We start from the raw sequence: 57,671 nt of genomic DNA, 5'->3' as shown, positions 1-57,671 counted from the left end.
CGGGCCGGGCGCAGCCGATCGCTGGGTCGCGGATGCAACGCTCGTCGAATGGCTTGCCGCGCCATGGGAGGCTTCGCCATGAAAGCGCCCGCCATCGACCTGCATCGGGCCAATCGTCCGGGCGTGGCGACCGGGCTGATTGCGCTCGCCCTCGGCGTCGTCGTGCTGTTCGTGACGATGCAGTATCGCGACAAGCTCAAGGAGCAAGGCGCCGCGCTCGATGAACGTGAAGCGTCGGTCGCGCAGGAGGAGAAACGCTTCGAGCGCATTGGCCGAGCGCATCGCGGCACGCGCAATCCCCGCGCGGACGCCTTGATGGCGCAGCAGCGCTATGCGGCGGAACCGGCGCGCAGTCTGATCGAAGGCGGTTGGCAACCGAATATCGCGATGCTCTCGCTCGATATCGTGACCGCATCGCGCACCATCAACATGCAGTTCGAGACGCGCTCGGCGCAGGAAGCGATCTCCTATGCGGACTGGCTGCAGGCGCAGCCCGCCGCCGAAAGCGTCTCGATCAAGCGGCAGAGCGAGAAGCCGGGGCCGCCTGTCAAAACCGTGGAAACCGCGCTTCAGGTGACGTGGCGCCCGTTCGCGACGCAGGCGGCAACGGGCGCGTCGGCGCCGGATGTGGCCGCGTCTTCCGCCGGAGGTTCCAGATGAGCCGCTGGCTTTGGGAACTGCGCCGCGCGCAGTGGCGGCTCGGCACCTTCGGGCTCTTTGCGCTACTGCTCCTGAGCAGCGCGGCGATCATCGCGCTGGTCGAGATCTTGCCGCTTCGCAACGACATCGCCGCACGCGAGCTCGACCTCGATGCGCGCACCGCGAAGCTGAAACAACCGCCGCCGCCCATGCCGGACGAAGCCGTGGCGCCGACGAGTCCGGAGCAGCGTTACTTCGTTTTCCTGCACAGCCTGCACGCGATCGCCGCGAAGAACGGTATCTCGATGCCGCAAATCACGTATCAGATGGCCGCGCAGGACAAGGATTCGCCCTCCCGCCGCTTTGTCGTCGAGACGTCGTTTTCGAGTCAGTATCTGCAATTTCGTACTTTCTTCTCCGAGTTGCGGACCTTGCCGGGCATTCGCTGCGAGCGGCTCACGCTGTCGCGGCCGAATATCGGCGTGACCGATCTCGAAGTTCGCCTGCAATGTTCGTTCGTCGTGGAGGCGGCCAAGTGAAGCCGCTCGATATGCGAACCCTGAGAATCTCGTGGCCGATAAGCGGGCTGCTCGTCGTGACGCTCGGCTTGATCTTGTTCGTGTGGTTTCGCGGGGGACCCGACGACGAGGCGGATCGTCCTCCGGCGGTGGCCACGAAGGAGCGAGTTTCACGAGCGAGCGCGCCTGCACCGGCAAGTGCGCCGCAAGCCAACGCCGCGCCGGATACCCGCGTTGCCGCCGTGAACATCTTCCCCATGCAGAACTGGCAGCCGCCACCGCCGCCGCCTCCGCCGCCCGAATCCATCAAGCCGCCGCCACCGCCGCCCTTGCCGCCCTTGCCTTTCGTCGTCCGTTCGCTGTGGCTGGACCAGCAAGGCATCTTCTACGTCGTTCTGAGCGGCACCGGACGCGAGTTCCCGCTTTGCATCAACTGCAAGAAAACGGGTTTCCTGCGTAAGGGCGACGTGCTTCTCAACGCCTACAAGATCGAGGACATCAACCGTAAAGAAGTGAGGTTCATGTACTTGCCGTTGAAGCGCCGACAAACGCTGTCGCTCGGAGAACTGAAATGAGCCGGCTCAAAGACATTACGGTCTGGGTCCTGATTCCGCTATTGACGGCGTGCGCGGGCGAGATGCATCGCAAGGATCTGCAGAACCGTCTGGGGACCATGCCGCCCGACGCGCAGCTCGAATTGCTCGCGCAGCAGAGCGCGCAGTATCCCGACGACCTGGAAATCTACAACTGGTATGTGAGCCTGCGTCGCAAGGTTTCGTTGGAGTACTTGCAGCGGGCAAGTGTCGCGTATCGCGCGGGCGATTCGGCCCAGGCGATCGCGTGGGCGAAGAAGGCTCAGGCCGCCGCGCCCGGCGACGACGGGCCGCGCGAGATGATTGCGTGGATCGAGAAGCAGGCGCCCATCGACACCGCCGTGCAATACGCCGAAACGATCTATCAGGATCAACCGGACCAGGCGATGGCGATTCTCAACGACGTGCTCTCGAAACAGCCCGACAACGCGCGCGCCATCCGTCTGCGCGACCTGCTGCTCGCGCCCAAGGGACAAGACCTCGAACCGAAGCTCAACAAGGACCTCAATCAGCCGATCACGGTGCAGTTCCGGGATCAGCCGCTTATCAGTATCTTCGAGCTGATGTCGAACATTACCGGACTGAACTTCACCTTCGACCGCGAAGTGCAGGCCGCCGCGCCGACGACCATCTTCGCGAGCAACACGCCCGTCAAGCAAGTGATGACGATGGTCCTGCAGGCGAACCAGCTCGCGAGCAAGGTGGTGAGCGGCAACTCGATCCTGATCTACCCGAAGCGGCCCGACAAGGAAACGGAATACAAGGACCTCGTCGTGCGCACGTTCTACCTGCAGAACTCGCAGGCGGCGCAAGTGCTCGCGGCGGTCAAGCAGATGGTCAAGACGCGCGATGCCGTGCTCGACGAACGCACCAACGCGATCATCATGCGCGACGCGCCGGACACCATCAAGGTCGCGGAGCGGATCATCCGCGCGCTCGACGTGACGCCCGCGGAAGTCGTCATCGACGCGCAGATTCTCGAAGTATCGTCATCCGATCTGCTGCAGATGGGCATTTCGTATCCGAATCGTATCGAGTTCGCGCTCATGCCGGACGGGACCAATTCCGATGCCTCGACCCGCGCGCCGGGCACGCTGACCTTGCAGCAACTGCGCAACCTGAACAGCAGCGACGTGCTCGTGAGGATCGGGCCGGTCGGTATCGACATGCTGCAAAACCAGGGCAAAACCAAGACGCTTGCGAACCCGAGCATCCGCGTGAGAAACCGCGAGAAGGCGAAGGTGCTGATCGGCGACCGTCTGCCCGTGGTCACGACGACGCTCTCCAGCAACTTCAGCTCCGAGAGCATCAACTATCAGGACGTGGGCCTCACGCTGGAAGTTGCGCCCGTGATCGTCAACTCGGACGAAGTGCAGGTGAAGTTGCGCATGGAAGTGTCGAACGTCACCGACACGATCACGACGACGACGGGACTGGTCGCCTATCAGATCGGCACTCGCACGGCCGAAACGGTGATGAGCGTGCGCAACAACGAAACGCAGCTGCTCGCGGGTCTCCTGCAGCGCAACGAGCGTGCGTCCGGCTCCGGTTTGCCAGGCCTGAGCCGCATTCCGTTGCTGGACCGGATCTTCGGCACGCGCGCGAACGACCAGCATCAGACGGAGCTCGTGCTGATGCTGACGCCGCGCATCGTGCGCAATCAGGCCATGCCAGCGGGCAATGTCGTGTCCTTCGATTCGGGCACGGAGACGCGCATTTCGACGGAGCGCGACCCGGTCGGACCGAACGCAAGCGTGCGCGTTCCGCCAAGCGGCGCGGGCAGCGCGCCTGCCCTGCCTCCGCCCGTGCCGACGCCTTCCGCGCCGCCGCCCGTGATGGCGCTGCCCGCACCCACGCCGCCGCCACAGCCACCCGCCGCGACCTCGCCGCCGCCGACCCAACCCTAGAAACGTGCAACCAGCCGCGACCATGGACAAGGGCTTCACGATCATCGAGTTGCTCATCACGCTCGCGATCATCGCGGTGCTGGCGATGGTCGCGGCGCCGCTCGTGCAGGTGACCGCGCAACGCAACCGCGAAGACGAATTGCGGCGCGCCCTATGGAGTATTCGCGATGCCATCGATGCTTACAAAGCCGCCGGCGACGCCGGCAAGTTCGATCGTCCGCTCGGCGAAACGGGCTATCCCGCCAAGCTCGACGTACTGGTGGACGGCGAAGTCGACAAGACCAATCCGACTCACGCGCGCATCTTCTTCCTGCGGCGTGTTCCGCGCGATCCGATGTGCGATTGCCCGAGCCGTTCGGATGAACAGACCTGGGGCAAGCGCGCTTATTCGAGTTCCGCCGATTCACCGAGCGAAGGCAACGACGTCTACGACGTCTACTCGCTTTCGGAACGAACCGGCCTCAACGGCGTCCCTTACCGCAAGTGGTGAGCGTCATGAACAAACGAATGCTGCGCGCTTTCACGCTAATCGAACTGCTGGTCGTTCTGGCGATCATCGCGACCTTGCTCACGCTCGTCGTGCCGCGCTACTTCGGGCAGGCGGAGAAAGCCAAGGAAACCGTGCTGCAGGAGAATCTCGCCGCCATGCGTGATTCCATCGACCGCTTTCGCGGCGATCAGGGGCGCTATCCGCAATCGCTCAACGAACTGGTCGAGCGCCGCTATCTGCGTGAGGTGCCGATGGACCCCGTCGCGCAAAGCCGCACGACCTGGACGACCGAGCCGCCCAACGACGGCACGCCCGGCGTCTATAACGTGCGCAGCGGCGCAAAAGGCAAGGCCAGGGATGGCACCGACTACGGCAGCTGGTAGCGCGCGCGGGCGGCATTCGGATCGAGCGCGTCGAGCGTTTGCATCGCGCAAGCGGCAGCATGGTTTCGGCATGTTGTGGGCGCTGATGTGCGTGGCGCTCATCGGCATCTATCTGATGCAGATCGGCACCGTATGGAGCACGCAGATTCAGCGCAACCGCGAATTCGAACTGCTGAAAAAGGGCGATGCGATCCGCAACGCGATTCGTGAGTACGTCAAGGCCGACCCTGGCGGCGCTTTTCCGAAGAGCCTCGATGACCTGTTGCGCGACTCGCGCGCGTCCTTCGTGCGCCGATACCTGCGCGATGCATACACCGACCCGATGACCAACGGCGAATGGCAAACGGTACGCGGCCCCAACGGCGAGCTGTACGGCGTGTACAGCTCATCGAAGCAAACGCCGCTGAAAACGGATGGCTTCTCCGACGAGGACGCGAGCTTCGCGTTGAAGACGAGCTACGAAGACTGGAAGTTCACGAGCTACCCGGAAATGAGCATGAATCGAAGGTAGTTTTCATATCGGGCCGGCATGTGCATCTGCTGGCCGTCGCGTTCCAAAAGAGGTGCTGAGATGTTGACCGTTCGTAGAAAGTTGGCGATGCTTCCAGCCGCGTTGCTATTGCATGCCGGCATCGTGTCCGCGCAGGAAGCATGGCGCGAAGGCGCGACCTATGCGGCTGGCGCCACGGTGACTTATAGCGGTCGCGTTTATCAGGCGCAGCAGGCGCATACGGCATATCCGGGCGCGGGATGGTTTCCTGCGACTACGCCGACGCTTTGGAAGGATGTGGGGGCGGCGGGGGCTCCTGCTCCTGCTCCTGCTCCTGCGCCCGTGCCTGCGCCTGCGCCAGCTCCAAAGCCATCACCAACACCCGCCCCAACGCCAACGCCAACGCCAACGCCAACGCCAACGCCAACGCCAACGCCAACGCCAACGCCAACGCCAACGCCAACGCCGACTTCATCGTGCTTTGCAGCGTGGTCTGCTACCCAAGCTTATGCAACACCGGGTACACGCATAACTTATAACGGCCGCAACTATCGAAACAAATGGTGGACCCAGGGAGACAACCCGGCGCAATCGGGCGCCTATGGTGCGTGGGAAGATCTCGGTGCGTGTTCTGGCGGCTCACCTTCGCCTACGCCTACGCCAACTCCGACGCCGACGCCCGCGCCTGTACCAGCGCCGACGCCAACACCGGTCCCGACACCCGTACCGACACCAACGCCGGCTCCCGCGCCCGTACCAACGCCAACGCCAACGCCAACGCCAACACCGGCGCCGACTCCAATCGCATCCTACAAGCCGAAGATCACCTACATCCCCGAACCCACCGGCTATCCGACCGTCGCCCAGTTCAACGCGACCGAGAAGACACTCGTCGATCAGACCAACGGCCAGATCGGCTTGATCCGCGACGCGCTGCGCGTGCTGCCCGATACCGACGTCGATGCCGTCACGCCCGGACGCGCGGCGAATCCATCGAATGTGAAGCGAGTCGAGTCGATCGTAAGCGAAGCGAAGTTCGACCAGCTCTTCCCGGTGCGCAATATCAAATACTCCTACGTCAGCTTCTTGCGCGGGATCGCCAAGTTTCCGGCGTACTGCGGCGATTACACGGACGGACGCGACGCCGCCGCCATCTGCCGCAAGCTGCTCGCCACGTCCTTCGCGCACTTCGTTCAGGAGACGGGCGCCAACTGGCCGTCGCTCACGCCGGCGCAAGTGCGCTCGGGCTATGCGGACCACAACAACGCCGTGCTCGCAAAAATGCCGCAAGACACGGCCATCCCGTTCTGGCAGCAGGCTTTATGGTTCCTTCGCGAGTCGGGCTACGAGGAAGGCTCGGCCGTTGGTGCGTATCAACAATGCGCGCCGGGCTCGCATGCGACCAACTGGATCTTCTTTCCGTGCGCGAAGAACGCGGCAGGCAAGTACCTCGACTACTTCGGGCGCGGCGCCAAGCAATTGTCCTGGAACTACAACTTCGGCCCGTTCTCGCAGGCGCTATACGGCGACCCCAACGTGCTGCTCGACGACCCCGGCCGCGTCGCGGATACATGGCTGAACTTCGCCTCGGCGGTATGGTTCGCCGTGACCCCGCAGACGCCCAAGCCGCCGATGACCTGGGCGATCGACGGCACCTGGAAGCCTAATAGCGTCGACGTCGGCAACAACATGAAGCCTGGCTTCGGCGCGACGATCTACATCATCAACGGCGGCATAGAGTGCGGTCAGGGCGGCGCGGAACGCTCGCAAGTCACCAATCGCATCAACGCGTACAAGGAGTTCGCGCGCGAACTCGGCGTCACCATTCCCGCCGACGAACCGCTAGGCTGCGCGAACATGCGCGGCTTCACGGAAGGCTCGGCCGCGGCAATCAAGGCGTATCTGGACAAGGACTATGCGTGGGCCAACGGCAAGCCCGTCACCGGATGCAAGCTCGTCGATTATCAGATGCCGTTCTCGCTTCTCACGCCCGGCGACTACAAGGCCTGCACCGACTACTTCTTCCGCGGCAAGGTTCAATACAACGGGCAGATCGTGATAGACAACACGCAATAGCAACGTCCACGGGCACGCGTTCAACGGTTCGTTCTGGTTGAACGCGCGGCCTGCGAACGACGGTAGCGTGCGTCCGATTCCGAAGACCGTGCCATCGTCATTTGCCGCTCTTGTAACGCTCGGTCAACTCCTTGACGCGCGAGACGTAGATCTTCGTCTCGCTGTAGGGCGGCACGCCGTTGTATTTGTCGACGCTCGATTCGCCGCTGTTATAAGCCGCCAGCATGAGATCGACGTTGCCGTTGAAGCGCGTTTGCAGCCACGCCAGATAACTCACGCCACCGCGAATATTCTGCGCGGCATCGAAGGGATCGTTGACGTTGAAGCGCAGCGCCGTCGCGGGCATGAGTTGCATGAGCCCTTGTGCGCCCGCGCGTGATATCGCGTTCGTGCGATACGCCGATTCCGCATGAATCACAGCACGAACCAATGCGCTATCGACGCCGAAGGTCGAAGCAGCCGCATCGATTTCACGTTGATATGAACGCAAGTCGAGCTTCAAGGCGGGGATGCCGATGTTCTCTTCGGGCGCGCACAAGCTGCACGTCTCCATGAAGTGCAATTTGATGACTTCGACGTTTTGCGCCACGCCCAGCGGCATCTTCGTGAGGTAATGCCTGACGCCGTCTTCCACGTAGGTATAGACAGGCGTGACGGCTTCGCGCCTCGCAAGACTTGCACGACGCGGTAACGCCACGCTCGATGCCAGCGCGCCCGGATCGCCCGATGCGGCGGCACGGGCTGGCGCAACGCTCGACGCCACCGGCGGATAGGCGGCTTGCCAGATCAGATTCACGCGACTGCATTTCGCGTTGTCGAGATTCTCGCTCGCATAGCGGACGGAATTATCCGCGGCCTCGCATCTCAACATGGAAGCTGCGTTCGCCTGCCTCATCGACATCACGAGCGCGCAGGCCAGCAGCGTCGATATGGAATGACGCGTGCCGGCTCTCAAGACGAGCGCTACAGTTGAACGTGCGGACATTTCACAAGGATAGTGTGCTTCGGGCCTTCCGCCATGCTTAATCGACGAACCGAGCCGACGAACCAAACCGCCATGCAGTCAGCGTTTCGATTCATTGGTCGATTCACTTCTTTAGCACGATCTTCAATGGCGGATTGTCCAAGGATGCCGTTGTTTTACGCCAGCATTTGTGCTTCCATGAAAGCTGATATTTTCAGCGTTCAACCGAGCGTCGGTTTGTCACGCACCGCTCGGGACGAATCGAAACTCTCGCTTTTTTATGACGCCACGATGAGCACGAATCCGCGCTTCGACGCTACATGGAAGAACTGGCTCGACGAGAATATCCGCCGTGGCTGCACGCATCAATCGCTCATCGACGCAATGGTCGCCAGCGCGTTCCATCCGAACGCCGCGCGCTCCATCATCGCGCGTCACGTTGCAGGCGATACATCGGATGACGGCGATGATCCGCCCGGCGTGTATCGATACGGCAAGCCCATGCTTCCCGACGGTCGCGTGCTGAGCGCGAGCGATTGCGAAGCGCTAAAGGTATTCACATGCGAGACGCCGGTAGTCGCGTTGTTGGCCGACGTCTTGACCGATGACGAATGCGCGAGGCTGATCGATATCGGCCGCGCGCGCGTGCAGCAGTCATCGGTCGTCGATCCCGACTCGGGCAACGAGATCACTATCGAGGAACGCAAGAGCGAAGGCGCGTTCGTCAACGCATCGACCGATGCACTCGTCACCAGGATCGATCGCAGGCTCGCCGAACTCGTGCGGCAACCGATCGAGAACGGCGAGGACCTGCATATTCTGCGCTACGGCATAGGTGGCGAATATCGTCCGCATTTCGATTACTTTCCCGAAGAGCAAGCCGGCAGCCGGCACCATATGCTGCGCGGCGGACAGCGTATTGCAACCGTCATCCTTTATCTCAACGAAGTCGAACGAGGCGGCGATACGACCTTTCCGGACGTCGGCTTGCGCATTCATCCGCGTCGCGGCAGCGCGTTGTATTTCGAGTATGTCAATGACCTCGGTCAAACCGACGCGCGCACGCTGCATGCCGGAACGCCTGTCGAAAAAGGCGAGAAGTGGATTGCCACCAAGTGGATTCGTCAGGGCAGGTTTCGCGCCGAAGCCTGACGCATTCAGATGAGCGATCCACGCCGCGTGTGCGCCGGAACAATCGCTCCGGCGCGACACGCTAGCACTGCTACTTGCACGCTCCTACTTTTTCCCATGCACCGTCGGAGTTGGTTGCCGGGTCGACGCCCGAACTCCACCACTTGTTGCGATAGTTCATGCCGCTCACGCTGACACTCGTTCCGGCTGTCGAGTAAGTCTTGCTCGAACTCCAGGCCGGCGCGCATGTCAACGCGGTCTGTCCCGAGCACGTCCCCATGTCCTGCCACGACTTGCCGTTACCCGCGTTGCGCGATGGCTGATCGGAGTTCTCCCAGCGCGCGCTGTAGTTGTGCCCGCTATCCGATACCGTTTCCTTCGCCTTATAGAGCGTGCCGGCTTGCCAGGCAACCAAGCACGTCGATCCGCCCGCGCTTGGCGACGGGGCAGGGGTTGGCGTCGGGCTCGGCGTCGGTGTTGGCGTGGGCGTTGGCGCCGGGGCCGGCGATGGCGGCTTCGGTGAAGGCGCAGGGGTTGGCGTGGGCGTCGGCGTCGGGGCCGGCGTGGGAGTCGGCGTCGGAGCGGGCGTGGGCGTCGGCGTCGGCGACGGCGCAGGCGTTGGCGCGGGCGCTCCGGTGTAGTCCATCGCGAAGTTGTAGTCTTGCGCGCTATCGACGTAGATGCGGTTCGCCGACATGACCTTCTGCGGCACGATGTTCCCGTTGTTATCCACGAGACCGAGATGCACGCGCCCGGAGTCCGTGTTGATCTTCGTGGCCATTGCATACACCCAGTCGGCCGCGGCGGTCGTTTGCTGCGTCACCGTGTAACTGAGCGATTCGAGATCGTGACCGTCGTTATCGAATACCCGCAAGGTGATTTTCGTGCCGACCGGCTGATCCACCGCGGTGGTCGGGATTGGACGAACTTCGCGCCAGCTCGTTTTAGTCGAGTTGATGACCACGTCCATACATGCATAGAACGCTTCCGCACTATCGTTGCGTTGCCAGATCGCATAAAGGATGCGCTTGCCTGTCTTGCCTGCGGGCAATTTGCATTTCAACTTGTAGCGGCCGTTGTCGAGCGTGACGCTGGTTATCTCGCAGAACGGCTTGCTGTCGAGATCGGACCATTTCAACGGTTGATTGAAGTCGTAACCATCCGCCGACATGAATATCTGGAAGTAGCGCGTCACGTGCGGCGCCGTCGCGTTCCAGACGAACTCGTAGTTGCCGCTCAGGTCGGGCGAGATCGTCGTCGTGGGCCAGTCGTTGCGACCCAGATCCAGACCGTAATAATTCGACTTGTTGGCGCTGCACAGATGCCCGTCGGGTACGAACGATTTGTGATCGCCATTGGGAAGCTGGTTGACGCCCGCCCAGTCATAAAGAAACGCTGGCCCGGCGACGGCCACCGCAGCCTTGCACGCCGCGGACGTCGGACTTTCCGGCCCTTCCTTGTAGCAGGCGTAGACCCGGCTGATCGGCGTTTCCATCGTGCCGTGACTCCACGCAAGGCATGGAACGGCCAGCGGTACCAGCATTGCCAAAACCTTCTTCTTGTGACGCAACATGAGAGACACTTCTACGCTCGTTCAATAGCCAGCGTCCGCTTTGTGTACGACGAGCCGAATTGCCTCGATAAAGATTCGAAACACGTCGGCAAGCGGACTCATTTTCAGAACGTCGAGTCACTCAGTGCCTCGTTCCAGTTTCGAACGGCATTGGTGCCCGAGCTTGTTGTTTGCTTCTCCTCGATCGGCTATGCAAGATCACGCGTATCGATACGTGCGCACTCCCGGCATAGAAGAAATGAAACAGGCAACTGGAGAGGGGTCTGGTATCGCGGATTCACACGGACTGTTTTCGCATCTGGCTTCGACGCATGTTTCGCTTACGCCATCTGAAATAGTTCGCTTTACTAACTTAAACGGAATCTACTTGCCCTTCGTTTGGGTTTCATTCTAGACGCTTCAAACGATATGCGGTAGCACACGCGGACCGACATCCCGGATGTTGTCAGCGTAGCCGATGTTCGCCATCAGGACGCGCATGCACCGCAGTGCGCGCGTCGTTTCGCTGCCGCTTTCTACGGCCCGCTTATCATGCTGATTGTTTCTGCATCAATCGACAACGACAGCGACCACGCTTCGCACAAGGTAGTCATTCATGATCATTCGCCCAAAACTGAACTGGTTCCGGTTGCTGTTCGTCTGGCGCGGCTCCGTGCTGCCCCAACTGCTGCCGAGGCTCGCGCTCATCTTCGTGCTGTCGATCTCGGCGATGTTCATGCACGATCACATTCGCAACTATCCGGTGAACCTGGGCACGCCGCCGTTTGCGCTCGTGGGCATCGCGCTGGCCGTGTTTCTCGGCTTTCGTAACAGCGCAAGTTACGAGCGCTGGTGGGAAGGCCGAAAACTGTGGGGCGAACTCTTCATCACGGCGCGCTCGCTCGCACGCCAGATTCTGTCGATGCCCGATTCGCTCGATCCTTTACAAAAGAGGCACTTCCTCGCGGCAATCGGCGGCTTTGCGCATGCGTTGCGGCATCAGTTGCGCGGCACCGATGCGCTCGCCGATCTCGCATCACGGCTGACGCCCGAACTGCACGCTCGCGTCTCGACCGCGCAATTCAAGCCGGGCATCATCCTGCTATGGTTCGGCGAATGGCTCGCACAACGCCAGCGTGACGGCACGATCGACGGCTACGCGCTCATCGCGATCGACCGTAACCTCAACGCCCTGTCGGACGTCATCGGCGGCTGCGAACGGCTCGCGAACACACCTCTGCCCTTCTCCTATTCGGTGATGATTCACCGCACCATCTATCTGTTTTGCGTGCTGCTGCCATTCGGTCTCGTCGATGGTGCCGGTATGCTCACGCCACTGTTCGCTCTGCTCGTCGCCTATGCGTTCATGGCGCTCGAAGCAATCGCCGCACAGATCGAAGATCCGTTCGGCCTCGAAGAAAACGACCTCGCCCTGAACGCAATGTGCAATACGCTCGAAGCCGTTCTGCACGACATGTCGGCCGATCCCGCCTTCGAACGCGCGCCCAAGGCTTCTTCTTCGTCGCGGCTCTACATACTGGATTGAGACACTTAATTTCATTGTGGATCGTGCCTGGCGCAAGCGCTCTCCTTCATAATCTTTCGAGCCTTATTTATGGAGATTCGCTTTGAAACTGTTCTACAAAGCCGGGGCCTGCTCGTTGGCCTCGCATATCGCGCTCGTTGAATCCGGCCTTCCGTTTGATATCGAAGCGGTCGATCTGAAGGCGAAAGTCACCGCCAGCGGCGCGGATTTCACGAAGATCAATGCAAAGGGTTATGTTCCCGCACTCGTCCTCGACAATGGCGATGTGCTGACCGAAGGTCCCGCGATCATGCAATACATCGCCGACCAAGCGCCCGCAAAGCACCTCGCGCCGCTGAACGACGCCATGGCGCGTTATCGTCTGCAAGGCTGGCTGACGTTCATCGGCACCGAGTTGCACAAGAACTTCTCTCCGTTCTTCAATCCGTCCGCAAGCAGCGACTGGAAAGCGTCGGCAATGAGCAATCTCGAACGCCGCCTCGCCTATACCGCACAACAACTCGAAGACAAGACGTACTTGCTTGGCGACGAATTCAGCATTGGCGACGCCTATCTGTTCACGGTGCTCGGTTGGGCCAAGTTCATCGATCTGGATCTCGGCAAATGGCCGGTGCTCGTGGCGTATCGGTCGCGCGTGGGCGAGCGCGCCGGCGTGCAGGCGGCGCTGAAGGCCGAAGGGTTGATCTGAGCGCACCGCGCGGCCTGATCGCAGCAGACAGCGGCCTCCTTCGGGAGGCCGTTTCTATTTCTGACGGCGCAGCGCTTCTATCTTAATAAAGCTGCAGCCTTTGATGCAGCAAGGGAAACGCAGCATAACGCTATCTCAATTGAGATTCGTCTCATTCAGTCTTAAAGCGCTCGCCTCTATGATTCATACATGTCGCGGCGATGCAGAAAAACGCAGCGCCGAATCAAAAGCTTCCCGCTTAAATTTGTACTGGAGAGTCTCAAGCATGCGTAACCTGATCAAGAATGTCGCCATCATCGCTATTGTTGCAAGCACCGTTGCCGTCGCTACGCCCAGCGCCTTCGCCGGCAGCAAGACCGCAACGTTCGACGTGACGCTCAACATTCAAGACGATTGCTCGATCTCGGCGAACCCCTTGAACTTCGGCGACACCGGCGCGCTTACCGACAACGTCGATCAGTCCAGCAACCTCGCCGTGACCTGCACCACGGGCACGCCGTACAACGTCGCGCTCGATGCCGGCACGGCAACCGGTTCGCAAGTCGCGACACGCAAGCTCGCCAATGCCGGCGGCACCGCGACGGTCGACTTCAACTTGTATCGCGATGCAGCCCGCACGCAGCTCTGGGGCCAGACGACCGGCACCGACACGACAGCGGGCGTAGGTAATGGCAAAAGTCAGAGTCTCGTCGTGTACGGCCGCGTACCATCGCAAACCACACCGGCCGCAGGCACTTATAGCTCGACTGTCACCGCTACGGTCGTGTTCTGAAGCGAGTAGATAAGCAGACGGAACGGCCTCCTTCGGGAGGCCGTTTTTGCATCTGACGGCGCAGCGAATCCATCCCAATAAAGCCGCGTCTCCTGATGCAGCAAGGGAAAGGCAGCACAACGCTATCTCAAATGAGATTCGTCTCATTCAGTCTTAAAGCGCCCGTCCCTATGATTCATACATGTCGCGGCGATGCAGAAAAACGCAGCGCCGAATCGAAAGCTTCCCGCTTAAATTCGTACCGGAGAGTCTCAAGCATGCGTAACCTGATCAAGAATGTCGCCATCATCGCTATCGTTGCAAGCACCGTTGCCGTCGCCACGCCCAGCGCCTTCGCCGGCAACAAGACCGCGACGTTCGACGTGACGCTCAACGTTCAAGACGATTGTTCGATCTCGGCGAATCCCTTGAATTTCGGCGACACCGGCGCGCTTACCGACAACGTCGATCAGTCCAGCAACCTCGCCGTGACTTGCACGTCCGGAACGCCCTACAACGTCGCGCTCGATGCCGGCACGGCAGCCGGTTCACTCATCGCAAAGCGCAAGCTCGTCAACGCCACCGGCGACGCCTCGGTCAATTTCAACCTGTATCGCGATGCAGCCCGCACCAAGCTCTGGGGCCAGCAGACCGGCATCGACACGGCTTCGGGTGTAGGTAATGGCGACAGTCAGAGTCTCGTCGTGTACGGCCGCGTACCGTCGCAAACCACCCCGGCCGCGGGCACCTATAGCTCGACTGTTACCGCCACGGTCGTGTTCTGAGGCAACTCGCTTCGCTTCATGTGCAAAGCTTGCCAGAGCTCGAATAAAGCTATATCACTGGCATCGTCGGAAGTAATTCGGGAGACCGACGATGCCACGCTTTACACAACCAGCATGGGCAGCTTTTCTGCTTTTGGAATGCGCTGCCTCGCTCGCCGCGTCATTGCAGATATCTCCGGTTTCAATCCAGCTCGCTGGCCCGGAAAACGGCAAGGTCGTCACGTTACGTAACGATGGCGATGAACCGATTCACGCTCAAGTGCGAACCTTCGTCTGGGATCAGTCCGACGAAGAAGACAAACTCACGCCTACCCGCGATCTGATCGCCAGTCCGCCTATCGCCGAAGTGCCCGCCGGCGGTCAGCAAGTCATCCGCGTCATTCGCGCCAACGCCGCACCCGTTGCACAGGAACGCGCATACCGCCTGATTATCGACGAGTTGCCGCCCGACGGCGGCGACAAGCAATCGGCGGTTCAGTTTCGCTTTCGATATTCCGTACCCCTATTCATTTCGCCGCGCGGTGAGGCGAGCACGCCGAAGCTGCAATGGTCCGTCGTCGAAAGAAACGGCAAGGCGTATCTGCGAGTGCAAAACGATGGCGACATTCACGCGCAACTGAGCACCGTTTCACTCAAGACATCGGACAAGGATGTGCGCGTGTCCGGCGGTTTGCTCGGCTACGTGCTGCCAGGCCGGGTGCGCTCATGGATACTCCCCGACGCGGCCAGCGCCATGCGCGGCAAGACGGGCGAAGTCAGCGCGACGGTGAACGGCGCCAGTATGAACGGATCGTTGAGCAATCCGGCCGCGCCCTGATCGTTCGGGGTTGCCACGGGAACAGCGTGCATCGTCATGGATGGATCGACTCGCCCAAGGCTCGTGACGCGCGGTGTTCCTCTCCTGATTTCACTGGGCGTGATCTCCCAAGCGGCTGTTGCTCAAGTCGATATCACCGGCGGCTCGCCCAGCCAGGTTCCGAATATCGCGGGCTCGCCGCGCACCGCCTTGCTCGACATGCAATCGCAAGAAACGCAGTCGCTCGTGCTCGAGATCGTCGTCAACGGCACGAACCTGGGCGAGCCGTCCAACTTCGAGTTGCGTCACGGCCAGCTCTATGCCGAGCGCGCCACGCTCGAGAATGCGGGCATCCGGGTCGACGACTTAGATGCCGATGCAGACGGATGGATCGCCGTTTCATCGATTCCAGGCGTGCGCGCCACTTATTCCTCCGCGCGTCAGCAGGCGCTTCTTGACGTCGACCGGTCGCGTCAGATCGCGCAGCGCCTCGGCAACCGGCTTCCGGTTACACCGAAGGCAACGCCCGGCACCGGCTTCGCGCTCAACTACGACGTGACGTACACGCGCCAACTGGGCGAAATGGCGGCCGGTCAGTTCGGCGTCTGGAACGAACAGCGGCTCTTCAGTCCGGCGGGCGTATTCGACAACACCGGCACTTACCTCAACGGCGCAGGAACCAACGGCTACACGCGGCTGGACACGAACTGGGTCTATTCGAATCCGGCCAAACTCATGACGATGACGTTCGGCGACGCCATCTCCGGCTCACTCGCGTGGACGCGCTCGGTGCGATTCGGCGGCTTCCAGATACAGCGCGATTTCAGCCTGCGCCCGGATCTCGTGACGTTTCCCCTGCCGATGTTCAGCGGATCGGCCGCGGTGCCCTCTGCCGTCGACTTGTATATCAACGGTCTGCGCCAGTACAACGGCAACGTCGCGCCGGGTCCGTTCCAGATCGCGCAGGCGCCCAGTCTGACAGGCGCGGGCACGGCGCAAGTGGTCGTGACCGATGCGCTCGGCCGTCGCGTCACGACGAGCGTGCCGCTTTATATCGACACGCATCTGCTGTCAAAAGGCCTGTCGAGCTATTCGGCGGAATTCGGCTTTCTGCGCGACGATTACACGCTGCGCTCCTGGTCGTACGAGGCATCGCCCGTCTTCAGCGGAACCGCCGCGTATGGCATCACCGACTGGCTCACACTGCAAGCCCACGCGGAAGGCGGGCAAGGTTTGAGCAACGCCGGCACGGGCGCGATCGTGCGCGCAGGCCAATTCGGCGTCTTCAATGCGGCGGCCGCGGGCAGCAAGCTGAATGGCGCGACCGGCGCGCTTTTCAGTCTTGGCTACCAGTACATCAGTCCTGCGGCTTCGCTGACGCTGCAGACCACGCACGCGACCAACAACTATCGCGATATCGCGGCCCTCGACGGCACCTCGGTGTTTCAGCATATTTACCAGGCGACCGTATCGGTCGCGTTGATGCGGTCGCAATCGGCGACAGTGAGCTACGTCGATTCCGAAGACACGTTCTCGGGACACGCGCGCGTCGTCACGCTTGCGTACAACGCGCAGATCGGCAGCCGCTGGTCACTTTTCGCGAGCACGTATCGCGACTTTCTGCAGCGCGGAGTATGGGGCGGTTCGATTGGCATAACCATCGCGCTCGGCGGCAATACGTCGGTCAGCACGACGGTGGCGCAGTCGGGTGGACACACGACCGCCGACGTCACCGCATCGCGTCCCGCCGACTACGGTGGCGGCTGGGGTTGGTCGGTTCAAGGCGGCGCCGGTGCCGATTATCGTCATGCCTTCGCCGGAACGACTTATCGCTCGAAGTTCGGCGATTTCGAGGCGACCGCGCAGCGCTTCAACGGCACGACGGCGCTCAGCACGGACATGGCGGGCGGCATCGCGATCATGGACGGCGCCATCTTGCCGACGCGCACGGTCACCGACGCGTTCGCGCTCGTTTCGACCGATGGCGTCCCCAATGTTCCTGTCACGCAGGAGAACCGCTTTGTCGGCGTGACGAACTCGAAGGGCTATCTGCTCGTGCCGAATCTGACTTCCTATCAGCGCAATCAACTGGCGATCGACCCGCTCGCGCTGCCGCCAGACGCATCCATCGACAGAACGAAACTGGACATCGCGCCGCAGCGGCGCTCGGGTGCGCTCGCGCACTTCGGCATGTCGCGCTATCAGGGCGCGTCGGTGAGTTTCGTCGATACCACGGGCGCGCCCTTGCCCGCCGGCGCCGCGGCGACGCTCACGAGTACGGGCGAAGCGGCGATCGTCGGCTACGACGGCGTTGCATTTTTCCGCCGTCTCGATTCAGACAACCACGTGACGATTCACGAGGCGAAAGGCGACTGTTCAGCCGTTTTCAGGCTCGACCCGCCGAAGGCCGGAGACCTGCCACAGCTCGGGCCGATCACCTGCCAGCCGGACAAGGGCAAGAGCCAAAAGGAGAAATGACATGCACGCACCCCTTCGCCGCACGCACGGCTCGTTTCGTCCCGTCAGATACGCGCTCGTGTTTCTCGTGCTCTGCGCGCTCTCTGGCGCGGCGCGCTCGCAAACCTGCACGTTTTCGGTGGGCTATACGGATTTCGGCTCCATCGATGTGACGGACACCGAGCCCGCCGATATCGTCGGCGGCATTCACATTCTGTGCAGCGGCTATTCGACGGCGATGGTTCGCATGTGCCTGAACATCGGCCACACCGACTCGCGCACGCTCATTGGCCCAAGCGGCGCAACGTTGAATTACAACCTCTACGTCGATCCGGACCATCAAGGTGTGTGGGGATCGGTCACGGCGCCCGACACCGTGCCGCTGACGCTCGATCTTCCCGTTCATCCGGGCGGCAAGGTCTGGGAACACGAGCCGTTCTATGGACGCATTCCGCCCAACCAGCCCGTACCGAACGGCACGTACACCATGCCGTTCAGCGCCTCGGACACCTACTTCGTCTATGTGGGATACACCGGCACACCACCCGATTGCAAGACGGCGACGGCGCCCTACACGAGCGGTCCGTTCACGGTTACGGCGACGGTCGGCCCGACTTGCACGATAGACGCGTCGCCCCTCGTCTTTCGGGAGGCGAGCCTGCTCGACCAACCGATCGAGGCGACGAGTTCGTTGCGGGTGACGTGCGTCTCGGGCATGCCCTTTTCGGTGGCGCTGGACCGCGGCATGACGCCCGGCGCGACGACCACCAACCGCAAGCTCGCTCGCCAGGGTGGGACAGAGACCATCGACTATCAGCTATACATCGACCCGACACACAAGGTGCCTTGGGCCGATGGCACGAATGGCACGACGATGGCCTTCAATACCGGAACCGGCCAGCCGCAAACGCTCGTGGTCTATGGCCAAGTCCCGGCGCAGGAATCGAAACCGCCGGGAAGGTATCGCGACACCATCATGGCGCTGATCGTCTTCTAGCAACGATCAGCGCGCAGCCGGGCGCAACTCAGTCGCGCACGCAATCGACGAAGTATTCGATACGCCCGTTGATCACCTCGCCCACGAGCCCGTGGATGTCGGTATGGAAGCCCGGGAAGCGTTCGTTGAATTCGCGCGCGAAACGCAGGTAATCGACGATCGTGCGATTGAAGCGCTCGCCCGGAATCAGCAACGGAATGCCCGGCGGATACGGCGTGAGCAGAATGCTCGTCACGCGCCCTTCGAGTTCGTCGATAGGCACGCGGTCGATTTCGCGGTGCGCGAGCTTGGCGAACGCTTCGGACGGCTTCATGGCCGGCTCCATGCTCGACAGATACATCTCGGTAGTCAGACGCGCGATGTCGTTTGCGCGATAAACACTGTGAATCTGCTCGCACAGATCGCGCAGGCCGATGCGCTCATACGATGGATGCTGCGCGATGAATTCCGGCAGCACGCGCCATAGCGGCTGGTTGTTGTCGTAGTCGTCCTTGAACTGCTGGAGTTCGGTTACCATCGAGTTCCAGCGGCCCTTCGTGATGCCGATGGTAAACATGATGAAGAACGAGTAGAGCCCGGTCTTCTCCACGATAATGCCGTGCTCGGCCAGATAACGCGTGACGATGCCGGCCGGAATGCCCGTGTCGCCGAAGCTGCCGTCCACGTCGAGTCCCGGCGTGATGATGGTCGCCTTGATCGGGTCGAGCATGTTGAAGTTTTCCGCGAGCGCGCCGAAGCCGTGCCAGCGGTCATTCGGCTTCAGCATCCAATCTTCGCGGTCGCCTATACCCTCTTCGGCCAGCGCCTCCGGGCCCCAGACCTTGAAGAACCAGTCGTCGCCGTATTCGTCGTCGACCTTGCGCATGGCGCGGCGGAAATCGAGCGCTTCCGCAATCGATTCCTCGACGAGCGCCGTGCCGCCCGGCGCTTCCATCATCGCCGCGGCCACGTCGCATGACGCGATGATCGCGTATTGCGGGCTCGTCGACGTATGCATGAGATACGCCTCGTTGAAACGATGCCGGTCGAAGGTGCTGTTCTCGCTGTCCTGCACGAGAATCTGCGACGCCTGCGAGATGCCCGCGAGCAGCTTGTGCGTGGAGTGCGTGGCGAACACGAGCGCGCCGGTACGCGGCCGGCCCGCGCCGATTGCGTGCATGTCCTGATAGAACGAATGGAACTCGGCGTGCGGCAGCCAGGCTTCGTCGAAGTGCAGCGTATCGAGCAGGTCGCCGAGCAGGTCCTTGATCATCTCGACGTTGTAGATCACGCCGTCATACGTGCTTTGCGTGATCGTCAGAATGCGCGGCTTGATCTTCGGGTTCTTCGCGAGCGCCTCGCGCGCGAACGGATTCGCCTCGATCTTCTTGCGAATGTTTTCGGGCTTGAACTCGTCGCGCGGAATCGGTCCGATGATGCCGAACTGGTTGCGCGTCGGCGTGAGGAACACGGGGATCGCGCCCGTCATGGTGATGGCGTGCAGGATCGACTTGTGACAGTTGCGGTCCACGAGCACGATATCGCCCGGCGCCACGGTCGCGTGCCACACGATCTTGTTCGAGGTGGACGTGCCGTTGGTCACGAAGAAGAGATGATCCGCGCTGAAGATGCGCGCCGCGTTACGCTCGGACGCCGCGACCGGCCCGGTGTGATCGAGCAACTGGCCGAGTTCCTCGACGGCGTTGCAGACGTCCGCGCGCAACATGTTCTCGCCGAAGAACTGGTGGAACATCTGTCCGAGCGGATTCTTCAGAAACGCGACGCCGCCCGAGTGTCCCGGACAATGCCACGAATACGAACCTTCTTCGGCGTACTGCACCAGTTCCTTGAAGAACGGCGGCGCGAGCGAATCCAGATACACCTTGGCTTCGCGAATGACGTGCCGTGCAACGAACTCCGGCGTGTCCTCGAACATGTGGATGAAGCCGTGCAGCTCGCGCAGGATGTCGTTCGGCAAGTGGCGCGAGGTGCGCGTCTCGCCGTACAGGAAGATCGGGATGTCCGCGTTGCGGCGGCGCACGGCGTTGATGAACGCGCGCAATGCGACGATAGCCGAAGCCAGTTCCGGCGTGTCGCCTTCCACGACGACGTTATCGGCATATGGCAGGAGTTCGTCGTCGTCGATCGACAGAATGAAGCACGACGCGCGGCTCGACTGCTGCGCGAAGGCCGCGAGGTCGCCGTAGCTCGTCAGGCCGAGCACTTCGGCGCCTTCGCGCTCGATCGCTTCGGCAAGCGCGCGAATGCCGGAACCCGAGATATTCTCGGAGCGAAAGTCTTCGTCGATGATGACGACGGGAAAGCGGAACTTCATCGTGCGAATCTCCAAATGGAACGACCGCTGCCCGAGACTGGAAGCTCGACGACAGCGGTCTTTCGACAAGCGTATGCGGTGTGCGTTTCTTTGAGAAGCGAAGGAATCAGGTTTTCGGCAGGGTAACGCCGTGCTGCCCCTGATACTTGCCGCCGCGATCCGCATACGACGTCTCGCAAATCTCGTCGCTTTCGAAAAACAGAACCTGCGCGACGCCTTCGTTCGCGTAGATTTTGGCAGGCAAAGGTGTCGTATTCGAGAATTCGAGCGTGACGTAGCCTTCCCATTCCGGCTCGAACGGCGTCACGTTCACGATGATCCCGCAACGCGCGTAGGTGGACTTGCCGAGACACACGGTCAGGCACGAGCGCGGAATACGGAAATATTCGACCGTGCGGGCAAGCGCGAAGGAATTCGGCGGGATGATGCAGACATCGCCCTTGAAGTCGACGAACGATTTCTCGTCGAAGTTTTTCGGATCGACGATGGTGGAATTGATGTTCGTGAAGATCTTGAATTCGTCGGCCACGCGGATGTCGTAGCCGTAGCTCGACGTTCCGTACGACACGATCTTGCGGCCGTCTTCGGTCACGCGCACCTGATCGCGCACGAACGGCTCGATCATCTTGTGCTCTTCGGCCATGCGCCGGATCCACTTGTCGGACTTGATGCTCATAGGGACGCTACCCAGCGTTGCGGCTCGCGGTCATGCGACCGGACGCCTGCGGTGAAACGGGGCATGGCGGCAGCGATTTTGTCGCGCGCTGCGGCCAAACGGAAAGCGCGTATTTTACGCGAACGACGCGTCGTATCGGCGACGCTCGACCGTGATCGACCATTCGGATGATACTCGCGGCGTCTTCATCGATCAGCGCCGGATGACGCCGCATGCGAGCGCCGGTCCCACGTTGTGCGGACTGGCGGCGTAGGGATCGGTGGCTTCGCGATGCAGCACGATCGCGCGCGAGATGACCGAGCGCACGCCGTCGAGCGACACGTCCGTCGCCACGAAAAAGCCCGTGGCCGATCCGGTGGAATCCGCGTGAATGTTGCCGAGTTCGCCTTCGAGACGCGCGGTGGCGCGCTTGCGCTCCGCCGGCAGCGCGAAGACCGGGCTTGCGTCCTGATCGTCCATGGCGATGCAGTCGCCGCGCTCGTGAACCTGCAGCGCGTGATCGCTGTCGGGCGGCATGTCGATCAGGCTATACGACACCTGAACGCCGTCCGCGCGCTCGATCAGCGTGATGGTGCCGCGCGCCGCGTTGCCAGGCGTCGGCTGAAGCACCGCGTCGGCGCGTTTCTCGTGATTCTGGAAGATGATGCCGCAGCCGCTCACGAGAACACTACAGGCGACGAGCGCCGAAGCAAGTCCGGCGTGGGCCGCCCTTCCGTCGAATCTATGTCTCATGCGATCCTCTCGGCGGCCCGCCGATACCCGGTGCATCCGCGCGGCCGCCCATAGCAGGCGACATGATACCGCGAGCCGCACCGCACAAGGCTTCGGCGAAACGCGTCCAAGCGCGCCACATCAAGTGTTCTGCACGACGATGCTCGGAAACTTCGACGTCATGTCGCGCTGACGATCGGCAATGGCAATCGCCACGCGCCGCGCAATCGCGCGATACGTCTCGGCAATCCGGCTTTCCGGCTGCGAAACGACTGTCGGCTGACCGGCATCGGTGCGTTCTCGAATCGCGATATCGAGCGGCAACTGGCCGAGAATCTCGACGCCGTATTCCTTCGCCATGCGCTCGCCGCCGCCCGCGCCGAAGATATGCTCCTCGTGCCCGCAATTCGAGCAGATATGCGTGCTCATGTTTTCGACGATGCCGAGAATGGGAATGCCGACCTTCTCGAACATCTTGAGGCCCTTCTTGGCGTCGAGCAGCGCGATGTCCTGCGGCGTGGTGACGATCACCGCGCCCGTCACCGGCACTTTCTGCGAGAGCGTCAACTGAATGTCGCCCGTGCCGGGCGGCATGTCGACGACGAGATAATCCAGGTCTTTCCAGTTGGTCTGACGCAGCAGTTGTTCGAGCGCGGAGGTGACCATCGGGCCGCGCCAGACCATCGGGTTGTCCTGCTCGATCAGAAAGCCGATGGAATTCGCCTGAATGCCATGACCGATCAGCGGATTCATCGACTGGTTGTCGGGCGACTCGGGCCGGCCGGAGATGCCGAGCATCATCGGCAAGGACGGGCCGTAGATGTCCGCGTCGAGCATGCCGACATTGGCGCCTTCCGCCGCCAGCGCGAGCGCGAGATTCGCGGCTGTCGTGCTCTTGCCGACGCCGCCCTTGCCCGATGCCACCGCGATGATGTTCTTGACGTTCGGCAGCAGCTTCACGCCGCGCTGTACCGCGTGCGCGACGACTTGCGAGGACACATCGACGACGACGTCTTCCACGCCGGGAACCGCACGCAACGCATCCTCGACCAGTTTGGCCTTGGCCGCGAACTGCGTACGCGCCGGATAGCCCAGTACGACGCTCACCGAGACCGTGCCGTTTTGTAGCCAAACGTTGCGGATACTTTTGGTATCGACGAACTTGCGGCTGGTGTTCGGATCGGTCAGTGTGGCTAGTGCGGCGTCGATCTTCGCGCGGTCGATACTCATTGCAACTCCATGGAATGGTTTGTGCTAATGCGACGGCGCATTGCAACAAACTGAGGAAAGTGAAAGTAATTGTTAGAGCCGTTGCGCCGCGTCCCCGCGCATTGCACTATTGCGCGCGGTAATTGTTTCCGGGATGCATCGCCACTGGCGACTGACGCGCTCTCATTTCTCATAATTGTAGAGGTTCGTCCGGACGCACGTCCGAAGACCCTTACGTACTGTCGGCGCGGCGCGCCGAATCGCTCGTTGATTCAAGGAGATCAAACATGAAGTTGAAGTTGATGACCCGTTTGTCGGTTTTCGTCGTTGCTGGCGCACTGGTCGCGGGCTGCGCGACGGAGCAGGGTAACAATGCGGCGGTCGGCACGGGCGTCGGGGCCGCGACCGGCGCTGGCCTCGGTGCGATTTTCGGCGGCGGCAAGGGCGCGGCAATCGGCGCGGCTGCAGGCGCGGCTGTCGGCGGTGTGACCGGCTACAACTGGCAAGCCATTCGCAACAAGATTTCCGGCGACTCGAAGGGCACCGGCACGCAGGTGACCGAGCAGCAAGACGGATCGCTCAAGGTCAACATACCGAACTCGATCTCTTTCGACACCAACAGCTACGCGATCAAGCCGACGTTCGATCCGGTTCTGAACTCCGTCACGCAAACGTTGCAGCAGCATCCGGAGTTGATCGCCAACGTGATCGGCCATACGGATAACACCGGCACGGCGGCTTACAACCAGACGCTGTCGCAGAATCGCGCGCAAAGCGTGGCTTCCTATATCGCCACGCACGGTGTCGCCGGTCAGCGTCTGTCGTCGCAGGGCATGGGACAGAACCAGCCGATCGCCGACAACTCGACCGAAGCAGGCCGCGCACAAAATCGTCGCGTGGAAATTTACCTGCGCGCGACGGCACAGCCGGGCCAAGTGCAATAAATTTCTGATTTATAAGGAGAATCGGCAGGTGCCGGCGCAGCGTGGCAAAGCGCGCGAAGCCGCCTGAAAAAAATTTGAAACTTGGGCGCACGGCGCGTGTCTGTCTTTACGGTAGGCGCGCGGCGAGGCCGCCACCTGCCATTCTCCTCTTGTCGTTGTTGCTCCGGGGCCCGGTTTTGGACCCCGGTTTTTTTTGGTGCGATGGTTTTCGGCTGCCGCGCCCAAGTCTCCCCACCTCCCCGTCTTCCTTCCCCTCCCTGCTAAAATCGAAAATCGCTTTTTTTGCGTTCTTCGATCAACTTCTGCATTTCCTCCGGGCCGCGCCTTATGTCAGCACCGATTTCAGCCATCGCCACCGCCGCGCCCGCCGTCAAGAACGGCGCTCGCCAGATCCTCGTCACGTCCGCGTTGCCGTATGCGAACGGTCAGATTCATATCGGCCATATGGTCGAATACATTCAGACGGACATCTGGGTTCGGACGCTGCGCATGCATGGCCACGAGGTCTACTATGTCGGCGCCGACGATACCCACGGCACGCCCATCATGCTGCGCGCCGAAAAAGAAGGCATCACGCCGAAAGCGCTGATCGAACGCGTTTGGAAAGAGCACAAGCGCGACTTCGACAGCTTCGGCATTTCCTTCGACAACTATTATTCGACCGATGCCGAGGAAAACCGCGTCCTTTGCAACGCCATCTACGCCGCGCTCCAGGAAGCGGGATTGATCGACGCGCGCGACATCGAGCAGGCCTACGATCCGGTCAAGGAAATGTTCCTGCCGGACCGCTTCATCAAGGGCCAGTGCCCGAAGTGCGGCGCGAAGGACCAGTACGGCGACAATTGCGAGGTTTGCGGCTCGACTTATCAGCCCACCGAACTCATCAACCCGTATTCGGTGGTGTCGGGCGCGACGCCCATCCGCAAGATTTCCACGCATTATTTCTTCCGCCTGTCGGACCCGCGTTGCGAAGACTTCCTGCGCGGCTGGGTCGGCGGACTCGCGCAGCCCGAAGCCACGAACAAGATGCGCGAATGGCTCGGCGACAAGGGCGAGGCCAAGCTCGCCGACTGGGACATCTCGCGCGACGCGCCCTACTTCGGCTTTGAAATCCCCGGTGCGCCGGGCAAGTACTTCTACGTCTGGGTCGACGCCCCGGTCGGCTATTACGCAAGCTTCAAGAATCTCGCGGACCGTATCGGCCTGAATTTCGATGAATGGGTGAAGCCCGGTTCGAAGACCGAGCAGTACCACTTCATCGGCAAGGACATTCTGTATTTCCACACGCTCTTCTGGCCCGCGATGCTCGAATACTCCGGTCATCGCACGCCGACGAACGTGTTCGCGCACGGCTTTCTGACCGTCGATGGCGCGAAGATGTCGAAGTCGCGTGGCACGTTCATCACGGCGCAAAGCGTGATCGATACCGGCATCAATCCGGAATGGCTGCGCTACTACTTCGCGGCCAAGCTGAACAGCACGATGGAAGACATCGACCTCAACCTGGAGGACTTCCAGGCGCGCGTGAACAGCGATCTCGTCGGCAAATACGTGAATATCGCGAGCCGCGCGGCGGGCTTTCTTCTGAAGCGCTTCGACGGCCGCGTGCAGGACAGCGCGATGCAGCATCCGCTGCTTGCGCAACTGCGCGCCGCGATTCCGCAGATTGCGGGCTTCTACGAGTCACGCGAATACGGCCGCGCGCTGCGCACGACCATGGATCTCGCCGATACCGTCAACGGCTACGTCGATACCGCGAAGCCCTGGGAACAGGCGAAGGACGCGGCCAACTCGGTCGCGTTGCACGAGACTTGCAGCGTGAGTCTGGAGGCGTTCCGCCTGTTGTCGCTTGCGCTGAAGCCGGTGTTGCCGAAGCTGATCGAAGCGGTCGAGGCGTTCCTCGGCATCGCGCCGCTCGTCTGGGCGGATGCGGACATGCCGCTGTCGTCGGCCAATGCCGTGAACGCGTACAAGCATCTGACCACGCGCGTCGACCCGAAGCAGATCGAGGCCTTGCTCGCGGCGAATCGCGAGTCGTTGCAGGCGGCGCCGGAAGCGGCCGCTGCTTCTGCCGCTGCTACAAGTGCGAGTGCGGCTAAGAGCGCGGCGCCCGCCAAAAAGCAAGCGAACGAAGAGACGCCGGGCGTCATCTCCATCGACGACTTCTCGAAAATCGATCTGCGTATCGCGAAGATCGTCGATTGCAAAACGGTCGAAGGCTCCGACAAGCTCTTGCAACTGACGCTCGATATCGGCGAAGAGAAAACGCGCAATGTGTTCTCGGGTATTCGTTCGGCTTATCAGCCGCAGGATCTGATCGGCAAGCTGACCGTGATGGTCGCCAATCTCGCGCCGCGCAAGATGAAGTTCGGCCTGTCGGAAGGCATGGTGCTGGCGGCGTCCGCCGCCGACGAGAAGAAGGAGCCGGGGCTCTATATTCTCGAACCGCATGGCGGGGCCACGCCGGGAATGCGGGTGCGCTGAACGACAACCGCGACGCTCGAAACAGGAACGCCCCTCTTGAGGGGCGTTTTTTTTCGGACGTCTGTCCCTGGCAAGCAACCTGAGCAGCGCTGCCCGGCGATGCCTATTGATAGGTCATGGTGAGGATCATCGACGTGTTCGCCGGTCCGGGCGTCACGGTACCGGTTCGGTAGTAACGCGCCTTCATCGGGATGACATAGCTGCCACCCGTGGAACTGTTATAGCCGGAGAATGCTTTCGTCGTGCTCAGCGGAAACACCGCGCCGGAGCCATCCAGTAGCTGCACGCCCACGCCCGTGGCCGACGACGAGCCATTGAGCGCCACGACGGATTGCGAACTGTTAAGCACACTGGTCGTGGGATCGATCTCATACAGGACGCCATTCATCCCCGAGGGACAATTGTTGAGGCTGATGTTGAACGGGACCGCCGCGGTAGTCGCACCGACAGACGCCATCTCCACCGGAAAATGGGTGCCGAGCGGCACCGGCACGTCGGGGGTCTGGCAGGTAAGCGGGACGACCGTCACCGCCGGGACGATTAGATAAAAAGGCGTGGTGCCCGGGCTGTCCGGGACAAAATTGATCATGGAGCTGGAGCTCGCCAGCGTCTGCGCGCCCAGCACGCCTGCCGCGCTCACAACGCCTGTCTTCACGAGCGCAACTGCCCAACGCCCATAGTTTTTAAGGTTGGAGCCAACGGCGGTACAGGTCCAGCCCACGTAGGGCGGCCGCACGGAGGGCGACACCACGTCGAGCCAATCGGCGCCGCCACACGAACTCGGCTCGCCGTCGAACGCGATGGCCATGCCAACGCCGGGCACATTGGTCTGCAAGACCGTATAGGACGCGAGACCTGGGCCCGGTGTGCTCGCAATCGTCACGCTGCTTTTCGGCCATGCGACATTCAACTTCGAATACATGCCGGAACCGGATGTCGTCGACATGGTGCACACGTAGTTGACCATCGACGTGATGCTCCAGGGCGCCAGAATGGCGCCCACCGGCAAGTCGCGCGGCACCGAAATCGTCGCGGGGAGAATGGCCTGCACACTCTGACCTCCGCCCGTGCAAGCGTCGGCCCATGCGTCCTGCATGCCGCCTGTCAAAACCAGCGCGCTCGACAAGATGATCCAAGCATATCGTCGCAGCTGGGCAAATCCGATGCCTTTCATATCGCTATTCCGTCAAAGGGTGTCGAAGTCACGCGCGCGTCAGTTGTAGGTGAAGTTGACCGTCGCCGAGGTCGTCACCGTGCCCGCTGTCATCGTTCCAAGACGATAGAACTGCGCCACCATCGGAATGGTCATGGCGTTGGTCGCGTCCACTTGGCCGCGATTGGACGTGTTGCCAAGCGTGACGACCGTACCGGTGGTCCCGCCCGCACTGCTCGCCTGCAGCAGTTGCACGCCGGTCTGCGTCGCGGTGCCGGTGTTCTTGAGCACACTCGGAACGGTGTCGGACTGGCCCGATACGGCCATCGATACCGTGGTGCCCGGCGTGCAGTTGGTCAGCTTCAGGCTGAACGCCGTGGGATTCATCGTCGATCCCACGCTCGGGAAATCGAGGATATTGGCGCTGCCCAGATTGATCGTCTGGTTCGCCGAAGCGGTGTCCACCGTGCACGACGGGGGCACGATCGTGCCGGTGAAGTTGAGCGTGGCATCCGCTCCGAATGCCGAACCGGTCGCGGTGACGGCGATGGTGACGGCGAGATTAGCCAGAAGTGATCCAAGTGTGCGCATAGTCATTCAAACGTGTTCATGTTGCCGCCGCTCGTGCGGGTCTTTGTCGATTGCAGATTCATGTCGTGGAGATATCGGCTTAGTTGCAGGCTGCATCCGCGAAGGCAGTCGATGCCGCCCGGCTCCCGTCGGCTTCGGGCAACGCGTAATGCACCTTGCAACTCTGATCGGCCGCCGAGCCCCAACGGGCGATCAGATCGCCACTCGCGGCCTTGCTATACAACATCGCGCGGCTGCCCTGCGTCACGGCGCCAACGGATTCGCCGCTCGCATCCAGCACGTCCGCGCCGAACGGTACCGGCTCGCCGTTCAGACGACGCAAGCGCATGACGATTGCGCGGCCTCGGTCTTCGGTATCGAACTTCACGAGCGACACCGCGCCGGCCGTTGGTGCAAAGTGCTGCTCGGTGGTCTTGAGCTGCACGCCCATCGGCAAGCCCTTGGTGTCGATCTCCACCGCGTTCTGCGAATACGGCTGCATGCCCGCCACGGCCGCGCGGCCGGCGCCGTTCAGACGCACGCCGGGCGAACTGGCAATGCGCGCTCCGGCGGCATCGTTCGCCTCGACTATCGCCAACGTGTCGCCGCTTTGCGGTGACAACACCAGACCGCCCCCGTACGCGACCACGGAACCGGACGCACCCGCGCCTGCCTGCGTGTATCCGTTGGCGCGGCCAACATTCGCGCGCAACTGCGCCACAGGCGAAAAATAGCCGACGTTGGCGCTAAGGCTGTCGCTGTGGCTGCCGGTATCACCCGATGTGTGGCCCGCGCTCACGCCGTAGTTCATCTCATAGTCCTTGCCGAGCGTGCCCGTGAAGGTTTCCTGAATCTGGTTCGTGTTGTCGCGCGAGTCGTGCGAGAAGCTCGTCGTCGAATTGGCGATGTTCGTGCCCAAATCGAGGGGAACGCTCAGCGTGAGCATCACGCGGTTGTCCCAGTTCGCGGTTGACGTGTCGAGTTCGCGCGAAGCCGAAACCCCCACGCCGACGCGCCCGACGTTCGTGTTGTAGCCGACCTGGAACGCGGTATCGTTGCCATGCTTGTTCCAGTAGTTCTGCGTGTAGCCCGATGCGTAAATGGAGCCCCACTTGTCGAGGTTCTGGTTCAGCGTGAGCTGCAGGCGACCTTTCTGGATGCCGTTGCTCATGAACGCGGTGCCCTTCGACTCGAGGTCGCGCAGGTTCATGGCGTCGCGGAACCCGAGGAAGCCGCTCGTCGAATAGCGGTACGCCGCGAGCGTGACGTCGGTGTTCGTCGGCGTGAAGCTGCGCGAGAACGAAAGGCGAAGACTCTGTCCGCTCCGGCTGCCGGATTTCGGCAGATTCGCATTGGCTTGCGTCGCGTCGAAGGCGAATGCACCGACCGACGTGTTGAGCGACGCGCCGAGCGCCGCCGAAATGTAGTCTTCGGCGACGATCGAGCCGCCATATAGCGTGACCAGGTTGTTCACGCCGTGCTGCACACCGGCCTGCACGACATACGGATGGCCCGATTCGCTCGAATTGCGATACTGGCCCGCTGCCACGTTCAAGCGCCAGCGCCCCTCGCGCAGCGAATTCACGGGCGCGGCATACGGCACGGATGCAACGTGCTGGCTGCCGTCCGCTTCGGTGACGATCACCTGCAGGTCGCCGCCGTAGCCGGTCGGGTAGAGATCGTTGATCTCGAAAGGACCCGGCGCGACCGTCGTCTCGTAGATGAGATTGCCGTTTTGCTTGACCTGAACGTTCGCGTTGGTATTGGCGATACCCCGCACGATCGGCGCATAGCCGCGCTGCGATTCCGGGTACATGCGGTCGTCGGTTGCGAGCTGCACGCCGCGCACGCCGAACGAATCGAAGATCGAGCCGTCGGTGTAGGAGTCGCCGAGCGTCAACTGGCTCTTGAGCGGAATCAGCGAACGCTGCACATTCGTCTGCAGGCTCTGTGCATGCGTGCCGCCAAACGACGATGTCGTGACGTTGCCGTTGTAGCGAAAACGCCAGGCGTCGAAGTTGAGACCCGCCGTCACGCCCAGATAACCCTGAGTGTTTGACACGCCGCCGCCATTCGAGCGATACACGTTGGCGTTGTACTGCAAGGTCGCGGCTGGCACGCCTTCGTCCCACAGCTTCGGATCGACCCAGCCGCGCGCGTTGCGGCTCATCATCGCTTGCGGCACGCTCACGTCGAGGCGCTGTTCGCCCATGTCGAAGGTGGCCGTCGCCTGCGGGATCAGGTCCGGCAGCGCCACGCCGCCCGTGCTGTTCGCGGCGTCGAGTTGCGCTAACGCCGAATCGGGCAGGCGCATGGTATCGACGCCCGCGCGCGCGAGCAGATCGCGATCGAAGACCGGGACCGCGCGATGGTCCGGCGCGCCGACATTGCGCAACGTGATGGCGGTCATGCCAAGCCACACGCCGTTCACGTACAGTGCGGCGCGGTAATTGCCGGCCAGTGCGATGTTGCCCTTGTCGAAGCGGCTGACGTCCATGACCGCCGCGCCCGCGAAGCGCAGGAAGCCCGGGTCGAACTCCACGGCCTCGGGCGCGGCCGATGCGGTCGATGCGGCCGATGCGGCCGATGCCGTCGAGGTCGATGCCGCCGATGCAACCGTCGCACCACTCGATGCAGCCTTGACATCGGACGAGGCCTGAGCCCGATCCGGCCGCACCCCGGACGATGACGAAGTGTCGGTGCGAGCCGGCGTGTTCGCATCGGCCCTGGCATGCGCCGCGGCGAAGGCGAGCATCACGGCGACGCTGGTCCGACTCAGCGAGAGAGCGAACCTCGAATTCGATTCCATGCAGCGTTCATTCATATCGAGCCGGATTCGCGGGCAACACCGCTCCCCACCGATGGGAAACATCGGCATCCGGGGCTCGCTGCCTCGCGACGATTAAGTCTTGGTGTACGTGAACGCCAGGCTATTCGCGCCCGGCGTGTGGCCGACCGATGGCGAAGGAATCGACATCCTTCGCGTCGCTCGTGAATGGGTCAGATAGCCCGCATGCAGCGCGTCTCAGTGGATCGCTGCCTCGTGCTTCGTGGGACCGCCGTAGTCGTTCAAGGTCGTGAACGAGACCTGGCCGTTCGCGGTCGCCTTACCGGACAGTGGCAGCGTGAGCTCGCCACCCGGTGGCACCATGCCGCCTTCATCGAATCGGGCGGCATGTTCGCCTTCGCCCACATGAGCGTCGATGATCGTCACGTGATAAGGCGTCGGATTCGAAACCACGAGCGCGGACTTGCCACCTTGGGACGACAGCCGCCATGTGAGCTTGCCCGGTGCGTCGTCGGCGCTGCCCGGCAGACCTTGCGGGCGAAAGAAAAACTTCAGGCGCGAGCGGAATGCGAGCTGGACGTAGTTCGCGCCGGCCTGAGCTTCGGTTGGCTTCGGCGGCACTTCAAGCACGTTGAACCAGAGCAGGGTTTCGCGATCTTTCGGCAGCGCTTCGCCGGTATAGGCGATGCGGACGGTCTGCGCCTTGCCCGGATCGATACGCGCAAACGGCGGCGTGAGCACGAACGGAAGATCGATCTGAGCCGGATCGACCTTGGGATCGCCCTTGTCGAGCCACACCTGCGTCAAGGCCGGCGATTTTCCCGCGTTGGACAGCTTAAGCGTCACTTCGCTATCCGTGGCGTTGTACACCACGCGCGTGCCCGCGACGACGACGGACGCATTGGCTGCGAACGGCAGGATCGCAACGAGAGCGAGCACACCCGCTGTCACTGCGCTAAAAACGACTTTTCGGAGACTCATGACATTCAACAAAATTTGCGGTGACGCGATGACTCGACCCCGCGCCGTGCGAGGGTTAAACGAAGACGCCGCGAGGGCGTCCTCGTTCGCGAATCGATTTACTGATAGACCATCGAGTAGGTCACCTGGCTCGTCACCGTGCCCGCGGTCGCGGCGCCCATTGGCGAGTTGTACTGCGCTGCGTATTGCAGGCTTGCGCTGCCGCTCGTGATCGCAACGTCTTGCGACTGCTGCGCGCCGTCGGCCTTGCTCACGTCGATGGCTTGCCCCGAGCCGTTGTAGTCCAGCAACTGGACTTCCACGTTGGTCGCCGTGCCGTTGTTCTTCAGGTTGCCGTCGGCCAGCGTGTTCGCGCCGTATTCCCAGAACGTGTGCACGTTGCCCGTGGCCGGCGTGCAGTTGGACAGCGCAATGTTGAAACCGGTGGCGCCCGCGGTCGAGCCGGCGTCCGTCAGTTCCGCTGCGGCAAGCGCCGGCAGCGTGACGGTGAAGTTGTTGCCCTGGGCATTGCCGCTTACCGTGCACGTGTTGGCCGTCAGCTCTCCGTTGATGGTCAGCGTGCCACCGTTACCTGCCGGTGCGGCGTGCGCGGCAGCGCCTGCCAGAGACATGGACACCGCGACCAGCGGAAGAATGATCTTCTTCATAATAAGTATTCCTTAGTCGTCACCTGAGTGACTGAGCCCGATTTGAAAATTCGTCAGGTCGCGTCGTGAACAAGATATTCATACTCGCTTCCTGACGAAAGGCTGAGTATGCTGACTCGGGCCATGCGAACGATTAGGAACACGCTTAAAACCACAAACTTCCTACATAAATCGTTGATGTAACGCATCCATATTGAGAATGTTCTTGCGGGTTTTTGCGCACCTTGAGAACGACTCAGATCGGAGGCAGGTCTCGGGACCAGAGAAAGACATCGGTTACGGGCGCGGCGCAAAAGCAAAAAGGGGCACGCGATCGACTCGCATGCCCCTGTCCCCTTACGTCTTCAAAGCGATCTACTCCGTGGTCGACTCTACCTCGGATGCCGCCGCGGCCGACGAAGCCGCCGACCGCTCCGACCGCGTGGGCGTCGTCGACGAAAAGAGCCGCATCCACGAATTGAAGCGCCGTGTGTAAGACAGATCGACGCCCTGGAACGTCCCGCCATACGCCGTCACCGACCAGAATCGCGACAGGCTCAGTGTCGCCTTGATCGCGTTGCTGGCCGATTGCAGACCCTGCTCGTAACCAATCACCAGCCGCTCGTTGATGGCCTTGGCGATCATCACCACTTGCGGATCGGTCAGGCCCACTTCGCTCGAACCGATGGTGAATTCATCCAGCCCGAAGGTCTGCGCAATACGCTTGCCGCCCGTGCTGCCGAGCAACGCGAGTGCGCTCGTCATTGCGCTCTGCTGGCCGACGTTATTGCCCTGATCCGTGCCATGACCGAACAAGAGCCACGAGAGCTTTTCGTTGTCAGGCACGCTCGGTTCGGAAATGAGTTTGGCCACGGGCGCCTGCACCGTGCCCGTCACCTGCACGCCCGCCTCGACTTCCTGATTGCGCCGCATCGCGAGGACATTGATGCCGGGGTTCGCCACCGGTCCGTTGAACGTGAAGAAGCCATTCTCGATGTTGAGCTTGCGCCCGAACGCCGTGTAACTCGAACCCGGCGTCGTCACGCGCACATTGCCGACCGCGCGCAGCGGCATGTTCGGCGCGCTCGTCACGCTGATGACGCCGGCAAGCCCGAGATCCGCGCCGGCGCCCTTGAAGCGAAAGCGCTGCCCCAGGTCGATGTCGATATTCGCGCGCGGCGTGAACGGTCCAACCGGTTTTTCCGTTGCGGCCACCGTCTGCTTCGTCGTGTTTTCGCCCTTGATGGTGCCATCGGGACGTTCGATGACCACGTCGTCGCCGAGCGATGGCGCGCCGGATTCCGGCAAGTCGAACAGCGCGTGATCGACGGTGAACTTGCCGTTGATCGCCATGCCGCCCTGCAATCCCGCGTTCGCGATACTCGCGCTGCCCGAAAGCGACAATTGCCGGTCGGGCGAAGCGAACAGTTCCAGCTTGTCGGCGATGATGCTCGCGGTGAGGTCCGGCTGTGCCTGATCGAGCCGCACCTTGCCCGTCGCGCGCAACGTGCCGCTCGCGCCGTGGAACTCCACCTGCTGGAAGTCCACCAGATTCTCCGACAGCGCAATGCGAATGATGCCGTCCTTCAACTGAACGCCCTGATCGACGACCGTCGCCGAAAGATTGTCGCCCGTCAGCGACCCCGACAGATTCGGCTTGGCGACGATCCCCGCGATGCTCAACTTGAGCGCAAGCTTGCCGCCCAGCAGATAGCTCGGGCCGAGCAACCCGCCGGTGGTGCGCAGTTCGGGGATATTCGCGTTGATCGCGCCGGAGAGCGGCGCTTCGTCGACCACGGTCAGCATGCCGTCGCGATTGGCGAGCGGCGTGTGCGCGTTGGCTTCGATCACGCCGATGCGCGTCGCCTGCGCGCGCAGCGTCGCGTTGAGCGTATTGCCGTTGGAGAAATCGGCGCGCGCCGAGATGTCGTTGATGCCGAGCGCCGAGACGCCACGGGTGCCTTCCACGGTCACATCGCCGCTGCGGCGCTTGAGCTGCGCATAACCCGTCGCCGTGGCGCCGAGCGAGAAGTTCCAGTCGCCATCGAAGACGAGGTCGGTGCGGATCGGCGGCTCCTCGCCCGTCATTTCCTGACGCACGGCCAGAAGCCGCGGCACCGAGAGATTCGTCAACGTGCCGGCCGACTGGATGCGGCCGTGATCGAGCGCGAACGACTTGAGATTGAGCGCTGCGCCTTCCGCGACGAGCCGCGTCGCGCCGAGCACGAGCCTGGCCGGACCGTAGCTCACGGTCAGCGGCTGTTCGAGGTTGACCGACGGCGTGCCCTTGTTGGTGAGCTTCGTGATCGTGCCGTCCCAATGCGGGCCGTCGGCGGCATCGGTGAACTTGCCGTTCGCGCCGAGCGCGAGATTCACCGGCTGCCCCTGAACCTTGCCGGTCGCGGTCACGTCGAGCGTGTGATGCATGCGTGTGCCGTTGAGGTTCGCATCGAGCGTGGCGACTTCGATGCCCGAGGTGCTCGCGTCGCGCGCTTTCAGCGTGAAGACGAGCGCGCCGTTCGAGCCATCGCGAATGTCCGCGCGACCTTCCGCATGACCGAGGCGGTTCGCGCCGAACACGACGCCATCGGCCTGATAATTCGCCGCCACGTTCGGATGCGCAATCGAGCCGGTCAGATCGCCGTCCGCCTTCACCGTCCCCGCGAGACCGAAGCCGAGGCGCTCGAGTTGCGGCGCATCGACGCGAAAACGCAGCCGGTCGCCGGGCGCGCCGAAACTGCCGTTCAGATCGACATTGTTGCCCGCGACAGACAACTTGGCCGCGCTTGGCAAGAGCCGCATGCCCGCCAGTTGCACCGTGCCTTCGCCGGTGAGCGGCAAGTTGTCGTACATGCTGTCGGCGAGTTTGAAGGTCGCCTTGGTGGTGAGTTCGGGCGCGAGTCTGCCGGATGCGGCCAGCGTGCCGTTCACGCGCGCCTCGATCACGCGCGCGGGCGCGGGCTTCTTCTGCGTGCCTTTCCTGACGGGCGCGGGCTTCGGCTGAAGCAACTGCTGCGTGAGCAGAAGCGGATTGAAGTCGATGAATTTCGCCTTCAGGTCATAGCTCGAATTCGTATCTTTCTTGAGCACACCGTTCGCTTCGACGCGACCCTTGCCGACGGTCAGCTTGACTTCGTCGAGCGCGGTCTGCTTCGGGTCGAGCTTCACCTTGGCTTGCGCGCGGATCGCCGCTTTCGGATCGTTCAGGTCGGCGGCGATGGTTTGCGTATCGCCCGCGAGCACGACGCTGATCGGCCCGGAGAAATCGGTCGGACGCACGCTCGCTTCGATTGCGTTGAGGTCGAGCTTCGCCACCTTGAGGTCGAACTTGCCGTCGCCGCCCTTGAGCGAGCCGCCACCCGTCACGGTCGCGTCTTTCACGAGACGCACGTTGAGATCGGTGATGCTTTGCGCGGAGGCATCGAGCCGCACGTTGGCGTGCGCGTCGATGAGCGGCAGCAGCTTTTTGTCGATGGCGCCTGGCTTCGCGTTGACGATCGACACCGGCCCGCTCACCACGAAGCCCGGCGCGTTCTCGACCGGCTTCACTTCGGCGCTCACGGCGAGGTCGGCGAACGGCGCGCCCGGGCTGAACGCCTGCGGATTGACGTGATCGACATTGACGATGGCGAGCTTGAGCGGCACGTCGCCGAACGGCAGCGCTTCGACATGCGCGCGGCCGTTGAGCTTCATGCCGCTGGCGTCGATATCGGCAATGAGGTCTTCCAGCGAGCCCGATAACCGCGCGCCCACCTGCACCGCTTCGCCGTTTAGCTTGCCGGTGTAGCCGGCATCGCCGGAAAGCGGGAACGGACGCGCGCCGCCGTCGAGTTTCGCGGATGCCGTCACCGCGCCGAACGGCGTGTCGAGCCGCTGCACCGTCGCCTGATGATGCTGCCCGTCGCTGCCGCCGTTAAAGAGCAGGCGCGAGGATTCGGTGGTCGTCGCACCCTGATGCAACCGCAGCTTTTCCACGCTCAGGTCGCGGATGGCAAGCTGGATCGGCAGGCGCAAATCCTTCGGCAGTTCCGTTTTCGTCGACTTTTCTTGCGAAGGCGCGATGCGCGCGTCGATGGTGCCGACATGCAGATAATCGATAGTAAAGCGCAGCGGCTCGCGCGTGAGCGCCCAGCGTCCCGAAACGCTGTCGACCGCTATGTCCGTGCCCTTGCCGTCGGGACTCTTCCAGTGGACATCGCGCAGACTCACGCCGGTGGCGATAGCACCGCCATCGAGCTTGCCGGTCAGCTGACCCTTGAGCAGCGATGTCGCCGCCTGCCACGCGTAACGCGTGCCGCGCTCGGTGTTGAGCACGAACAACACGGTGCCGATGGCAAGCACGACGATCAGAACGATGACCAGCGCGAGCACGCCCAACCAGCGCATGAAACGCCTGAAGCCGCCGCGGCGCGGCTTCTTATCGTCGCCGGAACCGCCGCTGCCGCCGTTATTGCCGCCGCCCGCGTCAGCATCGGACGCAACGACGCCGCCCGCCTCATCCCAACGCGGCTCGTCCTTGCTTCCTTGTGCGCTCGATTCCGTCATGCCCTTGATATCCACCATCGCTCGTGCGCCCGTTCAGAACGCAATGCCGAGCGTCAGATACGGCTTGATGCTCTTGTTCTTGAGCCCGTAGGCCACGTCCACGTTGACCGGCCCGACCGGACTGCGCCAGCGCGCGCCGACGCCCACGCCCGGCTGGAAGACGCGCTCGCTCCAGGTATCCGTCGCGGTGCCGATGTCGAAGAACACCGCGCCGCCCCAATCGTGCGTGAACCAGTGCTGATACTCGCTGCTGCCCGTCACCATGTACTTGGTCGGCAAGATCGATCCCGCCACATTGTTGCCAATACTCAGATAGCTATAACCGCGCACCGAATTCGCGCCGCCCGCGCGAAACAGCAGGGACGCCGGCACGCCGCTCGACGGCCCGCTCGTGAACACGCCGCCGAATTCCGCGCGAAACACGAAGAGATCGTTCTTCGTGATCGGCAGATACTGCAGCGCGTTGGTGTAGAGACGCGCAAAGGTCTGATCGGTCATCAAGCCTTTCACCGCGAAGCTTGCTTCCGCGCGAATGATGTTGCCGCGACGCGGGAACAGCGGATCGTCGACATCGCGGCGCACCCACGTCCACGCGGGCACGAGCGCGCGCGCCGTCGACGGATTCGGCTCGTTCTGCGTGATGCGGTCGTCGTAGAAAGCGAGCGAATACGTCGTGTCGATGTTCTGCGTCGAACGCGAGCGCTGCACGCCCACGCGTCCGCTATAAATCTTCGTGCTCGATACGTCGGTGATGGTGTAGGAGCCGAACACCGCGTTGACCCAGCCGCGCGAATCGGGCGGCATCGCGAGTTGCACGCGGCCGTACTGCTGCGTCTGATCGAGCCGGCCGGAAATGGTGAACGGATAGGCCGCGTTGAACGTATTCAGATAGCTGAAGGCGCCCTGCACGTGAAAGCCGGTATCGGTCGCATAACCCACGCCGTAGCGGATGCTGTTGTACGGATACTCGCTCACCTTCAGATGCACCGGCGTTTCGAGCGGCTTGTTGACGTCGTTGTCCGCGTCGATGGCCACGCTCGCGTAATACGGCGTGTTCTGCACCTGGCGTTGCAGTTCGTTCACGCGCGAGACGTCGTAGATCTCGCCCGGATGAATCGGGTTCACGTTGTCGATGATCTTTTCCGGATAGCGCTTCGTGCCGCTGATATCGAGCTTGCCGAATGTGAAGGTCGGACCGCTGTCGAAGGTCACGGAGAGATCGGCGAGGTGCGCGCGCGGATTGATGCGCGCCTGCGAGCGCACGATTTTCGCGCCGAGATAGCGCCGCGACTGGAGCGCGCGCAACGCGGCGTTCTTGGCGTCGTCCCACGCGCCTTGCGAGAACGGATCGCCTTCGTTCACTGAAAACGCGAAACGCGCGGCGTTCTCCTGATTGCGGTCTTCTGTCGTCACCGCGCCCGTGAAATGCAGTTGCACGGAGGCGATCTTCGTTTGCGGACCTGGATCGACGCTGACGGTCACCTTGCGCTTGTCGCCATCGGTCGTCACGTCGGTGCGCACGACCGGCGTGAAATAGCCTTCGGTCGCGACGAGGTCGCGCACGTCCTTCGGCGCGGCGGTGACGAGGAACTGGAATTGGTCGTCGCTGACGTCGTCGCGCTTGGCGAAGCGCGACAGATCGAGATGGTCCTTCAGCAGCTTCTTGACGCTGCGCGGCGCGTCGATGTCGATGTCGTACTTGGCGAACGCAGGCCAAGCGGCCGCCAGGAGCGCACATGCCACGAAGCTGCGCAGTGCAGCCGGCAAGCGCTTCATTCCGGGCGACGTGGACATCGCCATGTGCGGCCGTTTCGGCGGACAGGCGCGCAACGCGCGCAGCGGATCAAACGAACGCCCCGCCAAACGTGACCTCCGGCATCTGGATGAATGAGACTGAAAGATGAACCTCGAACGCGCGGCTGCAATGCGATGAGCCGGTCACGGCGCGCAGGCGCTATTTCACCACAGCTTCGCATGGGAACCGAGCACGGATGTGCAACGGCGGCTTGCGGCGGTGTGGTTTGCCGCGTGCCGTCCGCGGACCGCTGCCGGGCGCGCTGTCGTGCGGCTTTGGACGGTCAGACGCTCGCGGGGTTCCGCGGGTTCCAATAATCGCTTACGTGGCAGCCCCAAGTCCCATGCGTTACCGCTTCACGCTTGCTGTAAAATCCCGGAGATCGAACCCAGTGCCGCGCGGCATCGGCGCCAGCAAAGGCTGCCGGGCGCGTCGGCCCTACTCACCGCATCGAGCCAACGGAAAACCGATCATGTACCAGTCGGACATCACCCAGTTCATCAATCAGTTGAAAAGCCAGAAGCCGACGCTCGAAGACGAACAGCGTCGCGGCCGCGCGCTCCTGTGGGACAAGCAGCCGGTCGACCTCGACGAACGCGAACGCCAGCAAAAGGCGCGCGTGAACCAGACGCCATACGTCTACTACCAGAACTTCTGAACGTGAGTACAGCCGGCCGCGAGCCGCAGTCGCCCCGCCGTCAGGCCCCGGACGACTCGCGAGATGAACGGGCCGCCGCGCTCGCCAAGCCTGCGACCGACTCGACGCCCGACACCATCGACGGCGTCGCTTTCGCGCATCTCTACGGCGAGCCGCTCTGGAAGCTGCCGACGGACCTATACATTCCGCCGGACGCGCTCGAAATCTTTCTCGAAGCGTTCGAAGGCCCGCTCGACCTGCTGCTCTACCTCATCCGCAAGCAAAATTTCAACGTGCTCGACATTCCGATGGCGGATGTCACCGCGCAATATCTCGGCTATGTCGATCAGATTCGCGAGTCGAATCTCGAACTCGCGTCGGAATATCTGCTGATGGCGGCCATGCTCATCGAGATCAAGTCGCGCATGCTGCTGCCGGTCAAGAAGGCCGACACCGGCGAGGACGCCGAAGACCCGCGCGCCGAACTCGTGCGCCGCCTGCTGGAATACGAGCAGATGAAGCTCGCCGCGCAACGTATCGACCAGTTGCCGCAACTCGGCCGCGACTTCCTGCGCGCGGACGTCTATATCGAGCAGGCATCGACGCAACGCTTCCCCGACGTCGACATGAACGACCTGCGCTCCGCCTGGGCCGATGTCATCAAGCGCGCGAAGCTCGTTCAGCATCACCGGATTTCGCGGGAAGAACTCTCGGTGCGCGAGCATATGAGCGTGATCCTGCGGCGCCTGCAGCATGCGCGCTTCATGGAGTTCTCCGAGCTATTCGATCCCACGCGCGGCGTACCGGTGGTCGTGGTGAACTTCATCGCCATGCTGGAGTTGTCGCGCGAATCGCTGATCGAAATCACTCAGGCCGAGCCTTTTGCGCCCATTTACGTGAGACTCGCGTACTCTCCCGCTTAAAAGCATTTTCTCTACCCTTGCCTCGGTGCGGCCTGTTGCTGCCGCCCGCCAGGAGACACCCGCTCGATGAAAGTCATCAGCTCAATTCACGAACTGCGCGATCAGTTGCGCGGTCAGAATCGCACCGCCTTCGTCCCGACGATGGGCAACCTCCACGAAGGCCATCTTTCGCTCATGCGGCTTGCGCGCCAGCATGGCGATCCGGTGGTCGCGAGCATCTTCGTGAACCGGCTGCAATTCGGGCCGAACGAAGACTTCGACAAGTATCCGCGCACGCTGCTGGACGACATCGAAAAGCTGCAGTCGGAGAACGTCTACGTGCTGTTCGCGCCGACCGAAGTGGATATGTATCCGGAGCCGCAGCAGTATCGCGTGCATCCGCCGCATAACCTCGGCGACATTCTCGAAGGCGAATTCCGTCCCGGCTTCTTCACGGGCGTGTGCACGGTCGTGATGAAGCTGATGTCGTGCGTGCAGCCGCGCGTCGCGGTGTTCGGCAAGAAGGATTATCAGCAACTGATGATCGTGCGGCAGATGTGCCACCAGTTCGCGCTGCCCACGGAGATCATCGCCGCCGAAACGGTGCGCGAGGAAAACGGTCTCGCGCTGTCATCGCGCAATCGCTTTCTGTCGGCCGCCGAGCACGCCGAAGCGCCGCAACTCGCGCTGCAGTTGAATCGCGTGCGCGAAGCCGTGCTCTCGGGCGAGAAAGATCTGGCCGCGCTCGAACGCACGGCCATGAACGCGCTCGCCGAACGCGGCTGGAAGCCCGACTACATCAGCGTGCGCAAGCGCGTCGACCTGCTCGCGCCGGGCGAAGCGGATGCGAGCGCGCCGCTCGTCGTGCTGGCGGCGGCGAAGCTCGGCAACACCCGTCTCATCGACAATCTGGAAATCTGAAGTAAAGGAAACACACGCATCATGCAGCGCACCATGCTCAAATCGAAGATCCACCGCGCGACGGTCACGCATTGCGAGCTTCACTACGAAGGCTCGTGCGCAATCGACGAGGATCTGCTCGAAGCGGCGAATCTGCTGGAGAACGAGCAGATCGACATCTGGAACGTGAACAACGGCGAGCGCCTGACCACTTATGCCATCAAGGGCGAGCGCGGCAGCGGCATGATCTCGCTGAACGGCTCGGCGGCGCGGCGCGCGCAGTTGGGCGACCTCGTGATCATTGCGGCTTTTGCGGCCGTCGACGAAAAAGAGATCGCGGCGGGCTGGAAGCCGGACCTCGTCTTCGTCGATGAAGCGAACCGCATCAAGGGCAACCGCGATCACGTGCCGACGCAGAACTGGACCTGATCGTCCGAATTCATCCGCGACTTGGCCGGCGCTCCGAAAGGGCCGCCGGCCTTATTTTTTGCTGACCCATTCGATGATGGGTTGCCACTGCTCCAGGTCCTTCTCCACGCGGCTTTTGGCGACGTCCCAGATCGTGAGTCCGTGCGCGGCGAGTTGCACGTAGTTTTGCGTGTCGCGTAAAAAGCCGAGGACGGGCAAGTCGAGACTTTCCACGAAACGATGCAGTTGTTCCGCCGAGCGCGTACGCGCGTCCACCCGCATGCCGACGACGCCGACCTGAATCGCGCCCTTTCGCACCGCCTTTTCCTTCGCGAGTTTCGACAGAAAGTCTTGCGTGGCAAGGATGTCGAACATCGACGGTTGCAGCGGCACGATCACCTTGTCGGCAATATCCAGCGCGAGCGCGAGCCGGTTGCCGTGGACTCCGGCGGGCGTATCGACGACGGCTTTTTCCAGGCCCTTGGGCGGCTTGGCGGGCGCGTCGACGTCGAGATTCCATTCTTCGATTCTTGGCAGCGTGTCCGGGCGCAGCGAAAGCCACGCGTGCGAGGAGCGCTGCTTGTCCAGATCGGCGAGCGCGACCCACTCGCCGTTTGCCGCGAAACACCCGGCCAGATTGGTTGCGAGCGTGCTTTTCCCGACGCCGCCCTTCGGATTTGCCACCACGATCACGGTCATGAATTGTCCAGAAGATTGTTCGACGCGCTTGATTTCGACGCCCTTCGCCGGGATACGCCTGCGCGCGGTTTCGTTTTAGGAACCGATACATGATTTCGAGCCGTTGATATTATCGGCAAAACGGCGCTCACGCGACGCGCTGGCCGAACGGACTACCCTTTCCTTTTCTTCCCCTCTCTTCTAAACGACCGCCATGCCCCTTCGTTCCGATGTGACGCTCGACTTTCTTCGCAACCGTCAGAAGGGCCGTCTGCCCGAGTTGCTCGGCGTGCAACTGATCTCACTCGAAGAAGGCGCGTTGACGGGCGAACTCGTCATCCGGCCGGAGTTACTCGCGCCCAATGGCTTTTTGCATGCGGCAACGGTCGTCGGCCTGGCGGATACCTGTTGCGGATACGCGTGCATCGCTCATTTACCGGAGAACGCGCAGAATTTCACGACGCTCGAATTGAAGAGCAATCACGTGTCGACGGCGCGTGAAGGGAAGATCGTCGCGCGGGCGACGGCCGTGCATGCCGGACGAAGCACGCAGGTGTGGGATGCAAGCGTCACCAATGGCGAAGGAAAGCTGATCGCCATGTTCCGGTGTACGCAGATGATTCTTTATTGACGGAAAAGCCGGACAGCGGCGCGACTGTCCCGGCTTTTCAAGTCGCGATCAGAAATCGACTTGCGCGGAAATCAGCAAGGTCCGCGGCGCGGCGTTGGTCACGTAGGTGCCCTGCTGCATCCAGTACCGGCTGCCGAAGAGATTCTCGACGTTGGCGCGAAACACGACGTCCTTCTTCGCGATGCGCATTCCGTAACGCACGCCGACGTCGTAACGCGTCCACGACGGCAAGCGCAAGGTATCGCTGGAATCGTAGTACTGCGCGCCCGTATGGATGATCCGCCCGTTGACGCTCAGGCCCGGCACCCACGGCAAGTCGTAATCCGCGCCGAGGTTGAAGGCGAACTTGGGCACGCCGCCCGGATCGTTGCCGTCCTGCGTGCCGCCCGCCGTGCCCGAAACCTTCGGATCGTAGAACGTCGCGCTCGCCATCAGGCGCAGACTGCGGAACACTTCGCCGTAAGCAGCCAGTTCGAGACCGCGCACGCGCGTCTTGCCGTTGTAGCCGTAGAAATTCGTGGTGGGATCGGTGACGGCGTTGGGCTGCGAGATCTGAAACACCGAAACCGATGTCAGCACGCGGCCCCAATCCGCCTTCACGCCCGCTTCGTATTGGTTCGACTTGTACGGCGCAAACGCCTGGCCCGCGTTCGCGGTGCCCGCCGGCGCCGTGCCGCCATTCGAAAGACCCGACGTGAAGTTGCCGTACACGGAAACATTCGAGAGCGGCTTGATCACGATGCCCGCGAGCGGCGAGATCGCCTGCTGGTCGAGCGAGCTTTGCTGCGCGCCCGTGGTCGGATCGTAATTGTCCTGGCCGATCGTCTGACGACGGAAACCGCCCGTCAGCAGCACGCGGTCGTTGAAGAACGACATCGTATCGATGACCTGTTGACTGTTCAGACGCGTCTGGCTGCTGCGCTGCATGTCGCCGCGCGGGGTATCGACGGGTGCAAGGGGCGACGGCGAATAGAGATTGGACGCCACCGCGGTCGATCCCAGCGCGTAGAAGTAGCCGATCTCCTGATTCAGGCTCGTCACGCCCGTGACCAGCGTGTGCTTGACGCCGAAGGTATCGAAGTGAAAGCGCAGGCCCGCATCGACGGTCTTGGTGCGCGTGTACTGGTCGTAATAGCCGTTATAGGCGCTGAACTCGCCCGCCGCCGTCATGCCCGCCGCATACGGGAAGTTCTGCTGCGACGTGCCGTAATGCTCTCCCGCCGCGCCGTACACGGTCACGTACTGGTTGATGTCGTACTCGGCGCGCGTCATGACGGCCGAATCGCGCAGCTTGAGCTTCGAGCCGGGATAGAGATTGTTGTATGCCGAAGGCACGGCGGGCACGGCGGTCGCGGTGCCGAAACCGATCTGCGAGCGGTACTCGTCGGTGTTCTCGGAGACGTTGTAGGCGTCGAACGACCAACGCAACTGTTTGCCGCGATAGTCGAGGCCGATCGCGCTGTCGCCCTGCAATTGGTTGCCGTGCGCAATGCCGGTCTGCCCGTCCTTGATCTGGCCGTTGAAGCGCACGCCCCACTGGCCTTCATCGCCGAAGCGGCGGCCGATATCGGCGGCAAATCCGAACTGGCTCTTCGATTGATACAGCGCGGTGAGCCGCGTGAGCGGGGTATCGTCGGCGCGCTTGGTGACGATGTTGATCGCGCCGCCGACGCTGCCGCCCGGTCCCATGCCGTACATGAGCGATCCCGGGCCTTGCAGCACTTCGACGCGTTCGAGCAGGTTGACCGGCACGCGCGCCGCCGAGACCATGCCGTAGAGGCCGTTGAGCGCGACATCGGTCGGCTGGACGTCGAAGCCGCGAATCTGGAACACGTCGCCGAAACCGCCGCCGCTTTGCTCCGTGCGCACCGACGCGTTGTTGACGACGAGGTCGCCGATGGTCCGCGCCTGCGTGTCCTGGATCATCTGCTCGGTGTAATTGGTCGTGCTGAAAGGCTGGTCCATCACGTTCGCCGTTCCAAGCACGCCGATGCTGCCGCCGCGCGCCACTTGTCCGCCTGCATAGGGCGCGGGCAGATCGCCGGGCGCCGCCGATCCCTTGACCATCACGGCGGGCAAGGTCGTCGATTGAGCAGCACTGGCGCTATCGGCCGAGGTGCCGTCCGCCGCCGGCGCGCCCTGCGCGTAAGCGCTCGCCTGCATTGCGGCGGCGGCGACCAGTCCCACGAAAAGACGTTCTACCGCCTTCGATACCGCAGTGCGGCGACTGACTTCTTGCTGGGTGACCGATCGTGACATAAGGCGTGGATATTCGAAAAGGTAAATTGAGCCGTCTGAGCGCGTAAATGCGAATCGTTAACAATTGTAAAGTGTCTATTAAACGGACGGTACAAAAATTGTATTTGTCGTATCAGAAACTGTTGTCGTGCTGCGACGTGTGCGAGGCGTGACGGCACACTGGACGAGAAAAAGCCCGCGCGCGGCGGGCTAAATCCTAAGCAAGGAACCGGGATTTTAGGAAGCTAGCAACAGGCTCACTGTCCCGACAGATAGAACGCCTGATCTCGCTGCGTCGTGACGCCGACGACGGTGAGCTGTCCGTTGACGACCGTGGCCTCCACGGGCATCGACACGTTATTGAGCGTGCAAGACGCGCCGCCCGCGAAGTTCAAGGTGCCATCGAGCAGATGCTTGCCGGTCGAGCGTGGCTTGAAGCTGCCCGTGAACGTGCAGGCGTTCTGCGTGCCCTTGGCCGTGCCGTCCGCCGCGAAGGTGATCGACGAGATCGGCGAGACGCCCGATGCGCTCGTCCAGGTGCGCGCCACGTCGTTGATGGCGATCGGCGTGTCGTACGTCGCGTTGTAGTTGCCGTTGTACGCGGTGGCGGCGGTATCGGGCGGAACATAGAGCGAGGTGGTCGCGGTGAGCGTGCTCTTCTGCGTGAAGTTGCCGCTGAGCGAGCCGGCACGGATCGCGCCTGCTTCGTGGAAACCTACCGTCGACGCGTCGCTGAACGCGCCATCGGTCGCCGTCATGATGCCTTCGATCAGCCAGACGAACGAGCCGTCTCGCGAATAGATGCTGAAGTACTGACCCGATTCGAGGACGATGGTCTGCGCCGCGAGCGACTGCCCGGAATTCACCGAGCCGTACCAGAAGCCTTCAGGAAGCGTATGCGACGGATTCGTTACGCACGATTTCTGCAGATTACCGAGGTCGGTCGTGCAGGTCTTGTCGTCGCCGCCGCCGCCACCGCAAGCAGCGAGGACGGGCAATACGAGCAGCATAAGCTTGGAGCGAAGTTTCATGAGAGCGTGTTCTTGGTATCGGATTGAGCACAGGCCGCCGCTCGTCACGGCGTGCCGACAATCAGATAACGGACCGCTGCCGCAAAACTTGAATGCGGAAAAGCACGTCCCGCGGCAGCTCGTCCTTAAGCGAACGCCGCCAGCACCGCCTTCAGATCCAGCGCCTGCTCGAACGAATCCGCGAGCCGGTCGAGCGACGCCTCCCGCAACGCCGGATAGTCGAGCGGCGCGGCATCGTTCACGCCGGCCCACGCGAGCAACGCGGCACAGGCTTCGGGTGTATCGAAGAGGCCATGCAGATACGTCGCCGCGATCTGCCCGTCTTGCGACACCGCGCCGTCGAAGCGGCCGTCGTCGAGCGCCACCGCCGGCCGCGCGAGCGCCGCGCCGCTCGTGCGTCCCATATGAATCTCGTAGCCGCGCACGGGCGCCTCCTTGCCGTCGATGACAAGCCGCCCCGTCACGTTTGCGAGCTGCTTGTCGGGCGTGAGCACGGTGGCGAGATCGAGCAGCCCCAGGCCATCGACACAACCCGCCGCGCCTTCGACGCCCGAAGGATCGTCGACCGTGCGCCCCAGCATCTGCATGCCGCCGCAGATGCCCAGCACCTTGCCGCCGTAGCGCAGATGCCGCTCGATCGCCCGCTCCCAGCCGTTCGAACGCAGCCACGCCAGATCGCGCTGCACGCTTTTCGACCCAGGCAACACGATCAAGTCGGCGGGCGGCGGCGCCATGCCCGGCCGAACGTACTCGAAATCGACTTGCGGATGCGCCCGCAGCGCATCGAAGTCCGTGTGATTGCTGATGCGCGGCAACGCCGGCACGATCACCTTCAGCGTCGATTCCGCGCCGCGCGACCGCGCCTGCGACGGCAGCATGTCCTCGGCATCGAGCGTGAGGCCATGCAGATACGGCAAGACGCCGAGAACCGGCTTGCCGGTCTGCGTTTCGAGCCATTCGAGCCCCGGTGTCAGCAAGCCGATATCGCCGCGAAACCGGTTGATGACGAAGCCGCGCACTCGTGCCCGCTCACTTTCCGAAAGACACGCGAGCGTGCCGACGAGATGCGCGAACACGCCGCCGCGATCGATGTCCGCCACCAGCACGACCGGACAATCGACTCGTTCCGCGAACCCCATGTTGGCGATATCGCGATCGCGCAGATTGATTTCGGCGGGACTGCCCGCGCCTTCGACGATCACCGCGTCGAATTCGGCCGTGAGCCGCGCGTAGGACGCGAGCACGGCATCGAACGCGGTGCGCTTGTATTCGTGATACGCCCGCGCGTCCAGATTCGCTTGCGCGTGACCGTGGATGATCACTTGCGCGCCTCGATCGCTCGTCGGCTTGAGCAGCACCGGATTGAAGTCGATGCGCGCGGGCACGCCCGCCGCGATTGCCTGCAGCGCCTGCGCCCGGCCGATCTCGCCGCCATCCACGGTGACCGCGCTGTTGAGCGCCATGTTCTGCGGCTTGAACGGCGCGACCTTCACGCCGCCGCGCCGCGCGAGCCGGCACAGGCCCGCGACGAGCGTGCTCTTGCCGGCATCGGAAGTCGTGCCCTGAATCATCAGCGTGCCGCGCGGCGCGAAAGACATGGAATGCGGTCCTCGGGTGAAAGCCTGCATCTTAGCCCGCCGGTACAATATTGCGATGACCACGACCCACTCTCCACGCAACCTCATCTTCGTTCTCGGCGGCGCTCGTTCGGGCAAAAGCGCGCACGCCGAACGCCTTGCCAACGAGAGCGGTTTGCCCGTGACATACATCGCGACTGCGCGCGTCGGCAGCGACGCCGAGTTCGCCGAGCGCGTGCGGCATCATCGCGAAAGACGGCCCGCGCACTGGACGCTCGTCGAAGCGCCGCTCAGTCTTGCCGATGCCGTGCGCGACGCGGACAGGCCGGGCGCGTGCGTGCTCATCGACTGCCTGACGCTCTGGCTCGCCAATCTGCTCTTCACAACCGATAATGCCGACGCGCAGAACGCGTCACTGCCGCGCGAGGCCACCGATGCCTTCGATGCCTTCGACCGAGCGCTCGCCGCCGTGCGCGGCACGGTCATCGTGGTATCGAACGAAATCGGCTTGGGCGTGGTGCCGCTCGGTTCCGTCACGCGCCTTTATGTCGATGAGCTCGGCCGATTGAATCAACGCGTCGCCGCCGCAAGCACGCGCACGACGCTGATGGTCGCGGGTCTGCCGATCGCGCTGAAAGGCTGACCGGCGATGCTCCTGCTTTCCTTTTACTCGATGTCCTTGCTCGCGGTGCTCGGCGTGATCGTCGATCGCATGTTCGGCGAGCCGCGCACGCGGCATCCGCTCGTCGCCTTCGGGCGATATGCGACGAAGCTCGAAGCGCGCATGAACACGGGGCATCGGGCGCGGCCGGCGGGCATGCTTGCGTGGCTTGCGGCCGTCGTGCCGCCGGTGTTGGTCGCATGGGCGCTCGTGAGCGTGCTGCCGCCCGCGTATGCCGCGGCCGTGCATGTGATCTTGGTGTGGTTTGCGCTAGGCGCCAAGAGCTTGCGTCAGCACATTGCGCCGATTGCCCGCGCCCTCTCGCTCGGCGACCTCGAAAGCGCGCGCAAGCTCACCTCGCGGATCGTGTCGCGCGATACCTCGCAAGCCGACGAGAACGCCCTTTCGCGCGCGGCCGTCGAATCCGCGCTCGAAAATGGCAACGATGCGATCTTCGGGGCGCTCTTCTGGTTCGTGATCGCGGGCGGGCCGGGCGCGCTCGCGTTTCGCCTCGCCAATACGCTCGACGCGATGTGGGGTTATTGCACGCCGCGTTACCTGCGCTTCGGCTGGGCGGCGGCGCGCATCGACGATGTGCTCAACTTCATTCCCGCGCGCCTCACGGCGGCGAGCTACGCGCTCGCGGGCGACACGCGCATGGCCTGGCATTGCTGGCGCACGCAGGCGCGTGCGTGGGACAGTCCGAACGCAGGGCCGGTGATGGCCTCGGGCGCGGGCAGCCTCAATGTGCTGATTGGCGGCGCGGCGGTTTATCACGGCGTGCTCGAAGCGCGTCCGACGCTCGGCGCGGGTCATGAGGCCACGCCGAGGCACGTGGTCGCGGCGTTGCGGCTCGTCGAGCGTTCGATCTTGCTGTGGCTTGCCATCCTGCTCGTCTTTGCCTTGATGAGCGCGTCCGGACATGGGTGATTCTTCTGTTTCGATTCGACGCGTCCATCACTTCGCGCCTTCCACACGCCATCATGTCTGATCCACTGCGTCCCATCCGTCACGGCGGCAATCTGCGCGAAGCCGCGCGTCGATACGGCATCGCGCTCGACGACTGGCTCGATCTTTCGACGGGCATCAACCCTTTAGGCTATCCGGTCCCGCCCATTCCGCCCGATGCCTGGCGCCGTTTGCCCGAAGACGCCGATGGTCTCGCCGAACTCGCCGCGACTCATTACGGCGCGCCGCTCGCGCTGCCCGTCGCGGGTTCGCAGGCCGCGATTCGCGCCTTGCCGTGGCTCTTGAAGAAGGGCACGGCGGCCATCGCACCGTTGACGTATGGCGAGTACGCGCCGGCGTTCGTGCGCGCGGGCCACTCGGTCGTACCGCTCGATGTAAATGCCGACACGTTGCCGAATGCCGTCGAGCACGTGATCGTCGCCAATCCGAACAACCCGACCGCCGAGCGTCTCCCGCGCCACGTCTTGCTGCATTGGCATGCGAAGCTGGCATCGCGCGGCGGTACGTTGATCGTCGATGAAGCATTCGCCGATGTCGATCCGGCCGAGTCTCTTGCCGATCGCAGCGCGGATGCGGGGCTTGTCGTCCTGCGCTCGGTCGGCAAGTTCTTCGGGCTCGCGGGAATTCGCGCGGGCTTCGTGCTTGCCGCACCCGATGTGATCGCCATGTTCACCGATGCGCTGGGTGCATGGACCGTCAGCGGCCCCGCGCGTCACGCGGTGCGGGCGGCTTTCGAGGATCGCGCGTGGCAACGGGAAACCCGCGAACGCTTGCAGCGCGATGGCGCACGGCTCGCGGCGCTTATCGCGCGTCATGGGTTCGACGCGCGTGCGACGCCGCTTTTTACGTCGTTCCAGACATTGGATGCGAGCGGCTTGCAGCATGCGCTTGCCACGCGCGGTATCTGGACGCGGCTCTTCGATCCGGCTGGGATGACGCCGCGTTTGCGCATCGGCTTGCCAGGCAGCGAAGGAGAATGGGCGCGGCTTGAACGAGCGATGGCGGAGGTTTGCGCGTGACGTCGAAATCTTTCTGGCGCACCTTGGCTGCGCAGATCGGCTTGCTTGGCAGTGAAGTCAATCGGGCGCAGCTTGAACGCTCTCTCCCGGAGGTTTGCGCGTGGGCTTAGAACTCGTCTTGCGCACCTTGGCTGCGCAAATCGGCTTGCTCCGGCGCGCAAGCAACCGAGGTCTGCGCGCGTTCGCCGCGCATTCGCTTCGACACGCCGTTCCGCATGTCCTTCTCGCAACGATATTGACGCTGAGCGCATCGCCCTCTTTCGCCGCCATCACCGTCACCGACGACAGCGGCGCCAGCATCACGCTCGCGACACCCGCCACGCGGGTCGTGAGTCTCGCTCCGCATGTCACCGAATTGCTGTTCGCGGCGGGCGGCGGGTCGCGTATCGTCGGCGCGGTGACATATAGCGATTATCCGAAGGAAGCGCAGGCTATCCCGCGCGTCGGCGACAACAAGGCGCTCGATCTGGAGCGCATCGTCGCATTGCATCCGGACTTGATCGTCGTATGGCGGCATGGCAATGCGGCGCGGCAGATGGATCGGCTGCAAGCGCTCGGCATTCCGATCTTCTTCAGCGAACCGCGCCATCTCGACGATATCGCGAGCAACATCGACCGGCTCGGCGCGTTGCTCGGCACGGAAGCGAACGCACGCGCGGCGTCGGCTGCATTCACGCGCGATATCGGCAGTCTGCGGACGCGTTATGCACACCGTCCGCCGGTCGGCGTGTTTTATCAGGTGTGGGACGACCCGCTCATGACGCTCAACCGCGACAACGTGTTCAGCGAAGTGATCGCGTTGTGCGGCGGCGTCAACGTCTTCGCCGCGAACGACACGCGCGTGCCGACCATCTCGACCGAAGCCGTGCTCGCGGCGAACCCGGAAGCCATCGTCACCGCGACGCCCGGCGCGACGACGCCGAATCGCGCATTGCCCGCACTCGATCGATGGAAGCGATGGGGTTCGCTCACCGCGGTGGCGCGCGGCAACCTCTTCGGTATCGATGGCGATCTGATCAATCGGCCGACGCCGCGCATCGCGCTGGGCGCGGCCGAGCTTTGCAGGGACCTGGAGCAAGCGCGCGGGCGTCGCGAAAAGTGACCGAAGCGGCCCTGCCCTCAGGCATTCCACCGCACCAGCAGCCACTTCCCTCTCACGCGCCTGAACTGCACGATCGCGCCGAATTCGATCGGCCATTGCAACACGCTCGCGCGCTCCATCCCGAGCATATGCGCTGTCAGCACGCGCATGACGCCAGCATGCGCGATCACATGCACCGGCCGGTCGGCACGCTCGATATCGCGCAACCAGGCCTCCACGCGCCCGGCGAACTGCACGAGACTCTCCCCGCCGTGCGGCCTCGCGTGTTCGATATCCGCGGCCCAGGCATCGATCAGCGCGCGATCGATCGCATCCCACGCGCGCCCTTCCCATGCACCGAAGTTCATCTCGGCGAGGCGCGCATCGACGTGAGGCGCGATGCCACCGCTCAACGCCGAGGCCAGCGATGCACATCGCACGAGTCCGCTCGAATGCCAGCCATCGACGCACGCGGGCACGTTCAGCGACAGCATGCGCGCCTTCAGAGCGCAAGCCGATGCATTCACATCGCGCAGCAAGGGAACATCGGTCTGGCCGTAGCACACGCCTGCATCGACGCGCACGGCTGGATGCCGGATCAGTACGAGATCCATGCGAGCCCGATGAGATAAATGGCCAGTTCGAACGCCTGTTGCGCGAAGCCGAGACAATCCCCCGTATAGCCGCCGATGCGCTTGACGAAGTAACGTCCCATCGCCCAGCGCAGCACCGTGAGCAACGCGAGCGTCAGGCAGGCGAATTTCCAGTCGATGACAAAGAGCCACGGCACGCCGAAAATCATCGCAATCAGAAACGAGCCCGCGCTCATGCGCTGTGCGACTGGCTTCGCCTTGCCCTCGGCGCGCACATAGTCGAGCGTGACGAGATAGCTGATGGCGAAAACGCGGCTCGCGGCGTGCGCGGCGATCAGCAACCATGCGGCAATGAGCGGCGGCGTGCTCGCAAGCGTCTGCCACTTGAGCGCCAGTGCAATGACGAGCGCAATCGCGCCGAACGCCCCGATGCGCGAGTCATGCATGATGCGCAGCACGTCATCGCGCGTATAGCCGCCGCCGAAGGCATCGGCGCAATCGGCAAGACCGTCTTCGTGGAACGCGCCGGTCAGAACGAGCGTGGCGGCCATCGACAGCAACACGGCAACGCCCAACGGAAGCACGCGCAACGCCGCGAGCAAGACGAGCGCGGCAATACCGCCGACCATCACGCCGACGAGCGGAAAATAACGCGCCGCCGCGTTCAAATAAGCGCGCTCGAAGCCAACCCAACGCGGAACCGGCACGCGCGTGAAGTAACCGAGCGCGGTGAAGAAGTAGCGCAGTTCGTCGAGCGGACGGGTCATTGCGGCAAGCGGGTCGAGACGCCCGCGCGCCTGAACGCAGTGACGCGCCCCGACCTCGTGCAGCGCTTGCGGATGATGCTCATCGCCGTCACTCTCGCTTATCCGTGACACCCGCCGCCTCGAAGCTCGCCATCTCACCGACGAACGCAACGGCCGCGCGCAGGATCGGCAACGCGAGCGCCGCGCCCGTGCCTTCGCCAAGCCGCATGTCGAGTTGCAACAGCGGCTCCGCATGCAGATGCGCGAGCATGCCCCGATGCCCCGCCTCGTTCGACGCATGCGCGAACACGCAGTAGTCGAGCACCTCGGGTGCGATCTTCGCCGCGACGAGCAGGCCGGAAGTCGCGATGAAGCCATCGACGAGAATCGTCATGCCCGCGTCCGCCGCAGCGAGACACGCACCCGCGATCATCGCGATTTCGAAGCCGCCGAACGTCGCGAGCGTGTCGATTGCATCGCCTTCGGCCGCATGCAACGCGAGCGCCCGGCCGAGCACATCGCGCTTGTGCGCAAGGCCGCGATCGTCGAGACCCGTGCCGCGTCCGACGCATTCGCCAATGGGCACACCGCACAGACGGCTCATCAGGCACGCCGCCGCCGACGTGTTCGCAATCCCCATCTCGCCGAAGCCGATCACGTTCGTACCGAGCGCCGCATGATGCCGCACACGCGCCGCGCCGCGCGCGATGCCTTCGAGCGCGGTCTCGCGCGACATCGCCGCTTCCTTCGCGAAGTTGCGCGTGCCGAGGCCGAGCGACAGACGCTCGTAGCCGCTATCGATGGGAATCGGTGTCGCCACGCCCGCATCGACCACTTCGAGCGTCATGCCGACCGAACGCGACAGCGCGTTGATCGCCGCGCCGCCCGCCAGAAAATTCGCGACCATCTGCGCGGTCACTTCTTGCGGATACGGACTCACGCCCTCAGCCGCGATACCGTGATCGCCCGCAAACACGATCATCGCCGGGCGCTCGATGCGCGGCTTCGTCGTGCGCTGAATCACGCCCATTTGCAGCGCGAGCGTTTCGAGCCGACCGAGGCTGCCCGGCGGCTTCGTTTTCGTATCGATGATGCGTTGCAGTTCGGCTTCGCGCGAACGGTCTGGCGCGCGGGGCGTGGGCAAGTCGTGGGCGTTTGACATCGGCAATCCTTCAGGTGCGTGCAACGGGAATGGACGGCACGAGCGCTTCGTGCTCGCCATCGCGAATCAAGGCTAGCGGATAGCCGAACGCGGCGCTCGCGCGTCCAGGCGTGAGCACGTCCGCGACGAGACCGGCGTGCGCGCCGCCCTTGCCATCGAGCAAAAGCGCGTGCGTCGAAAAGCGCCGCGCGAGATTGAGATCGTGACACGAGAAAATCACCGTGCGGCCCGACTTGCGCGCGGCGTCGGCCAGTACGTGCAGACAATCGATTTGATGATGCAGGTCCAGATGCGCGAGCGGTTCGTCGAGCAGCAAGAGCGGTGTGTTTTGGCACAGCACGGCGGCGAGCGTCACGCGTTGCCGTTCGCCGCCCGACAATGTCAGGACATCGCGCGAGGCGAACGATAGAAGACCGAGCGCATCGAGCGCGGCATGCGCGGCAGCGCGGTCTTCGGCGCTCTCCCAGCCCCAGCCCGTGACATACGGAAAGCGGTTCAGCAGCACGGTGTCGAGTACGGTCGCGCTGAAGGCATCGTGCGAGCTTTGCGGCATCAGCGAGCGCGCGCGTGCGAGATCCGCCGCGCGCCAGGATGCGAGTGCGCGGCCATCGAGCGATATCGCGCCTTCGGCCGGCTTTGTCAAACCCGCGAGCACGCCAATCAGCGTGGTCTTGCCCGCGCCGTTCGGCCCGGCTATGCACCACATCTCGCCCGCGCCGATACTTTGCGTGAGGTCTTCCACGAGCGTGCGTGCGCCCGCGCGCAAGCTGACGTGTTCGATATGCAGGGTCATCGCGGTCTCGCCAGCAGCATCCACAGGAACATCGGCACGCCGACGAGTGCGGTCACCACACCCACCGGCAATTGCGCGGGCGCGATCGCCGTGCGCGCGACGAGATCGGCGCTCATCACCGCGAGGCCGCCCGCCAGCGCCGACGCCGGCACGAGCATGCGCTGATCGTTGCCGAACGCGAGCCGCAATAAATGCGGCACGACGAGCCCAACGAAGCCGATGGTGCCCGCCGTCGTGACAGCCGCCGCTGCCGCAAGCGATGCGACGAGATACACCGACAGCCGCACGCGCGAGACAGGCACGCCGAGCGAACGCGCGGCCGTATCGCCACGCAACAGCACGTTGAGTTGCGGCGCGAGCGGCACGACGACGATCATCGCGACGACGAGCGCGATCAGCGCGGGCCACGGCGTAGCTGCGCCGTTCAGGTCGCCCGTCAGCCAGAAGATCATCCCGCGCAAGCGATTCTCCGGCGCAATACTGAGGATCAACGTGATGAGCGCGCCCCAGCCCGCCGCTATCACGACACCTGTCAGCAGAAGACGCGGCGAGGCATCGCGATCGCCGTGCCACAGGTCGCGTCGCGCGAGTCCGAGCACCAGCACGATGGATGCGAACGCGCCCGCGCACGCCGCCAGATCGATGCCCCACCACGGCAGCGACGCGAGCATCGCCGTGAGCGCGAAGGTCGCCGCGCCGCCGGATACGCCGAGCACGTACGGCTCGGCCAGCGGATTGCGCAACAGCACTTGCAGCAGCGCGCCGGAAAGCGCGAGCAAGGCGCCCGAAGCGAAACCCGCAAGCGCGCGCGGCAAACGCAAGGTGAGCACGATGTCATCGGCGATATCGGGCGCGGCCGCATGCGCGTGCAGCAACGCCGCGATGGCGCGCGGCAAGGGCAACGCGACGCTGCCGAGCGCGAGCGACGCCATGAACACAAGCAACGCGGCAAGCCCGAGCGCAGCCCAGATGCCTAACGCGCGTTTCGCGTTCATCGCGCGGCGCAGGTCAACGGTGTCGCTCACGACGGGCGCCAGCCGAGCGTGACATAAGCGCCGCGCCTCGGCGTGTTGTACGAATAAGCCAGTTCATAGTTCCGGTCGAAGAGGTTGTCGACACGCGCGCTCACGTACCACGACTTCGTGATGTCATAGCGCGCCGACAGATTCACGACGCCATAGCCCGCGAGCGTCGAATCGTAATCGCTGCGCGCACCGCTCACGATCCACTCGCCACCCACGCGCCAGCTTCCTATCGAGCGATGCGCGCTGAAACTCGCGAAACGCCGCGCACGGCGCGTCAGGTCCTGATTGCCGGTTTCATCGACGGGATTCTGGAACGTCACGCCCGCGCGCAAATCAGTGGCGCCGACATGCCCTGCCCACGATCCCTCGACGCCCTGCACCTTCGCGCGTCCGACGTTCTGCGCGATATAGAAGCCGCTGCCGTCCGATACGTAATCGATCAGATTCGAATAGCGCGTCTGAAACGCCGTCACGCGCAGCACGCCCACTTGGTCCGATGCGTACTGCAGCGCCGCTTCCACCGAATGACTGCGCTCGGGCTGAATGGACGGATTGCCGCTGAACGGATAGTAGAGATCGTCGAAGCTCGGCGCGCGGAACGACGCCGCGTAACTCGCGCTCGCGCGCCAGTGCGTGTCGATGTTGTACGCGTAGCCCAGATAGTAGCTGTTCGCGCCGCCGAAATCGGAATACTGGTCGTGGCGCAGATTGGCCTGCACTTCGCTCGAACCGAAGCGTCCCACATAGCCCGCGTACACCGAATTCACGTGACGATCCGGCGCGCTGAACTGATCCGAATCGAGCGTCTGGTCGAGATGCTCGTAACCGAACAGGAGCTTGTGCGCCTCCGTCAGGCGAAAGTCGTTCTGCCACAGATACTGGCGATCCTCGGAATTGAAGCGGCTCGTATAGATGCCGTTCTGCTCGATGTTCGCGCGGTCCTGTCCCTGCGCGACCGTGAAATGCGTGGTCCACTGGTCCGTGATACGGCCGTTCGCAAACACCGATGTCGACCGCACGCGACTGTGCGAATCGTTGAGATCGCCGGGCAAGCCGTAGGC

General features: G+C 63.1%; 51 protein-coding genes and 1 pseudogene (2 of these 52 cut by a window edge). 29 read left to right on the top strand and 23 right to left on the bottom strand.

Annotated elements, in window-relative coordinates; all coding sequences use genetic code 11:
* The 10 genes and pseudogenes from NCT03_RS03435 to NCT03_RS03395 form a co-directional block, all read left to right on the top strand.
* Positions 1 to 82, top strand: partial view of a hypothetical protein gene (locus tag NCT03_RS03435; RefSeq protein ID WP_250491943.1) — the 3' portion only. Its footprint begins 740 nt before the window's first position; only the last 82 of its 822 coding nucleotides appear in the window; its start codon lies off the left edge, out of view; it ends in the stop codon at positions 80 to 82.
* On the top strand, positions 79 to 660 hold the full coding sequence (locus NCT03_RS03430; RefSeq protein ID WP_244827308.1) for a hypothetical protein: 582 nt from the start codon (positions 79 to 81) through the stop codon (positions 658 to 660). Before NCT03_RS03435 ends, NCT03_RS03430 begins: the two co-directional genes overlap by 4 nt.
* The gene (locus NCT03_RS03425) at positions 657 to 1,178 is read left to right on the top strand and encodes a hypothetical protein (protein ID WP_250491942.1); all 522 of its coding nucleotides are present in this window, start codon (positions 657 to 659) and stop codon (positions 1,176 to 1,178) included. Before NCT03_RS03430 ends, NCT03_RS03425 begins: the two co-directional genes overlap by 4 nt.
* An 11-nt stretch (positions 1,179 to 1,189) precedes the next feature.
* Entirely contained in the window at positions 1,190 to 1,732 is a 543-nt protein-coding gene (locus tag NCT03_RS03420; RefSeq protein WP_250491941.1) for a hypothetical protein, read from the top strand.
* Complete coding sequence (locus NCT03_RS03415; protein ID WP_250463613.1) at positions 1,729 to 3,657, top strand: secretin GspD/PilQ domain-containing protein; 1,929 nt, start codon at positions 1,729 to 1,731, stop codon at positions 3,655 to 3,657. The genes NCT03_RS03420 and NCT03_RS03415 overlap by 4 nt, the downstream gene beginning before the upstream one ends.
* A gap of 22 nt (positions 3,658 to 3,679) precedes the next feature.
* Entirely contained in the window at positions 3,680 to 4,147 is a 468-nt protein-coding gene (locus NCT03_RS03410; RefSeq protein ID WP_250491940.1) for a type II secretion system protein, read from the top strand.
* A gap of 5 nt (positions 4,148 to 4,152) precedes the next feature.
* Positions 4,153 to 4,530, top strand: coding sequence for a type II secretion system protein (locus NCT03_RS03405; protein ID WP_244827303.1), 378 nt, complete (start codon positions 4,153 to 4,155; stop codon positions 4,528 to 4,530).
* Positions 4,505 to 5,041, top strand: a complete 537-nt coding sequence (locus NCT03_RS03400; RefSeq protein ID WP_250463611.1) for a type II secretion system protein — start codon at positions 4,505 to 4,507, stop codon at positions 5,039 to 5,041. The genes NCT03_RS03405 and NCT03_RS03400 overlap by 26 nt, the downstream gene beginning before the upstream one ends.
* 18 nt (positions 5,042 to 5,059) lie before the next feature.
* Positions 5,060 to 5,620 (top strand): annotated as a pseudogene (locus NCT03_RS34020) (carbohydrate-binding protein); the annotation flags it as partial.
* 318 nt (positions 5,621 to 5,938) lie between these two features.
* Complete coding sequence (locus tag NCT03_RS03395) at positions 5,939 to 7,096, top strand: chitinase (protein WP_250491939.1); 1,158 nt, start codon at positions 5,939 to 5,941, stop codon at positions 7,094 to 7,096.
* A gap of 97 nt (positions 7,097 to 7,193) precedes the next feature.
* Here the strand turns inward: NCT03_RS03395 and NCT03_RS03390 are convergent, their stop codons facing one another.
* Positions 7,194 to 7,967, bottom strand: coding sequence for a lytic transglycosylase domain-containing protein (locus tag NCT03_RS03390; protein WP_250491938.1), 774 nt, complete (start codon positions 7,965 to 7,967; stop codon positions 7,194 to 7,196).
* Positions 7,968 to 8,351: 384 nt separating this feature from the next.
* On the opposite strand from NCT03_RS03390, the gene NCT03_RS03385 reads away from it, so the two are divergent.
* Entirely contained in the window at positions 8,352 to 9,212 is an 861-nt protein-coding gene (locus tag NCT03_RS03385; protein WP_250491937.1) for a 2OG-Fe(II) oxygenase, read from the top strand.
* 70 nt (positions 9,213 to 9,282) lie between these two features.
* On the opposite strand, the gene NCT03_RS03380 is transcribed toward NCT03_RS03385, so the two are convergent.
* Positions 9,283 to 10,734, bottom strand: a complete 1,452-nt coding sequence (locus NCT03_RS03380; RefSeq protein ID WP_250491936.1) for a lytic polysaccharide monooxygenase — start codon at positions 10,732 to 10,734, stop codon at positions 9,283 to 9,285.
* A gap of 625 nt (positions 10,735 to 11,359) precedes the next feature.
* On the opposite strand from NCT03_RS03380, the gene NCT03_RS03375 reads away from it, so the two are divergent.
* The 7 genes from NCT03_RS03375 to NCT03_RS03345 all read left to right on the top strand — a co-directional run bounded on the left by NCT03_RS03375 (position 11,360) and on the right by NCT03_RS03345 (position 18,763).
* Entirely contained in the window at positions 11,360 to 12,289 is a 930-nt protein-coding gene (locus tag NCT03_RS03375) for a bestrophin family protein (RefSeq protein WP_250463598.1), read from the top strand.
* Between the two features lie 82 nt (positions 12,290 to 12,371).
* Positions 12,372 to 12,977, top strand: coding sequence for a glutathione transferase GstA (gene gstA / locus NCT03_RS03370; RefSeq protein WP_250491935.1), 606 nt, complete (start codon positions 12,372 to 12,374; stop codon positions 12,975 to 12,977).
* Between the two features lie 265 nt (positions 12,978 to 13,242).
* Positions 13,243 to 13,749: a Csu type fimbrial protein gene (locus tag NCT03_RS03365; protein ID WP_244827295.1), complete on the top strand. Its 507-nt coding sequence runs from the start codon at positions 13,243 to 13,245 to the stop codon at positions 13,747 to 13,749.
* A gap of 257 nt (positions 13,750 to 14,006) precedes the next feature.
* Complete coding sequence (locus NCT03_RS03360) at positions 14,007 to 14,513, top strand: Csu type fimbrial protein (RefSeq protein WP_250491934.1); 507 nt, start codon at positions 14,007 to 14,009, stop codon at positions 14,511 to 14,513.
* Positions 14,514 to 14,604: 91 nt separating this feature from the next.
* A complete protein-coding gene (locus NCT03_RS03355; protein ID WP_250491933.1) occupies positions 14,605 to 15,330 on the top strand; it encodes a fimbrial biogenesis chaperone in 726 nt (241 codons plus the stop codon).
* A gap of 36 nt (positions 15,331 to 15,366) precedes the next feature.
* On the top strand, positions 15,367 to 17,787 hold the full coding sequence (locus tag NCT03_RS03350) for a fimbria/pilus outer membrane usher protein (RefSeq protein WP_250491932.1): 2,421 nt from the start codon (positions 15,367 to 15,369) through the stop codon (positions 17,785 to 17,787).
* A 1-nt stretch (position 17,788) separates the two neighbouring features.
* Complete coding sequence (locus NCT03_RS03345) at positions 17,789 to 18,763, top strand: Csu type fimbrial protein (RefSeq protein ID WP_250491931.1); 975 nt, start codon at positions 17,789 to 17,791, stop codon at positions 18,761 to 18,763.
* 28 nt (positions 18,764 to 18,791) lie between these two features.
* Here the strand turns inward: NCT03_RS03345 and NCT03_RS03340 are convergent, their stop codons facing one another.
* The 4 genes from NCT03_RS03340 to apbC form a co-directional block, all read right to left on the bottom strand.
* Positions 18,792 to 21,077 carry an arginine/lysine/ornithine decarboxylase gene (locus NCT03_RS03340; protein ID WP_244827289.1) on the bottom strand — a complete coding sequence of 762 codons (2,286 nt, stop codon included), beginning with the start codon at positions 21,075 to 21,077 and terminating at the stop codon, positions 18,792 to 18,794.
* 106 nt (positions 21,078 to 21,183) lie between these two features.
* On the bottom strand, positions 21,184 to 21,753 hold the full coding sequence (gene dcd, locus NCT03_RS03335) for a dCTP deaminase (RefSeq protein ID WP_086972352.1): 570 nt from the start codon (positions 21,751 to 21,753) through the stop codon (positions 21,184 to 21,186).
* A gap of 192 nt (positions 21,754 to 21,945) precedes the next feature.
* Complete coding sequence (locus tag NCT03_RS03330) at positions 21,946 to 22,485, bottom strand: superoxide dismutase family protein (RefSeq protein WP_250491930.1); 540 nt, start codon at positions 22,483 to 22,485, stop codon at positions 21,946 to 21,948.
* A 120-nt stretch (positions 22,486 to 22,605) separates the two neighbouring features.
* Complete coding sequence (apbC, locus tag NCT03_RS03325; protein ID WP_250491929.1) at positions 22,606 to 23,694, bottom strand: iron-sulfur cluster carrier protein ApbC; 1,089 nt, start codon at positions 23,692 to 23,694, stop codon at positions 22,606 to 22,608.
* A gap of 266 nt (positions 23,695 to 23,960) precedes the next feature.
* Between apbC and NCT03_RS03320 the strand changes: the two genes are divergently transcribed.
* Both NCT03_RS03320 and metG read left to right on the top strand, forming a co-directional pair.
* Entirely contained in the window at positions 23,961 to 24,617 is a 657-nt protein-coding gene (locus tag NCT03_RS03320) for a YiaD family glycine zipper/OmpA-like lipoprotein (RefSeq protein ID WP_244827286.1), read from the top strand.
* Positions 24,618 to 24,944: 327 nt separating this feature from the next.
* A complete protein-coding gene (gene metG, locus NCT03_RS03315; RefSeq protein WP_250491928.1) occupies positions 24,945 to 27,101 on the top strand; it encodes a methionine--tRNA ligase in 2,157 nt (718 codons plus the stop codon).
* A gap of 103 nt (positions 27,102 to 27,204) precedes the next feature.
* Here metG and NCT03_RS03310 read toward each other — a convergent pair whose 3' ends face one another.
* From NCT03_RS03310 to NCT03_RS03280, 7 genes are all read right to left on the bottom strand, one after another.
* Positions 27,205 to 28,275, bottom strand: coding sequence for a fimbrial protein (locus NCT03_RS03310; protein WP_250491927.1), 1,071 nt, complete (start codon positions 28,273 to 28,275; stop codon positions 27,205 to 27,207).
* Between the two features lie 39 nt (positions 28,276 to 28,314).
* Positions 28,315 to 28,851: a fimbrial protein gene (locus NCT03_RS03305; RefSeq protein ID WP_250491926.1), complete on the bottom strand. Its 537-nt coding sequence runs from the start codon at positions 28,849 to 28,851 to the stop codon at positions 28,315 to 28,317.
* 73 nt (positions 28,852 to 28,924) lie between these two features.
* The gene (locus NCT03_RS03300; protein ID WP_250491925.1) at positions 28,925 to 31,633 is read right to left on the bottom strand and encodes a fimbria/pilus outer membrane usher protein; all 2,709 of its coding nucleotides are present in this window, start codon (positions 31,631 to 31,633) and stop codon (positions 28,925 to 28,927) included.
* A gap of 216 nt (positions 31,634 to 31,849) precedes the next feature.
* On the bottom strand, positions 31,850 to 32,593 hold the full coding sequence (locus NCT03_RS03295) for a fimbrial biogenesis chaperone (protein WP_250463562.1): 744 nt from the start codon (positions 32,591 to 32,593) through the stop codon (positions 31,850 to 31,852).
* A gap of 98 nt (positions 32,594 to 32,691) precedes the next feature.
* Positions 32,692 to 33,240, bottom strand: coding sequence for a fimbrial protein (locus NCT03_RS03290; protein WP_250491924.1), 549 nt, complete (start codon positions 33,238 to 33,240; stop codon positions 32,692 to 32,694).
* Between the two features lie 354 nt (positions 33,241 to 33,594).
* The gene (locus tag NCT03_RS03285; RefSeq protein WP_250491923.1) at positions 33,595 to 37,782 is read right to left on the bottom strand and encodes a translocation/assembly module TamB domain-containing protein; all 4,188 of its coding nucleotides are present in this window, start codon (positions 37,780 to 37,782) and stop codon (positions 33,595 to 33,597) included.
* Between the two features lie 15 nt (positions 37,783 to 37,797).
* Positions 37,798 to 39,540 (bottom strand): autotransporter assembly complex protein TamA, encoded by a 1,743-nt coding sequence (locus tag NCT03_RS03280; RefSeq protein ID WP_502800344.1) that lies wholly within the window; start codon positions 39,538 to 39,540, stop codon positions 37,798 to 37,800.
* 488 nt (positions 39,541 to 40,028) lie between these two features.
* Here NCT03_RS03280 and NCT03_RS03275 point away from each other — a divergent pair, with 488 nt between their 5' ends.
* From NCT03_RS03275 to panD, 4 genes are all read left to right on the top strand, one after another.
* Entirely contained in the window at positions 40,029 to 40,217 is a 189-nt protein-coding gene (locus tag NCT03_RS03275) for a DUF3460 family protein (protein WP_244827978.1), read from the top strand.
* A gap of 116 nt (positions 40,218 to 40,333) precedes the next feature.
* Positions 40,334 to 41,119 carry a segregation and condensation protein A gene (locus NCT03_RS03270; RefSeq protein ID WP_244827977.1) on the top strand — a complete coding sequence of 262 codons (786 nt, stop codon included), beginning with the start codon at positions 40,334 to 40,336 and terminating at the stop codon, positions 41,117 to 41,119.
* Between the two features lie 66 nt (positions 41,120 to 41,185).
* Positions 41,186 to 42,019, top strand: coding sequence for a pantoate--beta-alanine ligase (gene panC / locus NCT03_RS03265; RefSeq protein ID WP_244827278.1), 834 nt, complete (start codon positions 41,186 to 41,188; stop codon positions 42,017 to 42,019).
* Between the two features lie 21 nt (positions 42,020 to 42,040).
* Positions 42,041 to 42,427 (top strand): aspartate 1-decarboxylase, encoded by a 387-nt coding sequence (gene panD, locus NCT03_RS03260; RefSeq protein WP_244827277.1) that lies wholly within the window; start codon positions 42,041 to 42,043, stop codon positions 42,425 to 42,427.
* 51 nt (positions 42,428 to 42,478) lie between these two features.
* On the opposite strand, the gene NCT03_RS03255 is transcribed toward panD, so the two are convergent.
* A complete protein-coding gene (locus NCT03_RS03255; protein ID WP_244827276.1) occupies positions 42,479 to 43,105 on the bottom strand; it encodes a nucleotide-binding protein in 627 nt (208 codons plus the stop codon).
* 193 nt (positions 43,106 to 43,298) lie between these two features.
* Between NCT03_RS03255 and NCT03_RS03250 the strand changes: the two genes are divergently transcribed.
* A complete protein-coding gene (locus NCT03_RS03250; protein ID WP_250491921.1) occupies positions 43,299 to 43,715 on the top strand; it encodes a PaaI family thioesterase in 417 nt (138 codons plus the stop codon).
* 48 nt (positions 43,716 to 43,763) lie between these two features.
* On the opposite strand, the gene NCT03_RS03245 is transcribed toward NCT03_RS03250, so the two are convergent.
* The 3 genes from NCT03_RS03245 to NCT03_RS03235 form a co-directional block, all read right to left on the bottom strand.
* Positions 43,764 to 45,974 carry a TonB-dependent receptor gene (locus tag NCT03_RS03245; RefSeq protein ID WP_250491920.1) on the bottom strand — a complete coding sequence of 737 codons (2,211 nt, stop codon included), beginning with the start codon at positions 45,972 to 45,974 and terminating at the stop codon, positions 43,764 to 43,766.
* Positions 45,975 to 46,210: 236 nt separating this feature from the next.
* On the bottom strand, positions 46,211 to 46,984 hold the full coding sequence (locus NCT03_RS03240) for a hypothetical protein (protein WP_250491919.1): 774 nt from the start codon (positions 46,982 to 46,984) through the stop codon (positions 46,211 to 46,213).
* Between the two features lie 125 nt (positions 46,985 to 47,109).
* The gene (locus NCT03_RS03235) at positions 47,110 to 48,582 is read right to left on the bottom strand and encodes a cobyric acid synthase (protein WP_250491918.1); all 1,473 of its coding nucleotides are present in this window, start codon (positions 48,580 to 48,582) and stop codon (positions 47,110 to 47,112) included.
* Between the two features lie 55 nt (positions 48,583 to 48,637).
* Between NCT03_RS03235 and cobU the strand changes: the two genes are divergently transcribed.
* The 4 genes from cobU to NCT03_RS03215 all read left to right on the top strand — a co-directional run bounded on the left by cobU (position 48,638) and on the right by NCT03_RS03215 (position 52,312).
* Positions 48,638 to 49,204, top strand: a complete 567-nt coding sequence (gene cobU / locus NCT03_RS03230; RefSeq protein ID WP_250463546.1) for a bifunctional adenosylcobinamide kinase/adenosylcobinamide-phosphate guanylyltransferase — start codon at positions 48,638 to 48,640, stop codon at positions 49,202 to 49,204.
* Positions 49,205 to 49,210: 6 nt separating this feature from the next.
* Positions 49,211 to 50,152 (top strand): adenosylcobinamide-phosphate synthase CbiB, encoded by a 942-nt coding sequence (gene cbiB, locus NCT03_RS03225; RefSeq protein WP_250491917.1) that lies wholly within the window; start codon positions 49,211 to 49,213, stop codon positions 50,150 to 50,152.
* Positions 50,153 to 50,205: 53 nt separating this feature from the next.
* Positions 50,206 to 51,210 (top strand): threonine-phosphate decarboxylase CobD, encoded by a 1,005-nt coding sequence (gene cobD, locus NCT03_RS03220; RefSeq protein WP_250491916.1) that lies wholly within the window; start codon positions 50,206 to 50,208, stop codon positions 51,208 to 51,210.
* A 232-nt stretch (positions 51,211 to 51,442) separates the two neighbouring features.
* Complete coding sequence (locus tag NCT03_RS03215) at positions 51,443 to 52,312, top strand: cobalamin-binding protein (RefSeq protein WP_250491983.1); 870 nt, start codon at positions 51,443 to 51,445, stop codon at positions 52,310 to 52,312.
* A gap of 17 nt (positions 52,313 to 52,329) precedes the next feature.
* Here NCT03_RS03215 and cobC read toward each other — a convergent pair whose 3' ends face one another.
* From cobC to NCT03_RS03185, 6 genes are all read right to left on the bottom strand, one after another.
* A complete protein-coding gene (gene cobC / locus NCT03_RS03210) occupies positions 52,330 to 52,905 on the bottom strand; it encodes an alpha-ribazole phosphatase family protein (protein WP_250491915.1) in 576 nt (191 codons plus the stop codon).
* Entirely contained in the window at positions 52,890 to 53,651 is a 762-nt protein-coding gene (locus NCT03_RS03205) for an adenosylcobinamide-GDP ribazoletransferase (RefSeq protein ID WP_250491982.1), read from the bottom strand. The genes cobC and NCT03_RS03205 overlap by 16 nt, the downstream gene beginning before the upstream one ends.
* An 88-nt stretch (positions 53,652 to 53,739) precedes the next feature.
* Positions 53,740 to 54,792 (bottom strand): nicotinate-nucleotide--dimethylbenzimidazole phosphoribosyltransferase, encoded by a 1,053-nt coding sequence (gene cobT, locus NCT03_RS03200; protein ID WP_250491914.1) that lies wholly within the window; start codon positions 54,790 to 54,792, stop codon positions 53,740 to 53,742.
* Positions 54,793 to 54,802: 10 nt separating this feature from the next.
* Positions 54,803 to 55,585 carry an ABC transporter ATP-binding protein gene (locus NCT03_RS03195; protein WP_250491913.1) on the bottom strand — a complete coding sequence of 261 codons (783 nt, stop codon included), beginning with the start codon at positions 55,583 to 55,585 and terminating at the stop codon, positions 54,803 to 54,805.
* On the bottom strand, positions 55,582 to 56,580 hold the full coding sequence (locus tag NCT03_RS03190; RefSeq protein WP_244827975.1) for a FecCD family ABC transporter permease: 999 nt from the start codon (positions 56,578 to 56,580) through the stop codon (positions 55,582 to 55,584). Before NCT03_RS03190 ends, NCT03_RS03195 begins: the two co-directional genes overlap by 4 nt.
* Positions 56,581 to 56,606: 26 nt before the next feature.
* Positions 56,607 to 57,671: the 3' portion of a TonB-dependent receptor domain-containing protein gene (locus NCT03_RS03185; protein WP_250491912.1), read on the bottom strand. The gene runs 813 nt beyond the window's last position; 1,065 of the gene's 1,878 nt are visible here — the last part of the coding sequence; its start codon lies beyond the right edge, outside the window; it ends in the stop codon at positions 56,607 to 56,609.

Source organism: Caballeronia sp. GAWG1-1 (genome assembly GCF_023631465.1).
In the GTDB taxonomy this organism is placed as follows: domain Bacteria; phylum Pseudomonadota; class Gammaproteobacteria; order Burkholderiales; family Burkholderiaceae; genus Caballeronia.
This window is presented reverse-complemented; position numbering and strand designations above follow the sequence as displayed.

Excerpts from the sequence above, each read along its gene's own strand:
- NCT03_RS03240 (WP_250491919.1), bottom strand. The coding sequence starts at position 46,984 with ATGAAACTTCGCTCCAAGCTTATGCTGCTCGTATTGCCCGTCCTCGCT.
- NCT03_RS03305 (WP_250491926.1), bottom strand. The coding sequence starts at position 28,851 with ATGACTATGCGCACACTTGGATCACTTCTGGCTAATCTCGCCGTCACC.
- NCT03_RS03415 (WP_250463613.1), top strand. The coding sequence starts at position 1,729 with ATGAGCCGGCTCAAAGACATTACGGTCTGGGTCCTGATTCCGCTATTG.
- NCT03_RS03385 (WP_250491937.1), top strand. The coding sequence starts at position 8,352 with ATGAGCACGAATCCGCGCTTCGACGCTACATGGAAGAACTGGCTCGAC.
- NCT03_RS03365 (WP_244827295.1), top strand. The coding sequence starts at position 13,243 with ATGCGTAACCTGATCAAGAATGTCGCCATCATCGCTATTGTTGCAAGC.
- NCT03_RS03245 (WP_250491920.1), bottom strand. The coding sequence starts at position 45,974 with ATGTCACGATCGGTCACCCAGCAAGAAGTCAGTCGCCGCACTGCGGTA.
- NCT03_RS03355 (WP_250491933.1), top strand. The coding sequence starts at position 14,605 with ATGCCACGCTTTACACAACCAGCATGGGCAGCTTTTCTGCTTTTGGAA.
- cobD (WP_250491916.1), top strand. The coding sequence starts at position 50,206 with ATGTCTGATCCACTGCGTCCCATCCGTCACGGCGGCAATCTGCGCGAA.
- NCT03_RS03405 (WP_244827303.1), top strand. The coding sequence starts at position 4,153 with ATGAACAAACGAATGCTGCGCGCTTTCACGCTAATCGAACTGCTGGTC.
- NCT03_RS03255 (WP_244827276.1), bottom strand. The coding sequence starts at position 43,105 with ATGACCGTGATCGTGGTGGCAAATCCGAAGGGCGGCGTCGGGAAAAGC.
- panC (WP_244827278.1), top strand. The coding sequence starts at position 41,186 with ATGAAAGTCATCAGCTCAATTCACGAACTGCGCGATCAGTTGCGCGGT.
- NCT03_RS03320 (WP_244827286.1), top strand. The coding sequence starts at position 23,961 with ATGAAGTTGAAGTTGATGACCCGTTTGTCGGTTTTCGTCGTTGCTGGC.
- NCT03_RS03285 (WP_250491923.1), bottom strand. The coding sequence starts at position 37,782 with ATGGTGGATATCAAGGGCATGACGGAATCGAGCGCACAAGGAAGCAAG.
- NCT03_RS03425 (WP_250491942.1), top strand. The coding sequence starts at position 657 with ATGAGCCGCTGGCTTTGGGAACTGCGCCGCGCGCAGTGGCGGCTCGGC.
- NCT03_RS03350 (WP_250491932.1), top strand. The coding sequence starts at position 15,367 with ATGGATGGATCGACTCGCCCAAGGCTCGTGACGCGCGGTGTTCCTCTC.
- NCT03_RS03430 (WP_244827308.1), top strand. The coding sequence starts at position 79 with ATGAAAGCGCCCGCCATCGACCTGCATCGGGCCAATCGTCCGGGCGTG.
- dcd (WP_086972352.1), bottom strand. The coding sequence starts at position 21,753 with ATGAGCATCAAGTCCGACAAGTGGATCCGGCGCATGGCCGAAGAGCAC.
- NCT03_RS03410 (WP_250491940.1), top strand. The coding sequence starts at position 3,680 with ATGGACAAGGGCTTCACGATCATCGAGTTGCTCATCACGCTCGCGATC.
- cbiB (WP_250491917.1), top strand. The coding sequence starts at position 49,211 with ATGCTCCTGCTTTCCTTTTACTCGATGTCCTTGCTCGCGGTGCTCGGC.
- cobU (WP_250463546.1), top strand. The coding sequence starts at position 48,638 with ATGACCACGACCCACTCTCCACGCAACCTCATCTTCGTTCTCGGCGGC.
- NCT03_RS03375 (WP_250463598.1), top strand. The coding sequence starts at position 11,360 with ATGATCATTCGCCCAAAACTGAACTGGTTCCGGTTGCTGTTCGTCTGG.
- NCT03_RS03280 (WP_502800344.1), bottom strand. The coding sequence starts at position 39,540 with ATGAAGCGCTTGCCGGCTGCACTGCGCAGCTTCGTGGCATGTGCGCTC.
- NCT03_RS03205 (WP_250491982.1), bottom strand. The coding sequence starts at position 53,651 with ATGACCCGTCCGCTCGACGAACTGCGCTACTTCTTCACCGCGCTCGGT.
- apbC (WP_250491929.1), bottom strand. The coding sequence starts at position 23,694 with ATGAGTATCGACCGCGCGAAGATCGACGCCGCACTAGCCACACTGACC.
- metG (WP_250491928.1), top strand. The coding sequence starts at position 24,945 with ATGTCAGCACCGATTTCAGCCATCGCCACCGCCGCGCCCGCCGTCAAG.
- NCT03_RS03250 (WP_250491921.1), top strand. The coding sequence starts at position 43,299 with ATGCCCCTTCGTTCCGATGTGACGCTCGACTTTCTTCGCAACCGTCAG.
- panD (WP_244827277.1), top strand. The coding sequence starts at position 42,041 with ATGCAGCGCACCATGCTCAAATCGAAGATCCACCGCGCGACGGTCACG.
- NCT03_RS03195 (WP_250491913.1), bottom strand. The coding sequence starts at position 55,585 with ATGACCCTGCATATCGAACACGTCAGCTTGCGCGCGGGCGCACGCACG.
- NCT03_RS03235 (WP_250491918.1), bottom strand. The coding sequence starts at position 48,582 with ATGTCTTTCGCGCCGCGCGGCACGCTGATGATTCAGGGCACGACTTCC.
- NCT03_RS03420 (WP_250491941.1), top strand. The coding sequence starts at position 1,190 with ATGCGAACCCTGAGAATCTCGTGGCCGATAAGCGGGCTGCTCGTCGTG.
- NCT03_RS03190 (WP_244827975.1), bottom strand. The coding sequence starts at position 56,580 with ATGAACGCGAAACGCGCGTTAGGCATCTGGGCTGCGCTCGGGCTTGCC.
- NCT03_RS03360 (WP_250491934.1), top strand. The coding sequence starts at position 14,007 with ATGCGTAACCTGATCAAGAATGTCGCCATCATCGCTATCGTTGCAAGC.
- NCT03_RS03295 (WP_250463562.1), bottom strand. The coding sequence starts at position 32,593 with ATGAGTCTCCGAAAAGTCGTTTTTAGCGCAGTGACAGCGGGTGTGCTC.
- NCT03_RS03390 (WP_250491938.1), bottom strand. The coding sequence starts at position 7,967 with ATGTTGAGATGCGAGGCCGCGGATAATTCCGTCCGCTATGCGAGCGAG.
- NCT03_RS03340 (WP_244827289.1), bottom strand. The coding sequence starts at position 21,077 with ATGAAGTTCCGCTTTCCCGTCGTCATCATCGACGAAGACTTTCGCTCC.
- NCT03_RS03330 (WP_250491930.1), bottom strand. The coding sequence starts at position 22,485 with ATGAGACATAGATTCGACGGAAGGGCGGCCCACGCCGGACTTGCTTCG.
- NCT03_RS03300 (WP_250491925.1), bottom strand. The coding sequence starts at position 31,633 with ATGGAATCGAATTCGAGGTTCGCTCTCTCGCTGAGTCGGACCAGCGTC.
- NCT03_RS03290 (WP_250491924.1), bottom strand. The coding sequence starts at position 33,240 with ATGAAGAAGATCATTCTTCCGCTGGTCGCGGTGTCCATGTCTCTGGCA.
- NCT03_RS03345 (WP_250491931.1), top strand. The coding sequence starts at position 17,789 with ATGCACGCACCCCTTCGCCGCACGCACGGCTCGTTTCGTCCCGTCAGA.
- cobT (WP_250491914.1), bottom strand. The coding sequence starts at position 54,792 with ATGTCAAACGCCCACGACTTGCCCACGCCCCGCGCGCCAGACCGTTCG.
- NCT03_RS03400 (WP_250463611.1), top strand. The coding sequence starts at position 4,505 with ATGGCACCGACTACGGCAGCTGGTAGCGCGCGCGGGCGGCATTCGGAT.
- NCT03_RS03380 (WP_250491936.1), bottom strand. The coding sequence starts at position 10,734 with ATGCTGGTACCGCTGGCCGTTCCATGCCTTGCGTGGAGTCACGGCACG.
- cobC (WP_250491915.1), bottom strand. The coding sequence starts at position 52,905 with ATGGATCTCGTACTGATCCGGCATCCAGCCGTGCGCGTCGATGCAGGC.
- NCT03_RS03310 (WP_250491927.1), bottom strand. The coding sequence starts at position 28,275 with ATGAAAGGCATCGGATTTGCCCAGCTGCGACGATATGCTTGGATCATC.